Below are 54,882 nucleotides of genomic sequence, written 5' to 3' on the forward strand. Positions count from 1 at the left end.
GCAGACCAGCCTGCCGCCAGGTTGGATGATAGCATGTAAGGTCGATGGCATCCAGGTGACCTCCATCAATATTGAGGCTGGTAAATCACGGGATATTTCGGTGGAGATAAATGCAGCGGCGGATGCCAGACCGGGAAAATATAAAATTCCAATTCGTGCCATATCAAGCAAGGACAGCCTGGCAGTAACACTTGAAGCGGTGGTCAGGGGGACATATAATGTTACCTTAACCACGCCGACGGGAAGGTTAAGCGAGGATGTTACTTCAGGAAGCCAGAAGCAGCTTCAGTTAATTGTAAAAAACCCGGGCTCCCTTTCCCTTAACAATGTACAGCTAACCAGCCAGTTGCCGCCAGGATGGGAAGCAACTTTTGAACCATCGGCTATTAACGAACTAAAGCCTGCCGAATCGCGAAATGTTACAGTGACCCTTAAAGTTCCGGATAAAACACTTGCCGGCGACTACGCTGCTACTTTAACCGCGTCAAACAGCAGCGCAAATTCGCAGGCGGCTTTCCGCATGGAAGTTAAAACATCGCTGCTTGCCGGTTGGTTGGGTATACTGGCTATCATGTTCGCCATTGGCATTGTTTACTACCTTATCCGCAAATACGGCCGAAGATAAACTCCAGATCACCAATGAAAAATCCTATCATACAACTGGAGGGCCTGACTAAAAATTATGGCCGTCAAATAGCTGTTGACAACCTCAACCTGGAGGTTTACGAAGGTGAGATATTCGGACTGCTCGGCCCTAACGGAGCTGGAAAGACGACCAGCATCCTCATGATGCTGGGTCTTACGGAACCGAGCGGGGGAACAGCAACGGTTTGTGGATACAACGCAACCAGTGATGCAATAAAGGTAAAGAAGAAGGTCGGTTATATGCCCGACAGCGTTGGATTTTATGATCATATGACTGCGTTGGAAAATCTGGAATACATCGGGAGGCTGAACGGTTTATCGGGGACAGAGGTTAAAGAAAAAGCTAACCGGGTCCTTGAGCTTGTCGGGTTGACTGAGGCGCGAGACAAAAAGACATCGGCATTTTCCAGGGGAATGAAACAGCGTCTGGGCCTGGCCGATGTACTCATTAAAGACCCTGAAGTGATCATCCTGGATGAACCTACGCTTGGCATTGATCCGGCAGGCGTAAAAGATTTCCTGGTGTTGATCAGGCAGCTAAGCCGCGAACAGAAACTCACCGTTTTGCTTTCCTCGCACCACCTGCATCATGTTCAGCAGGTCTGCGATAGGGTGGGGATATTTGTGGAAGGCCGGCTTTTGGCAGAAGGCAATATAGAAACATTGTCGAAACAGTTGTTCGGGAAGAACGGATATACAACCGTTATAAGCCTGGAGCATCCTTTGCCGGACCCATGGCCACATCAACCGGTGTTAGCGGCCTGGGATCTCATCGATGATATTGCCAGTTATGGTCATACGGTTGAAGTTACAGCCAGCCAAAGCATCACGCCGGCGCTGGTGCGCTTTTTTGTGGAAAACGATTATAATATAATTAGTGTAAATCAAAGGAATTATGGACTTGACGATATTTACCAGAAATATTTCGAATCCGGTACGGAAAAAGACGATTATAAAAAAATGGCCTGATACAGGTGCTTTTGCGGTGTTGCTGCAAAAGGAAACGGCTGATCACATACGCAGCTGGCGCTTTATCATTATGATTTCGCTGATTGTACTCACGTTCATCGCAGCAATGTATGCTTCCCTGTCCAATATCAAATCGGCAACCGGAAATTCACATGACCCGAACCTCAATTTCCTGTATTTGAAATTACTGACGGCAACGGATAATTCGATTCCGCCCTTCCATATTTTTCTAAGCTTCCTGGCACCGTTGCTCGGCATCAGCCTTGGCTTTGATGCCATTAATTCGGAAAGAAATAGCGGGACGCTTATCCGCCTGATGGCGCAGCCGGTCTACCGGGATAATCTGCTGCTTGCGAAGTTTAGCAGCGCGTTGCTGATCATAAGCTGCTTATTTGTAACCCTAACCTTGCTGATGATCGGAGCCGGCTTGCTTCTAATGGGCGTACGCATGGAGCCGCAGGAATTATTTCGCATCGTGGCGTTCGTTTTTGTGACGATCACATATGTTGCTTTCTGGCTATGCATGTCCATGCTGCTTTCGATAGTATTCAGGCAGGCTGCTACTTCGGCGATCACAGCTGTAGGCCTTTGGCTTTTCTTCACCATTTTTTATCAGCTCATCGTAAATCTGATCCTGAAATCCGTTTTACCCGATGCTTCGCAATTGTCGCAGGAACAGGCGATCAGTTATAATGAGATGATACTGAATATCCTTCGGGTATCGCCAAACCAGCTTTACACAGATGCCGTTACGACCATGTTGTTGCCATCGGTACGCAGCCTCGGTCCGCTGACCATGGAACAAATGGCAGGAGCCATCCCTTCGCCGCTGCCGTTCGCTCAAAGCCTGATGCTCGTTTGGCCTCAGCTCAGCGGGCTTTTGGCGGCAACGACCGGTTGTTTCGCCTTAGGATATTATCTGTTTATGCGCAGGGAGATCCGTAGTTGATTGGCCATTCATTCGATGAGGCATATCGGCCCCATCGAATAGCTTGGCATAGGACTCAATTTGAAGATTCCGGCATGCTTGACCACACTGTTCCGTGCCGATCAGATAACCAGTTGTGTTGATGAATATCAAATTTCAAATATGAAATTTAGAAAGATAGCCCTATCTGGCGCATATCCGTTTTAACCGCTAACAATTGGGGGGAAGTATTGTTACCCTTTTATGAAAAATCCATTTAAAAAAGATGACCATACTGGCCTAATCGTCGGACTTGCCGTTGGTGTTACAGCGGGCATCACCCTCGGCTGGTTATATCTCACCGATAAAGGTGCACAATACCGCAGGCAAATTACCCGTAAAGTAAAAGAGGCGGTAAGCGATACCGCAGCCGAGGTGATCGATAAAAAAACCATCATCCCTAAAAAAGCGGCGAAAGTGGCAACGGATGCAGTGATCAAAGATTAATCGTATGAAAAGAGGCAAAGCATTGATTGGCGTTGCTGCAGCTGCCGGCGTTGCCGGCATCGCTTACGCACTTTGGCCGAAGAAGAAAATTCCCGGCAGCGCCGTTGTCGACCCGTTTGATAAGGAGAGATATTTAGGTAAATGGAATGAAGTAGCCCGCCTGCCTAACCTGATTGAAAAGGACCTGCACGATTTAACGGAAGAATATTTGCTGAACGAGGACGGAACGATCAAAGTGGTAACCCGCGCCTTTAATCCTGTTAAAAACAAAGCAGTGGAAGCCACGGGTACCATCAAATTCAAAGGGGCAGAAACCCGAGGCCAATTGGAGGTCGCATATTTCCTGCCGATCTATCTGGATTACAATATCCTCGATATAGATGATGATTACCAGTATGCTTTAGTTTCCGGTAGCGGAATGGGTTACCTGTGGTTATTATCGCGCGAAAGCAGCATGCCCGAGGAAATGAAACAACGATTTTTGCAAAAGGCTACTGCCCTGAGGTTTGATATCAGCAAGCTCGAATGGATGGATTACTAACGGATATAAAATCATGAAAACAGCGCTGGAACAATTGCCGCAGCAACACACCGGGCGGCAAACCGATTTTACCCACGAACAAAAGTTTGACACACTGGATGCCACGCATAAGGCCTTCCACGTAGCCGCCGGGCGAATGCTGTCGGTGAACAACTGGCATAATTACGCCGGTGTCGGTTCGGCGAAGTCTACGCTATGCAATAACCAGGGTCAGGAATTAGAAGTGATGGCTGAAGAAGGCTTTTTTATCAGTATTGATCTGCCGGGCCCGGGACCGGACGCCGGCGGCGGTGTCGAGTGGGTGCTGGTTGAAAAGCTGGCTTCCGAAGGCGGCGCGCATACGGCAGAGGAATATGTATTGATGACGTTGCGGCCGGTAGCCGATCCGCGCAAGGCAGCTGCGGAAATCGCGCATTTTTACACTGACGAATCGACAAACACCGTCATTGTGCGGCGGGACGGCCTGGTGGTGAGTGCAGGGGCTCACGGCAGGAACGAAACTCCGAATAACGAAGCGGTTGACCTGCATGACAAGATCCGTAATACGGCCATCGCACTGATGGCAAGGGTGGGATTGTCCGGCGGACAGTGGCAGAAACTGGTGAACGGTTTGATCGAGTATCAGGAAACAAAATAGCCCTTGGAATTGATTTTAATTTAGCGCTATGCCCGGCTGTAAAAACAATTCCGGGCTTATTTGTTTACTATATACAGAATTTCCTATCTCGATAACGTACCGTTTAAGTTTCCACTCTCTTACCCAGCACATGTTTATTTAGGCTAACCCGCACAAACACCTTGTTCCGGTGCTGTCAAATAAATCATTAGAGCTATGAGCAGTGAAAAACACATTTTAACACTTTATATTGCGGGTCAAACCCAAAAAGCAGACCGCGCCATTGAAAATATCAATAAATATTATCAAGAGCATCTCCAGGATGGTTATTCACTGGAAGTCATCGACCTGAAAAAACATCCTGAATTAGCATCCAGTGCACAGATTATCGCCATTCCCACTTTAATTCGGAAACTGCCCGCACCCGTCCGGATCTTGGTAGGCGATCTATCGGATAAGGAAAAGGTCCTGGTGGGGTTAAATATCAAACCGGCCTGAGCACGATCACGGAAAAAATGACAGCAGCGCTGAAAACTTTTCATTCAACATCTGCAAATTTTTCAGCGTTAACCGGTTGGCATAACCCTTGTAATAAGCCTGTTAAGTTTAATTAATCTTTTGTTCAATTATTTTTTAAAGTAAAACTTAAAGGAGAAAAGGCCATGACCTTAGTTAAATTCAACAACAAAGCTAACAACACATTAATGCCGGGCTTTAATGATGTTTTTGATTCAATCTTCAATGACACTTTCTTTAGCGACCGCTTGGTGGCTCGTGTACCTGCGGTGAATATCAGCGAAAGCGAGAATAACTACCATGTGGAGCTGGCCGCGCCGGGTCTGCAAAAAGAGGATTTCAAACTAAACCTGGAACGCAACCAGCTGAGCATTTCGGTGGAACAAAGCGCTGACCACCAGGACAACCAAAAGAACTATAGCAAACGTGAATACAGCTATGGCTCTTTTGTACGTTCATTCACCCTGCCTGAAAGCGCTGATCATGCCAATATCGAAGCTTCCTATACCAATGGCATCCTGCGCATCGATATTGCTAAACGCGAAGAAGCCAAAGCGGTACGCCGTCAGATCGAGATTAAATAAGTGCTTTAGAGTTTTTAACCGAAGGGCTCCTGCTTGCAGGGGCTTTTCGAATTTTTAGATGTTATGGAAACACAATTCTATATCCTATTGAGCCTGAAAACACCGCAGGGGTACACCAACTATGGTCAATACTTCTTTGGCAACGACCGCGAAGCGGCATATGCGCTCTTCGCGCAATTGCAAGGCAACGGCAATGTTATGGACTGTTTGCTCCATGTTGACCTGATGGAAACTATCAACGAACTCCCTGTAAAGATAAAGACGATCTGTTGTACGCTGGATGAACTGGGCGCAAACTGTAGATTGATCGCGCGCGAAATATTCCGCATAAAGAATCTGGAGGAAATAGCATGATCAATAAAATATTCCTGTTTTATCCGGAGAATAGCGGGTGATGTTAGGGCGGTTGAGTTTTGAGGCAAAACATTTCGCTCCTGGATTGTTATACCTATACATCACCTACCATACAACGGACCGCTTAAGTTTCTGACACGCTCTTACCCGTTACCCGATATTATAGGTTAAGACTCAAGGTTTGAATAAACGTATTTTGAGTTTAGACGACCACCAGGCCATCCTGGATGTCGTTACCGAAGCGCTCCGGTATGAGCAATTTGAAGTTTTGGATATATCACTGGGCAGCCAGCTATTTGATGCCGTAAGGGACTTTTCGCCAGACCTCATCCTCCTGGATTATAAACTGGCGGATACTAATGGAGGCGATCTTTGCAGGCAATTGAAGGACACACCGGAAAACAGGCATATCCCTGTGGTTATCTTCTCTGCATATTTTACGCGGAACGAGGACGCCAACCCGGGCGGATGCGACGGTATCTTGTATAAGCCGTTTGACCTGGAATCTCTCCTTTCAACAGTAGGCGGCTTCCTCGAAAATGCGAACCCTGTAGCCTGACGCCGGGTTCGGTTTCATTTTTTTGATCCTTTATTTTTCCACCATGCTAATGGAAACTCGATCTCATCAACAGAATCCACGACAAGGTGCGGCCGGTAGCCATATTTAATCAGCTGTTCCTTGTCTGTAATCCCGGAAAGTACGAGTATCGTTTTGAATCCCATAAAAATACCGCCGATGATGTCGGTTTCCATCGTATCACCGATCACCGTGACATCTTCGGGTTTCAATCCCATATAAGCAGCCGCCGAACGCATCATGACAGGACTCGGCTTGCCGATCACAAAAGGTTCGCGCCCGCTTGCTTCTTCGATCATTGCCGCTGTAGCTGCAATGCCCAGGTTGTTCCAACCTTCCCGGCGCGGCGATGGGTCACGGTTCGTGGCGATAAAGCGCGCGCCAGCCAGGATCATGTCAACGGCTTTATGTACTTTGTCCAGACTAAACTCCTGTCCTTCACCCAAAACAACCAAATCAGGTTTCTTGTCTGTTATGCGGATACCTGCATTTTTCAGGCTCTTCAATAAACCGCCTTCGCCTAATACATGGGCGCTACAATCAGGGTAATGGTCCGTCAGAAAGGTGGCTGTTGCCATTGCGCTGGTATAAATATGCTTTTCGGTCACTTTGATACCCAGCTTAGCCAGCTTTTCTACAGCATCAGCGCGGCTCTTAGAACTATTATTGGACAGAAAAGTAAATGGTATTTTGTCCTTCAGTAAGCGTTTAACAAATACATCGGCACCTTTTATCAGTTCTTCGCCGGCGTAGATAACGCCATCCATATCGATCATTAATCCTTGCTTCATATCAGCCTTTTTTTCAAAAACAACCACGATATTAATTATGATGCCTCTTGTTCGAGATAACCGATCAGGTGTTCCTCCAGCAACCCGGCATTATAATCACTTTCCGTAGCCAGCAGCGTAACGGTAAGTTCGTCATCTGCAACAGCGATGTTGATTGCTGTGCCGTCGATCACTTCGGGAAAGGACAGATTGATCTCGTTAAATACATGCGCGAATTCAATGGCGAGGTTTGAATCCAGTTTCTCGTTGATATAATCGGCAAAGCCCGTCTTTAATACGTCAAACAGCTTTTCTGCGCTGAGTGCCTGAACATTTTTTACAGTTGTCATAGGTATAGATAAGCGCCGGAAGCTAATTAAGTTTTAACTCCGGCAACTATATTATGTGCGAGATGTTATAAGCTTGTGAAAATAGCGACTTACAACATCAACGGTATTAATGGACGGCTGACCAATTTACTACGCTGGCTGGCGGAGGCCAAGCCAGATATCGTTTGTTTGCAAGAATTAAAATGCGAAGATAACAGATTTCCGAAGCAGCCATTACTGGAAGCCGGTTACCACGCCATCTGGCAGGGTCAAAAAAGCTGGAATGGTGTAGCCATATTGTCCCGTTATGGCGAGATTCAGGAAACCCGGCGCGGCCTGGATGGCGACCCGGATGATACGCAGAGCCGTTATATTGAGGCCTTCATTAACGGCGTAGTAATCGGCTGTTTATACCTGCCTAACGGTAATCCCTTTCCCGGTACTAAATTCGATTATAAGTTAAAATGGATCAAGCGGCTGACGACGCATGGTAAAAAATTGCAAGGATTTGGCTTGCCGGTAGCGCTGATTGGCGACTATAATATTATGCCGACCGAGCTGGATACTTACAAGCCGGAAAAATATGCAGAGAATGCTTTGTTCCGTCCCGAGGCCCGTAAGCTTTGGCGGGAACTGCTCAAAACGGGCTGGACGGATGCCATCCGTCATTTACATCCTGATGAACCCACCTATACCTTTTGGGATTACTTGCGCAACGCGTATGGCCGGAACGCCGGTTTAAGGCTGGATCATTTCCTGCTCGACCCGGTGCTCATGCAGCGGCTGCAATCTTCCGGTGTGGATAAAGACGTGCGTGGCTGGGAGCATTCCAGCGATCACGCACCTGCATGGATTCAGCTTAAAGAAGTTTAATCATGCCTGATCAACCCAGCTATCTTAATTTTGATAAAGGTAAATATGCCTGGCACCCTAATATTGATTACCGGGCGCATCCCGAACAATATCATGTGGGCAAAGGTGAGCAGGGGGTATTGATCTGCGAGCCCTATAAAAGTGAGATCGGACCATACTGGCGCTTCAAAACGGAAGCCATCGCCAGAGAAAGCAGCGCCAAGATTTATGAGCTGTTTTTAAGTTACCTGGCTGCTGGTGATTTCGTTGGTGCCGATATGGCCCGCAAATATTTACAGATGGGTTTTACCCGTGCCCGCCGGTATGCCAACTATAAGGGCGGCATAAAATATGATAAGGAGCATGATTATCAGTTGCTGGAAAAAGGTACCGGCGAGGACGAAAAAGCGAAAGCGGCGGAAGTGTTTTTTAGTAGTTGGAAAACCGCCGAAGCTAATGAACAATACGCCCGTTTAAAAATCCATTGGAAGCATGAAAGGGGTTAAAAAAGCAAACTTGCCGCAAAAGGTTTGTGCCACTTGCGGGAAGCCTTTCACCTGGCGCAAAAAGGGGGAGCAGGTTTGGGATGAGGTTAAATATTGTTAGGAAAAATGCTGGTGCAACAAATAGTTGCTGCGCTGTATTATCGTTATATTCCGAGCAGGCTTACCATTTGCCGTTTTATTTACGTAAGGCCCTGATGACGCTGGCTGCTACAATGCCGCCGAAAGTGTACCACGCCACCGTCAGGATCTTGGTTTTGTCAGTTCGCGTTACCGGCGCATCGCTTAGCCACACTGGCTTGGTCAACGTTAATGCGCCAACACCTGCCGAAAGCCCGGCAATCACACCGATATACGGTAGCTGTTTCTTTTTGCCGGCACCGATCACACTGTAATAAGCGGCGTTGCTTATCAGGTCAGCTGCCATTGTTATTGTAAATAAAGTGTTGCCGGTTGGTGGCGTCATACCCGCTTTTCCCAGTCCCTTGGTAATGGCTTCTTCGCCCACCAGATCAACGCGCGGCGCGTCATGATCGAATTGTTTAACGGCCTGGTGTAATATATTCAGTGCGACGGCCCCGGCGATCCCGCCGATGATACTGCTTGCTAATTTTTTCATATTATTTAAAAGTGGCCTGCGCCTTTTTGAGTGTTTTTTCGAGATCAATCCCTTCACCTAATACGCCATTAAACAGATCACCGGTTTCTTTCAGGCGGTCAAGCGCGTTAAGAATATTGAAATGCTGGATGGTCAAACCGGGCTTCACTTCATCCCAGCTCAGCGGCATAGAGACTGTCGCGCCGGGTTTTGGCCGGAGTGAATAAGGGCCGGCAATGGTGGCACCGGGACGGTTCAGTAAAAAATCGAGGTACATTTTGCCTCTACGTGCGGCAATACTCCGTTCCAAACTGGTATAATCCGGGATCTGCTCATGTACATGCTTGACAATAATATTGGCAAAAATCTGCGATTGCTGGTAACTGTATTTTCCAGCTAACGGGATATAGATGTGCATTCCTGTGGAGCCCGAGGTTTTCGGATAGCTGGGCACTTCAACTGCATCTAAAATGTCTTTAACGATCCGGGCAGCTTCTACCACCTGGTCATAAGTATGCTTATCCGGATCCAGGTCGATCACGCAGTAATCCGGGTTATCCGGCGTTTCAGCTGGCTTTTGGTTAGATCACAATTATTACTATTTAATTTTCTTTTCCACCGCCGAACGTTGATTGCTGCCGGCTGATTTTTTTGCGGCCTCGACTTTTTTAGGCGTAGTGCCGGTTTTCTTTGCTTCGTATTTCAATTCATGTGGTTGTTCGGATACCGAATGCCTTTCCACTTTTGTCCCTCTTGTTGCCATAGTTTTAGTTTTTTAGATGTATGGATATAACAAATTCAATACCAACGGGTTTTAATTAGAACGATAAAGGTTATACTATGGAAAAAAATCGCGATAAATGTAACAGAAACTGAAGAACTGTTTAATTTTCAGGTCGTTAATTCAGGAACTAAAAGTGCGAATATGAAGTGTGTGGTGGCTTAAGGAAGAAGTTAGTTGGAGATCGCGGACCGCGTTGAGGCACATTATTTGTAAGTAAATTTTAAACTATCTACCGATGAGTTCTGCATTTGTTAAAGAAGGAGAATACCAAAAATTAGGCGACGTTGCTCCATCACTTAGTGCTTTATCCTTCTACCTGCGCCAGGAAAATGGCGGGCAGGTAATCCGCGAATTGAAAAGCTTTTACAGCGAGAAATGCGGCAGGCATGTCTATGAGATGAGCGATGGGCTAACTTACGCGCTCAATGATGAAAACCAATGGATCATCATTCTGGAACCTTGTTAATTTATGAGCTGGACCTGCCCCAAATGTGAACGGGAACTGCCGTGGGCTGACTTCCGGCATTATTGCAAGCGTGTCAGCCTTGATACGCTTTTCAAAGGTCGTTCCGATGAAATAATATTGGTGTTTGATAAGATACTAGCCGAGGTAGCAGACTGGCCCAAAGTCCTCATCAGCACCACACCGAATTGCATCGTGTTTTATCGCCGCACAGGTTTCCTGGTGATTCGTCCGATGAAAAATTGGCTGGATATCAAATTCTATTCTAAAGGGCCGCTTAAAGACAAGCCCGTGATCAAAAGTAAAGCTGCGGGTAAAAAATACGAGAACCATGTCAGGCTTTCGAATGTTGATGAACTCAACCCCGGGATTTTCGTTTATATACGGGAGTCATACGAAATTGTTTAAATACCTTATGAATAGAGAGCTAAATGTGAACAACCAAATATTTTCTGAAACGGTTGGTTCGTTCAACTATAAGCACTAATCAACCGTTTTCTGTTTATTTAACTGTGTGATAAGAACCCCTACAAGCACGATAACTAGAGCTATGATCTGTATATTAGCAATGTGCTCGCCAGCTATTAGCCAGCCCATCAAAATAGCTACAATTGGGTTAACATAGGTATGCGTACTAACGACTGCCGGTGGTTGCACGGTGATCAGCCAGTTAAACGAAATGTAAGCGACGAGTGATCCCGTAACGATTAGGTAAATTAAACCTAACCAAGCGCTAAGGGGTACTGTCTTTACAACCAATTCGGACCATTCACCCATACATCCTGCTACGATCGCTGAAAAGATACCAGCAGCCAATAATTGTACGGTGCTGTTAACGATATTACCTGTTTTAGATGAAAGATTATGGTTTGCATATAAGCCTCCCGTAACCCAGGACATAGCGCTGAGTAGCGTAATTAAGACACCGAACACAAGATGCTGGTGGGAGACATCTTGACCCCCCGGTGCAAAATAGGCAAACAGCGCGATGCCTGAAAAACCTATTACCAAACCGGCAATTATCCAACTGTTTAAAAAATATACCTTCCATCGCCGGTGATCGAATAATACAAAGAACAATGGCTCGGTTGCCACGATGACTGCTGCAAATCCTGAACTAATATGTTGTTCACCTAAAACAACAAGTCCCGAGCCGCCGCTAAGCATTAAAACTCCACTAATGATTAAGACTCGTAGGTCTTCACCTTCAGGCCATTTCTGTTTCTTAAACCATATCCAGCAGCAAAGAATTAATCCTGCTATCAAATACCTGAAAGCCGATATCGTAAAGGGCTTTAAACCTTTCAGCGCGTAAGCAATTGCAAGATAGGTTGTACCCCAAAAGAAGTAGATTGCGACGAAAGCAAATAATAGCAGCAGCCAAGTTTTTTTCTTACTAGTATTCATATAACACTATCTAAATTCGTTTTAATGGTGTTAAATAAAAACTAATGCAATTAAATAATGTTTTAATAGTGTGGCATTAATTAAATTAAACATATGAGCGAAATCACTACGGTCTACACGATGACGTTTGACGGCGGAAATGCTTGTTTTGATTTTATCAATTCCGGTTATGATCGGAATAAAGGTGTGATCACAGAGCGGCTTAATTTTTTTGATGACCTCTTAACGCTCATTAAGCGGTTGGCGCTTTTTGACGATAATACGGTGAGAGATCTGGAAAAGTTAGCTTTAACAGATGAGAACGCAGCTAAAACAGCGTTAGACAGCACCCGAAAAATTAGAACCGTATTATATCAATTATTCGAAAGCATCGCACAGCAACATTCCAAAAAAATGGAGCTAGAGTTGTTAAAAGAAGCAAATCTGTTATTTGCAGAGGCACTGCAATTTAAGGTACTTGCGCTCGATGCGCATGAACTGCAATTTAGATTTGACGCCGCACGCGCCGCACTAATGGCACCGGCTTGGAAATTCGTGATATTGGCCTACGAGTTGTTAGAAACTGGAGAAACTCAGTTTATTCGTCAGTGCGCCGGCTGCGCATGGTTGTTTCTCGATAAAACAAAAAATCATCGCAAAAAGTGGTGTTCTATGGAATCGTGCGGTAACCGTGAAAAAACAAAGAAGTATTACAGTAGTAAAAAATCTTAAGGCTAATTTAAGAAGAAAGCTTTAAATTGATGAGCATCTCATCCCATTCAATAAAGGCACGCCACACTGAACTGCAACGCAGTTATTTTTATTCCCACTTTTAATGAACCATATCATTTCGGTTGATCACCTGCCGCTTTGATCAGCGGCAAAGTAAAATAAAAAGTCGAACCTTTGCCGAGCTCGCTATCCACCCAGATCGCTCCCTGGTGGCGTCGGATGATCTCCGCGCTGAGGTAAAGCCCGATACCAAAGCCGGAAATGTGGCGGCTGTGGTTGTTTTCCACCCGGTAATAGCGCTCAAAGATATGTTTCCTATCCTCAACGCCGATACCCAGTCCCTCGTCACTTACGCTTACCTGTACGGCCGAAGCCTGCTGGTGGCAGCTGACGGTAATATTCGAGCCGCGCGGAGAATATTTTACCGCGTTGCTTAACAGGTTGACCATTACTGAACTGATCTTATCATGATCGGCCTGCACAACCACTTTATCACAATGCAGCAGCGTGATCAAATGGGCGCTGCTGAGATTGATCTCCGCGATCGCCTCACGGATCAGGTCTCCGATAATGAGTGGCTGTTTATCGATCTTCATCTTACCTGATTCCAGGCGCGAAATATTCAGAAAGCTGTTGATCATGCCGGACATTTTCTTGGTCTGCAAATTTGCCTTTGCTAATCCCTCCGTGATGAACGGGTCTTCTATACGCTTCAGTTTGCCTTGCAGGACCTGTAAGATCGCTGTAAGCGAGGTGAGCGGCGTTTTCAACTCGTGGCTAACCATACCTATAAAATCGTTTTTACGTTGTTCGTCCAGGTATTGTTCGGTCACATCCATGACCACGCCGGTAAAAGCGGAGAATGCGCCAGAAGGATCAGCCTTCAGGTTGCCGATCGCCCGCAGCCAGCGCAGCCGCTGATCATGTAAGCCGATGACGGAATAGGTAACATCGTAATCACCGCCGTGGTAGATCGCCTTTTCCAGTTTATCCGTAACAAATTCGCGGTAATCGTCGGTGATTTGCGCCAGGGCCTGTTCGATCGAAAGGTCTTCGTCAGGGTAATAGCCGAACAGTTCCTTTAAGCGCCCGTCGGTAATGAACTGCCGGGTGACAGAATGAATGAACCAGGTGCCAAAATTGGCCGCTTCGACCGCCAGCCGCAGCGCGGTTTCGCTTTCTTCGATCTTTTTCCGGGCTTCTGTCAGTTCGAGGTTCAAGTCGGCCAGTTGCCGGTTGGCGGCGTGAAGTTCCTCGTTAGAGGCTAGCTGCTCTTCGTTGGTAGCGGCCATTTCTTCGTTGATCGCCTGAAACTCTTCGGCGCTTTGCGCCAGCGTCTCTTCCAACAGTTTGCGCTCGGTTACATCGCGGGTCGTACCGGCGACTGCCTGCACTTCGCCCTGAGCGTTGAGCACGGGCGTCAGGATATAATCATAGATTCGCTTTCCTAAAGTGGCATGCGGGAAGGACACCTCCCCGCGAACCGACTGTTTGGTTGCGACGACCTGATCGATCTCACGTTCATGCATTTCGGCATGCCAGGGTTCATAGCCGTTCTCCAGCAGGCTTCTACCCACTGCGTTCTCCCAGGTTTTGCCCCACATCGTCAGTAAAGCACCATTGGCATAGATGAACCGGTAGTCCAGTCCAAAAACATACATTAGGTCAGGGGTGTTCGACGCGATCGCTTCATAGACCCGGCGCTGCTCTTCGGATTGATCCCTGGATTCGGCAAGTGCCTGCTCGGCCATTTTTCGGCTGGTAATATCGCTCGCGCTTCCGAACCATTCGATGATCTCACCCTGATCATCCAGGATGGGTACGGCACGCGAAAAGGTCCAGCCGGTAGTGCCATCCGCCCGGTTAACACGGTGTTCCAGTTCAAAGACCTTCTTTTCCCGGATGGCCTCGGCGATCCGGGTATTAACCATTTCCATGTCATCGGCAAATACATTCCGGATGCGCCAGCCGGTGATGGGCCTGTCTGTATCTTTTAAAAAGCCGCGGCCGTCCAGTTCCCGCATGACTTCCCAGTCGGCACTTAAACTATAGACGACATCCGCTGTCGCGCTTACCAGCGCCTGTAAACGCTGATGACTTTCTGCTATGGCTTGTTGATCTGACTTGGGTTTATCTGGCATATAGTGAACGACAAAAACAGTCATATAACGGATCTCGTTCCTAATTTGTTTGTTAGTACGCTGATCCATTTCTTACGGATTTTCCCTTAGCATTGTCGTTAGCTATTTCTTTGCCTCGTTTGGTGAATATCCAAAATAATTGGAGAAACTGGTCGAGAAACTGGCGGGGCTATTAAAGCCGACCTTGTACGCGACTTCTGCTACCGTAGTTTCTCCTGCTTTCAGCAAATTAAGCGCCTGTTGCAGCCGTACCATGCGGATCAGGTCACCCGGTGGGTGACCAATCGTATTCTTCAATTTCCGGTGCAATTGCGCCCTGCTCAGTCCAATCAGGTCGCATAGCCTATCAACACCAAATAACTCGTTGTCCAGTTGCGCCTCAATAACGTTACGCACTTTCTCCATAAAATGTAATTCCTGTGGCGGCAGCAAGCTAGCGGCAGGTTTCCAGGCTTCCTCGCGAAGGAAACGTTCCTGTAACTGCTTCCTGGTTTTGATCAGGCCTTCTACAATAGCCAGTAATTCCGCCGGCTCAAAGGGTTTCGACAGGTAGGCATCCGCACCTGCTTCCCATCCCTTAGTCCTGCTGTCGGCTGCGCTTTTGGCGGTGAGCATTAACACCGGTATATGACTGGTCAGCTCCTGTGCCTTTATTTTATGGCAGAGCTCGAATCCGTCCATCACCGGCATCATCAGATCGGTAATGACCAGATCAGGGATATATTTACCGGCGATCCTAAGCCCATCTTCTCCATTTGCGGCGGTCAGGAGCCTGAACTGCGTACCCAGCGTGACGCTGATAAATTCCCGAAGTTGCGCATGATCCTCAATGATCAGGAGCAAGGGTTTGCCATCTGTCACATTATCAATTCCTTCTTCATATCGAGGCTCCGAACTGCCTCTTAAAGAAAATGGTGTTCCACCGGCCACCGTCTGTATCCCAGTTAGCGGCAATTTTACGCATAGTGTTGTGCCGACATGTTCAGTGCTTTCGATATCAATGCTTCCGCCAAGTAATTCGACAAGCTCCCGCGTGAGGGCCAGGCCTATGCCACTGCCCTCATTTGCACGGGTATCTGAGGCATCTGCCTGGTAAAAACGGTCAAAAACGTAGGGTAGCTTATGAGCCGGTATGCCGATGCCCTGATCGGCAATGCTAAAGATCATTTCAGTATTTTCGGAATTTTCTTCAACAGTGACGGTGATGATAATTTCCCCACCGTTCAAACTAAACTTAACTGCGTTAGAAACCAGGTTGCGAATGATCATCGTAAGCTTTCCGGCATCAATGATGGTAATTAGCTTACCGAACTGGCTTCTGAATTCAATGGTAACTCCCTTCTGCGCAGCAATACCTGCAAATGGCTTCAGTACATCAGTCACCGTTGTCAAAACGTCGGTTTCTGCATTCAGAATTTCCATTTTGCCTTCCTCCAGTTTAGTCAGATCAAGCAATTGGTTAATCAAATGTAGTAACTGCTGAGCGTTCTCTCTGATGAGCTCACCATGTTTCCGGTCAGCGTTGGTGCCGGCTTTTTCCGCTAACAAGCCGGCCGGCCCCATGATCAATGATAAAGGTGTACGAAATTCATGGGTCAGGTTAACGATGAACCGGGATTTGAGTGCATCCATTTCCTGTAGTTTTTGTGCCTGGCTGCGTACCTCCAGTGTACGCGCCGCCACTGTTTTTTCCAGTTGATCGGCCTGTCCGGCCAAAATTCTGTTCTTTTCCGTTTCTTGCGCCAGGTTCAACTCGGACAGTTCCTGCACTTCCCTTAACCGTGCGCCAAGGCTGTGGTTGACATCTGCAAAATCAAGTGCAAGGTAAACCGAAAAGCTTAGCGGGATGGCTAACAGCCCAATGCTCATCCATTTAGCGATCAACTCGTAGTTACCCTTCATCAGGCCAAAGAGGTCGCTGCCCACTACCAAATAAAAGAGGGTTACAGTGAGCATGCCCGCGCCGATGAGCCAGACCCTCGGCTTTCGGCGGTTCATTGCTCTCCATAATGCAATTAAACCATCAGTCATGACCAGCAGGAAATAAAAGATCTCCAGCCAAAAGGTAGCCGTTTCGTTAGCATCACGATACTGCAGGAAATAATCCAATAAGGTCAATGAACCTAATACGGCACTAATAAGAATACGCCTGCGTGGCAATTGATCATAGCTCACTCCATATAAAACGATACCGGCAAGGAAGGCGACCACAATGATCCCTGCTTCAAAAAGATCTGCGGTTATCCGCTGTAAATACGGATCGCTTGCGCCAACTGTTAAGTAGCGCAGGTAAAGCACCGCAGCGGTAGTGAATACAAAAAGGCTGTAATAAAGATTTAGTCGCTGTTTGGGATAAAAAGCGAACAGCGCGAGGTGGAGCAAGACCAGTGCCAGCTGGGCTCCCATGCTGGCGAGCAAAAAGCTATTCATGTTCAGCCTATTAATTGCACGATTGGCCAATTGCTCATAAGTACCTGTCCATAGCCGGAAACCGATATATTCCGGAAAGGCCGGCTGTTCATTAACATACCTGACTGCGAGCAGGTGCTGCCGCTGATCCGCAATGATGAAAGGATACACCCTAAAAGGGGCGCGGCCGGAGCGGGTTTCCATTTTTGTTTTGCCAATTTTGCCCGTTTCGCCGATCTTTTTTCCATCCAGGTAGATTTCCGCGGCCCCTGTTTGGCTGACCCGGAGCGCCAATACCTTACCGATCAGGTTGTCATCTGCTTTTAGCCATAACCTGAACCAACCGTTTCCGTTCCAGCCTTTTGGTTGTCCGGCACTGCCAAAGGCGGTAGTTGTTACTGTCCAGGCGCTGTCTGCGATAGCAGGGTCACTATAGTCTCTGCCGTCCCCAATGTGGAACCGCCAGGAAAAATTATGGAGTGCAAAACCTTCTTTATTGGCTTTTAAACTGTCTATCCGAAGTGCTAGAACCTGGCTCTTTGCATGCAGGTGACCTTCACTTAGTGTGAAAAGAAAGGTCAACATGATATAAGACCATAATTTAGGCATACGTAAATTTAAAGTTTTTGATGTAGCAGGTTGACTCCCATAAAATAAAACATGATAAAAGGGATTGCCGGCACTGAAACGAGGTAACTCATCGTAGAAAATGGATCTGGTGCAAAAGGAGGGATTAAATTAACCAACCCTGCACAAAAACTGATGATAACATAAGCACGTACAGCAGCCGGCTTTAAATACCCCGCCTTGCCTAAGGCCATTGCAAACATTGCAGTTGCCAGGTAGATCAGCGAAACTTCTGCTGTACTGATCAAATAAAATAGTTCCCGAAAAGCAAGGTACCAATCGGGCCGGTTTGTTGTTTTGAAATTCCGGAAGGCATCGGAAAGAAAACTTCCCCAATAGGCCATATTGATCACAAAAAGAGGCATGGCCAGTGTCATGAATGCCAGGCCCAGTGTTCCAAATAACCTGTCTTTAAGCCGTAGTAATTGATAAAGCAGTACAGTGCCGAGATATGCCAGTATGCCGCCAAAGATCAGCAGGTTAAACCTGGCATGCTGCTCGCCCTCTAATTCCATCCATCCCCGGATAGTTTGCGGTGGCCTTCCCATTCCGGCAAAAATCGGAAAAATGATCCAGGGGGCTATGAGTAATAGTGCGATAATGATTAACAGTGGATTACCGGGGGAATGGGATTTTAGCAACTGGCGCAGAGCAACCCCCATCATTAAGCAATTGATTATCCACACAGGCAGATACAATTGCGGGTTCACATGGCCAACTCCGAAACCTAATAGAAAAGTCAAAAATGGCACCGACAAAAGGTAAACTAAGCTGACCTTGTTTGACTGTTTTAAATCATGACTTCTGCCAGGACTCAGCCCGACGGAAGTTCCTGGTGCGGTGAATTGTTGCGCGTTTTCTTCGTGCATAGACAGCTTAAGTGATGTGGTGGTTAATTGTAATCATTTTTATAGGTCGCAGATTCACGCGGTAATTTTAATACATGATTGTTAGCGATTAGGGGATTCAAGTCTTGAAATCAACTTAATGCGTGCCGTAAAAACTTGCGAAAATAGCCAAACGCTCGATTTTTTTTTTTTGAGCACATATCTTGCTGATTTAGTCACTGAGGTTTTCTCAATTGCATCTAATAAAAGTTTTTAGATCTAAAAAACATCACGGTTGGTATTCATCAACCGTCTATTTGCAGTTGTAATTAAAAGAATTTATGCCCGAGCCATTGAGTGCTATGGTAACCGGGAAATTTTTCTCATTGTATTGATAGGTAAGGGTTGCGTTAATGATAATAGGTTTGCTAATGACATAAGCTGGCAAGAGGTCGTCGGTTAATTTACCGGTAATTTTTGTCGGGTTATTTTTGCTCAGGATTGCGCATAAACTTGCCCAAAAACGAACCTTGTCAAGGTTATATAACCAGGAACCTTTAAAATCGACGCCTACAAATTTCCAATATTTGGAGATAGCCGTGTATGGCGAGGGCTTATCGTCATAAGTTATATTCAGTTCTTCATCAGAGATTTGCATGTAATCGATCCGGCTCTCGCCGGATTGAGGAACGTTGATCTTTTCCTGGTAATCTTTTACGATTTTTATTTGAGTTACGTTGTCATTGGCGTCATAGGTAAAATTGAGTTCATATCTGAAAAGCGTGAAAAAGGTGTTTTGCCAGTAACCATTGGCCGACCTCGGTATTAAAACCGAAACCAGGCGTTTCTTTGCATCATATTTAAATTGATACAACGTGTCGCTCACTGATGATTCAAATTCAGGATCACCATCATAAATATTCCCGCTGCCGCCAAGATAACTATAGTTAATGCTGCCATTATAACTATTAGAACCGCTATAACCAGAATAAGTGTCAGTAACTTTAGCAGATGTAACAGTCTTAACGACAGGTCCGAGATTGTAGTTGGGCGCTGTCATCTTTGTAAGAAGGCCTTTATCATCATACTCAAAATTACGAAGCCCCAACACCTGATCAACATCACTTGCAATACTACAGGCCGTGATATTTACTACAGGAGGTAATGGTTTTAGGTCGCCAGGTTTTTTTTGGCAACTACTTGTTAATAAAACTGCAAATGCCGCAAGGACACACGTGCCGGACTTGAAAGATTTTTTCATAGTAGATAAGTATTTGATATTATTATTGATATGACTTGATACAGGGCAAAATAAAGCAGAATACCATTAAAATACTTTCGCGTATACTATAAATGCTTTCGAATTTGTTGCATATGGCCTGATGTCATGACGAGGCTCAATGCTTTAAGCATTTGCCCACGATTGCTGATGAAGCCTATTTTTCAGACTTCCTTTATGCGATCAGGGAAACATTGGAAGATGTGGAAAAACAGATCGCCAGGATGGATATCATTTACGCTGTATTGGACGAGGAGCCTTCAAATGGTATCGCAGCTTTACGTCGCTGAATCGATTCACCTGATGAGAATTATTTTAAGCTCTTGATGCTGACCATGTTTTCACCCGTACCTTTCCCCGAGGTGCATCGCTCCGATCATGGGAATAACGTAAAAATTAACTCTACTTTAACACATTCAGCTGGTCGCGATAATCATGTTTCGATAGGCTGATGGTTAGCTCGTTTTCTTTAAATAAATTTCTATTTAAGATATTTAATGAATTAGAACTAAGGAAGATTGATTTCTAATTAAGGTCAACACAATAAATCTGTTTTTAAATACCAAAACGATTTTCTACCTTTCGCAATTAATTCAACTTTGCCAAGTTTGAATCCGTATGGTTTAATTTTTAATTTTTAACCTGTATTTCTTCATCCATGTCACTTAAAACATATCAATTGTTACAAAAAAAGAAAAAAAACATCCTCGAACTATGGATGAAGAATCAGCTGGCTGACGAAGGTCTTCGTGAAGATCTGATCAGTAATGACGAGTTGCGCAGTCAGTCTGACGAGTTGATTACGGCTTTGGTCGGCAACCTTTCTGGTGAAAACTTCACCAACTTGGATTCTGATGAATGGAGCCCCGTGATCGAGATCTTAGGAGGCATTGCGATCACCCGTGCGCGCCAGGGGTTTAGCCCGCGGGAAACCGGAAATTTTGTTTTCTCTTTGAAAGAAGCTTTGCTGGAAGTTTTACAGCTGGAAATAACCGATGACCCGAAAACATTATTCCAGGAGAGCCTGAAAATTAACCGCCTCATGGACAACCTTAGCGTGGTGACTTTCGAAACATTTATCAAAGGCCGCGAAGAAGTTATTCTCCGGCAGACCGACGAAATAACCGAGATCTCTACGCCAGTTATCCGCGTCTGGGATGGTATCTTAGCGCTGCCGATCATCGGTACGCTGGACAGCGCCCGTACACAGATCGTGATGGAAAATCTTTTACAGGAGATTGTGGCAACCGGTTCGAGCATTGCTATTCTGGACATATCGGGAGTTCCTGCGGTCGATTCGCTGGTCGCTCAGCATTTGATTAAAACCGTAAGCGCCACCCGCCTGATGGGTGCCGAGTGTATCATCAGCGGTATCCGACCGGAGATCGCTCAAACTGTGGTTCACCTCGGGATAGACCTTTCCAATATCATCACTAAAGCGACATTAGCCAGCGCGCTGGCCTATTCTTTTAAAGTTATGCGCCTGGAAGTTAAGAAGATCAGTGCAGTTTCAAAATCTTAATTAAAAAAGCTAATGGATAAAATTCCTATTCTCCGGATGGGAGCCTTTCTGCTGGTAACGATACAAGTTGACCTATATGACCGGCTGGCGCTTAATTTGGAAGCCGACCTGGTACAAATGGTCAATAAAACCAGTGCAAAGGGGGTTTTAATCGATATTTCAGCCGTTTCAATCGTGGACTCGTTCATGGGCAGGATTATCGGGAATATTGCCAGTATGTCTAAGATACTGGATGCAGAAACAGTTGTTGTAGGCATGCAGCCTGCGGTCGCTATTACGTTAATTGAGCTGGGCTTGCCGCTGAAAGGTGTGCACACCGCTTTGGATATGGAGAAAGGCATGAAGTTGCTGAAATCCATGATCGACGAGACCGAAGAGGGCGCAGACGAAGACCTGACCGACGATGACTTTATCACTGAGTAAAGACACGATTCAAATTGTCAAAGAACAGGATGTGGTTTTTTTAAAAAACCGAGTCAAGGAGACTGCCGTGAAGATTAAAATGGGCTTGGTGAACCAAACCCGTCTATTAACTGCTTGCAGCGAACTTGTTCGAAACATGATGCGCTATGCAAATGGAGGCGTCTGTATCATAGAGGTAGTTTCCAGCGGGCGTAATAATGGCGTCCGTTTAACTTTTTCTGATAAAGGACCGGGTATACCTGACATTCAGGCCGCTATGCGTGATGGCTTTTCTACTGGTAAAAGTTTGGGATTGGGTTTGCCGGGCACAAAAAGGCTGGTCAATGAATTCGATATCAAAAGTAAAGTAGGGGAAGGAACTGTGATCGTAATATTAAAATGGGCTAATGGTTGACGCTACGCATATCAGCTTTACTGCGGATGATCGCAGTTATTTCTCGCTGATCAAAAAAGAGATACACCGTCTGGCATCTGAAGGTGGTATGGCCACAGCCAGGATCAATCAGCTGGACTTGATCGTAGCGGAGATGACATCCAATCTTTTCAAGTATAGTAATGACGGCGAACTGCTCATGGGGTTATTTCCGAATGGCGGATCGCCTTATGTTGAAATTATCAGTATAGATAATGGCCCGGGCATGATGAATCCTGCGAAAATGATGCAGGATGGCATTTCCACATCCAACACACTGGGACACGGATTGGGCAGCATGAAAAGAATGTCTGACACTTTTGAATTATATTCGCAGATCGGATGGGGCACCATAGTGTTGAGCAGGGTTTACAGCGAACCAGAAAAGGCTAAAGTTGTTAACCGGGTGATCATGCGCCCAATCGTAGTTTACAAGCCTGGGGAGACGACCAGCGGTGACGGTTTCACTTATAAAAAGACAGATAAATTTTTAAAAATAATGCTGGCTGACGGGCTGGGTCATGGCCCGGAAGCCAATAAGGCTGTCAATGAAGCTGCTGCGGCATTTAAAATTTTCCCGGATTACAGTCCAACCGAAACATTGCGCTTTATCCATTCCGCCATTAAAAAGACACGCGGAGCGGTGATCAATATCGTTAGCTTTGACCATGCACGGCGCGTTTGGACCTCAGCTGGTGTTGGAAATATCGCTGCGCGCATGTCCGGACCAGTCAGTTTCAAGAATCATATGTCTTACAACGGGATAGTCGGGCATAATATCCCAAACACCATGAATGACCAGGACTATCCCGCCGAAGAGTTTAATACTGTGATGTTGTGTTCAGACGGGATAAAAACACGAATAGATATGGGGCGTTATCCAATGATGTATAAGTACGATCCAACGATATTAGCGGCCGCTATCTACAAAGATCACGCTCGACGTAATGATGATATGTCTGTAATAATCGCCAAAGTAAAATGATCGCCGTAGTAAACATATCGCTGGAAAATGAAATGGATCTGGTATTGGCCCATAAAAGGTCCATGCGGGTGGCCGAAAAATTAGGCCTTACCACTGCCACCCAAACCACGTTTGCGACAGCGGTCTCCGAAATTGCCCGGACAGTGATCGAGCATACTGATGAAGGAATACTTCATATAGGCCTGGAACAGCACAAAATGCGTTACAGCCTTGTTGCGATCGTGACTTTTGATAGCGAGATACGCTTTACAAATGCGGATGCTGGATTTTATTATGCGCAAAAACTTGTTCCGGAATTTGAACTTTCCGAAAACGAAGCTGAAAATATCATTACAATGAAAATCGGTTTACCAAGGTCGCTGAAACTTGACCCGGGTAAGATTCGCCTGTTGAAAAAGCATTTTGAGGAGGAAGAACCGATTAATGCTTATGAGGAGATCAAGGCGCGCAATGCCAGTCTAAACCGGCTGGCCAGTGAAAAAGACGAAGAACTGCGCCGTTCTAAACTCGTGGACGAAAAGAAAACCGAATTCATTTCCATCGCCAGTCACGAGCTTAAAACTCCTATGACGGTACTGAAAGCTTATACGCAAATGGCGAAAGCGACTAAAGAGCCGATCAGCGAATCTCTGCGCGGCATATTGAACAAGATCGATTTTCAGTCCAGCAAACTCATGAGCCTGGTCCAGCAGCTGCTGGATATCTCCAAGATAGAAAACGGCAACCTGCAATATCATTTACAGCAAATAATGCTGAATGAATTCGTAACCCGGCAAATTACAGTTATGGAGCATATACTGCCGCATCATACTTTTACCTCCAACCTCTGCAATGATGTAAAGGTTTCAATTGATGAGTTGCGCATGGAACAGGTATTTAACAACCTGTTGGGTAACGCCGGTAAATATTCTGATCGAAATAGTCAAATCTCTGTTTCTACGACCATTGACGACGGCGTAGTAGTGGTCAGCATTTCCGATCAGGGTCGCGGCATGTCTCCCGAGACGATGACATCTGTATTTGAGAAATTTTACCGGGCAAAAGATGTTCTGAAAAGCCATACCGGCTTGGGAATGGGATTGTATATTACTTCAAAGATTGTAACTGATCATCATGGTAAAATTTGGGTCGAAAGCGTACCGGGGGCGGGTTCCACTTTTCACTTCACCATCCCAATAGCGAAATGAATACTGATAAAAAATCTTGATATTTGATGATGATGAAGATATTGTCTCCATCTGTGTTTATATCCTGGAAGAAGATGGCTGGCAAGTTCAAACCTTCGCTGATTGCAAAGATATTGTATGCCGGGTTTCAGTATTTCTGCCGGATGTTATTACCATGGATAACTGGATTCCTGACGAGGGCGGAGTAGCCGCTACCCGGGAAATTAAAGCCACAAGCGCCCTAGCAAGTATACCGGTCATTTATTTTTCTGCTAACAGCGATATTGAACAACTGGCTGCTTCCGCAGGCGCGGACAAAGTGCTTCCTAAGCCATTCGACCTGGACGCACTTCGCACAATCGTGAAAGAAGCTTTATATCAATGCCGTAATCGGTAGCACCCGTACCTGTTATATTACAGATACCGCCTGAAAACATGTTACAGCTTTCATGTGTCCCGAATAATGCGGATTTGTTCTGCGAATATCAAAACCTTGAAAAATTCAAGCGAAATGATTGCTGTTGCGTTAATATTCATATCCTCGTCCTTGTTGTAGTTAAACAAACTAATCATAACCCTTATTATTGTTCGAGCCAACTATTTGAAAGAACTTGATCCCTAAGGGAAGCCGATCATTATTAAAATATAATGCCAACTTGGATTTTGAAGATCAACTTCAGGCAATCAGCACAGGTTTTCAATTCGTGAAGCTATTTAAAATAAATTTGAGTTAACAAGGTTTTAGTCAATCAAATTGCCCGCACTTTGGTCTCATTTAAAAATGAAAGCCGGAGCAAATTTGAATTTTTCATACGCCTATATCCAAGTGATCAAGGATGCGCTCCGGGAACAATTGCAACCTTGTTTCCCAGGCGGAATTGTTCAGAAATCACTGGCCACATCATGCGTTACCGTTAGAATTCCAGTTTATTGATTTCTACAGGGGAAGCCTATTACCAATGCTACAATGCAATGTAATTTCGAAGATTTTAAGAGATCGAACTTGCAACTTTCCTCGTATGCATCTTAAGCGATACGATGGATTATGCTGCCTCTCCTTACAAAAACATCTCAAAGTATTACGGAGGCAGTACATAGTTTGAAATCTTGAAAACCTTGAAAATGTTTAAATGTTATTTGAAGTACGATAGCTATGGAAACGAATTTACAATCAGCAGACTACGGAGATAAATTTAAAGAATGCGATATGCGGTTTGAAGCAATTTTCGAACTTACCACCGCAGCGAGCAAGATCATTGATAGTGATTTGACAATCCTAAAAGTTAACAAGGCATTAATCGATTTATTGGGATACAGTGGTGAAGAATTGGTCGGTACCAAAATCATGGATTATGCATGCGATGAAAATAAACAGCATTGGCATGACCTTCAGGATGCGATGTGGAATAAAGGCCAGCCAAATTTCAAGCTTGATGCCTGTATCAAAAAGAAGGATAGTACATTGGCCTGGGTACATATCACGACCATTGCATTTAAGGAAGACGGTACTTCCTATGCCTATACCATACTGGATGACTTTACTGCCTGGAAACAATTACAGGAAAGCGAACAGCGGCTGAAGATGGCGCTGACGTATTCTAAACTGGCTGTTTGGGAACTGGATCTGGGAGATAGGTTGATAACCCGTTCAGAAGGCTTTGATCAGTTGTTCGGTTATGCACAAGGAAATAAACGCTGGGATCAAGAAAGCCTTTTAGCCCTTTTCATGCCTGAAGATCAGCTTAAATTGAAGGAAATGCTGAATGCTATCAAGCCTGAGCAAGACTTTGATTTCCAGGGCAGCATCCGCACAGCTGCGGGAATCGTTAAATGGATCAATTTGCAGGGCCGTGCCGAAAAGACTTCTGATGGCAAGGAAAGAATGCTAGGCACCTTGTACGATATTACCCGTGATAAGCTGGCTGAAAGGGAAAAAGACGATTTCATAAGCATTGCCAGCCATGAGCTGAAAACTCCATTGACCGCTTTAAAGGGCTCTCTTCAAGTATTGGAAAGGATGAAGCATTCGCCGACTCCAAAATTGGCATTGTTATTAGATCAAGCCAGTAGAAGTATGAATAAGGTAACGTTGCTGGTTGATGACTTATTAAATGCCAGCCGGATGAGCGAAGGACAGTTGCATTTAAAGAAAACCCGGTTTAACCTCTCACAGGCGATCGACGATTGTTGCCTCCATGTTACCGCAGCGGGTATTTACCATATAATAACCGAAGGTGTTAAAGATTTGGAGGTGGAAGCTGATTGCGAGCGAATCCAGCGCGTGGTTGTCAACTTTGTTAATAATGCGGTAAAATATGCTTCGAAATCCAGGGACATTATCATCCGGGTGGATCAGGAACAAGAGGCTGTTAAAGTCTCTGTCGCCGATCAAGGACCGGGCATCGTTCAGGAAAAAATCCCACATTTATTTGACCGGTTTTACCGTACAGATGAAAACGGCAGCCAATATTCAGGGTTGGGCCTGGGCCTATATATATCAGCAGAAATCATTAAAAAACATGGCGGTAAGATCGGCGTAGAGAGTTTATCTGGAAAAGGCAGCACGTTTTGGTTTAGCTTGCCCTTAACCAGTTAGAAAGTTTCATTTTTATGGATTGGCACGATTACAGAACCTCGCTAATTCAATTGATCGACAGTAATAATGTCCGGGATTTCGTTGCCGTTATCAGCCTTGCGATTGGTAATACTGGCCGCATTTTGATTCATCGATAGTTAAATTATTCCTTTTTCTATTCAAAGTAAATGCATACTTTATTGCGTTGGTGCATGGCTCATTCATTGAAAAGCGATAGAGATGGCCTGGGAAATATTTAATTTTATCGGGTTTACATCTAAACTGAATTTATTCTTTGGTTGAACTCCGAAACCATCAGAAAGCTAAACAACAAACCCTGATGATAAAGGACGCGGCGATCGTCTTTACGTCGTTTTATTGATATAATTTTGGACGGAAATACTTTTTAAAGTACAATTTTCGAAAATATAAACCTTTTTCAAGTTTAGTATTCGTGATGGTATGAAAATTGCAATTCTTGGTAATCTATTTACTTAACTGAAAAACCATGAGATCAATTTTGTACATCGTAGCTGTTATCCTTGTTATAGGTTGGGCTATCGGCACATTCGCTTACGCCGCAGGCGGTTTAATTCACATACTGTTAGTTATTGCAGTAATTTCACTGGTTTTAGGTATCCTGCGGAGGGATACAACCGTGGTTTAATAAATTGTGTTGTAATCCGGCCCAATTGGGCCGGATTAATTACCAGCAAATGCCTGTTATACTGGTATCTCAGGCAGTCTAAATAATAATGGTAACTCTTCAATACCGATTTGAGCCCGTGATTTATTATACAATACAATCTGTCAATTAAGCGACGCCGGCACGCTGGTAATTAACGACTGTCCTACTAACCATACCTTTATTTTTTCTAATGTTGCTGTTGTATTTTCCATAGGTAGGTTTGATTAGTTTTCGATCTTGACAGGTTCGGTATTTTCGACAGGTTTTTGCTTCTCCCAGGGTTTCAGAACTACCTTTACACAGTCTTCTTCTTTTTTATCGAAGATGTCATAACCATGGGTGACTTCACTTAAGGGCAGGGTATGGGTGATGATGTCGTCCAGCACTACCTTTTCTTCTTTTACCAGTTCAATTAAATGATCTATGTAATTTAATACCGGTGCTTGCCCCATTTTGAGGGTGATACCTTTATCAAACACGCGGTGCAAAGGGAAATTATCGTAGGTTGATCCGTAAACACCCATAATAGAAACGGTTCCCATCCTACGAACAGCTTTAAACGCCATATCTAACACCTTCATACTGCCTACCTCGAAATTGATCAAAGCTTTCGCCTTGTCGATGATGCTGCGTTCTGGTTCGAAGCCTACAGCATCCACGCAAACGTCTGCACCGCGGCCGCCGGTCATAGCCCGGATGGCATCCACCACATCCACTTCATCCGGGTTAAGTGTCTCTACTTTATTGACCGCCCTCGCTTTGTCGAGGCGGTAATTCAAGGGGTCGATAGCGATCACGCGGCTTGCACCGTTGATCCAGGCTGCCTTCTGCGCCATTAGGCCAACAGGTCCCGAACCGAAGATAGCAACCACTTCACCGCCTTTCAATTGAGCCCAATCGATTGCCGACCAGCCGGTTGGAAAAATATCTGTCAGGAATAACACCTGTTCGTCGGTCATATTATCGGGTACGACCCTTGGGCTGATATCCGCATACGGTACACGCACATATTCAGCCTGCCCCCCGGAATAGCCCCCGTAAAGGTCTGTATAGCCGAACAGGGCTGCGCCTTTCTGATCTGCCATATCGCCGTTTGGCCCGTAATGTTTGTAGTTGGAGTTTTCGCAGGCCGGGGAAGCATCATGCTGGCAGAAAAAACAATGCCCGCAGGAGATAGGAAATGGCACGACGACGCGGTCGCCCTTTTTTAATTTGGCCACACCTTTGCCCACCTCTTCCACAATGCCCATAAACTCATGACCCATGATCATGGGCTTTGGTTGGGGTACACCGCCGCTCAGGATATGCAGATCAGAGCCGCAGATCGCAGTAGAAGTAACTTTTAAAATGACATCGTTATCCTGTTCTAAACGAGGATCTTCAACGGTATCGTAACGAATATCGCCGGGTTTGTGAAATACTGCTGCTTTCATAGATTGATTTTAGTTATTTGTGTAATAGTTTAACTTTAAGTAAAAATATTTGTTTCGTGATTTATAAGATAAATTAAAACAGAGGGTTGTCAATTTTTGTATTAGCATCATGGAAAAGAAATCATATTCAATTTCAGCCCGGGACGGGGCGCAGAAAGCTCCCTGGGCGGGGGAGGCGGGGGCGATTGTTACAAAAGGCCTGTTCAATGCTGGTATACGCTACGATACGCTGATCGTGGGCGGCGGTATTACCGGTATGACTGCGGCATTGCTCCTGCAAAATGCCGGAAAAAAGACGGCGCTTGCCGACGCACATACGCCGGGGTTTGGGACCACAGGTGGTACGAGTGCTCATATCAATACCTTCGCCGATACCACCTATCCCGAGGCGGAGAGCGCTTTTGGAAAAGAAGGTGCGCAGCTTTTCGCGGATGCGATTCTGGAAGGTTATGGGTTAATCAAATCCCAAATCGACAATTTTCATATTTCCTGTGATTACGAAGACAAAGCAGGATACCTTTTTGCTGAAACGGAAGAAGAGTCCAAACAGCTTGAGGAAATCTATAAAGGCGCAGTTAAAGTAGGTGTGGCCGCAAGCTATACGGAAGAAGTCCCGACACCGGTGGAATATGTAAAAGCCCTCGTGTTCGATCAGCAGGCTCAGTTCCACCCGATTAAGTATCTGCAGGGTTTGCAGAAAGCGTACCTGAAAGCCGGTGGTATTATTCTTGAAAATACACTGATAGAAAGCATCGAAACCAAAGAGGGCATCCATACTGCAAATCTGGCAGCAGGTACGATCCAGACAAGAGCCGTCATTTATGCGACCCATATGCCGCCCAATATCAACCTGTTCAATTTCGAGTGTGCGCCCTACCGGAGTTACGTACTGGGCGTAAAATTAAAAACAGATACCTACCCGGATGCATTGGTTTATGACATGCAGGAACCCTATCATTATCTCAGGACCCACGTGATTGAAGGAGAAAAATTGCTCATCGCCGGCGGCAATGACCACAAGACAGGTCATAATGATCCCGAAAAAGCCTTCGCCGGACTGGAGAAATACGTCCGGAAATATTACAACGTGTCATCCGTGAAATACCGATGGTCATCTCAATATTATGTGCCGGTGGACGGGCTGCCTTATATTGGGCAGATGCCGGGCGCGGCCGATGGGGTTTACTGCGCTACCGGCTATAATGGAAACGGGATGATGCTGGGCAGCATCGCAGGTAAAATACTCAGCGACCTGGTGAGGAAGCGGCCCAGTAAATACCAGGACCTGTTCAGTCCTTCACGGATCAAACCGATGGATAGTTTCAGCGAATTCGTTAAGGAAAATGCGGACGTAACTTACCACTTCGTTGCAGACAGGTTTCATATCCACGAAACGGATTCATTAATGCGGTTGCAGCCCGGAACCGGCAAGGTATTGGAAGTAGACGGCGAGAAGATAGCGGCATACCGGGATGAACGGGGGACCTTTCACGCGCTTAGCCCGGTATGTACGCACGCGGGCTGTATCGTGAACTGGAACAATGAAGAAAAAAGCTGGGACTGTCCATGTCACGGTGCACGGTATGACATTGACGGCAATGTACTGACCGGGCCGGCCACCAAAAACCTACCCATGATTAGCAGCAATGAAAACTAAGGAAACATTAATTGCCGGTATCTCCGGCACAAGTTTTATGACGCTCTTCAGCTACCTGGTGTCATTGGCCGGGGGCGAGAATTTCAGCGAGCCTGCACGCCTCGGGCAGCTGGCCGGGCGCCTGATCCCGAAACTGGATAAAACGCAAAGCCAGGCTCTCGGCTGGCTCGGTCAATATGGCGTGGGCCTATTGTTTGCCCTTGTATATGTGGGGCTTTGGCGGCGAGGCAAATTAAAACCTGACCTGAAAACAAATCTTTGGCTTGGCGGGCTCAGCGGGCTACTGGCAGTGGTTGTCTGGAAAAGCACTTTCAAAATGCACCCTTTACCGCCATCCCTGAATTTTAACAAATACTACCTGCAGCTCGTCCCGGCGCTATTGTTTTCGCGGTATTTGCAGGGATCGGCTATCAAATTTTAAAGAACGCGTCCCATGTCACAGCTCAGCAATGAACCGGAAAAGAAAACCAAAGATCTCGCCCGGCGCTTCCCGGAAAATCCCCTATTGCTTCCAAAAGACCTGCGACCCAGTACCGATGGTTTGCAGGTTATTAGCCTGCTGAACCCGGGTGTATTTCAATTCGGAGGAAAAACATGGCTGTTGGTCAGGGTGGCTGAAAATGTTGCGCAAAAGGAGGGTGTGCTTTTCTTTCCAGCCTTGAACGCTACGGGGAATACCGAGATCATTGAGGTGCCGCTGAACGATCCCGATCTTATCGCTGCGGACGCACGAGTGATCAGTTACAAAGGTTTGGATTACCTGACCACGATTTCTCACCTGAGATTATTATCGAGCGACGACGGTGTGCATTTTAGTGAACCGGAAAAGGATGCTTTCTTATTTGGGAAGGGTTATCTGGAACGGTTCGGTATTGAAGATTGCCGGGTGAGCCAGATGGGTGATGCCTATTACCTTACGTACACAGCGGTATCGGACAGCGGTGTCGGGGTGGGTTTGCAGATTACACGGGACTGGCGGCATTTTGAGCACGGCGGTATGATCCTGCCACCTCACAATAAGGACTGCGCGATCTTTCAAGAAAAGATTGGTGGCAAATATTACTGTCTGCACCGGCCCAGCAGTAAAGAGATCGGGGGGAATTATATATGGTTGGCGGAGTCCCCCGACGGACTGCACTGGGGAAACCACCAGTGCCTGATCAAAACCCGGTCAGGCTCATGGGACAGCGGGCGCGTCGGTGCGGGTGCAGCACCAATACGGACGGAAAAAGGTTGGCTGGAGATTTATCATGGTGCTAATGACAAGCACCAGTATTGCCTGGGTGCTTTTCTGATGGATATTAACGACCCGTCGAAAGTCATCGCCCGCACAAACGGTCCGATTATGGTACCCACTGAAGCCTATGAATTAAGCGGTTTTTTCGGTTACGTGGTCTTCACCAACGGTCATGTGGTCGATGGCGACCAACTGACGGTTTATTATGGAGCAGCGGATGAATTCGTCTGCGGAGCCCATTTTTCAATCTCTGAAATCTTAAATGAGCTCAAATAAAATAAGATATGGGAGCCAGCCTATGACCCAACCAGCATTTGAAAGTGATGGCGTAAAAAATTGAATTTAAAAACGAAGCAAAGGTACTATCGCGTCTTGGAGTGGCCTAATGCTTTATCCTTGCTGCTATGCCAGCATGATAACAGCCTGAAACACGGTTGTTAGCGATTAGCATGCTTTCAAAATCACGCTTTGGCCTTGCTAACCCGCATTGCTGTCATCTTCGATATCAGTTGAAGGGTACGTCTTAACCTCGCCGGAATCCAGTTTGACCACGACTTTATCGCCGATGGTTTCCAGTACTTCCCCTTTTCCGCCCGGGCAGATTACCCGTTGTCCTTTCTGGTTCATTGTCTTATAATTTAATTAATTTGGTCATATATAAACCGAATGATCTGCATTTCCTTCACTATTATTCACGCTGGAAGTATCATAGCTACCGCCGTTCTTTTTCTTGCTATCCCGCTTGTTATTGGATGCCATGGTGAGCGGTTAAACCATATAATTTTTTTACACGTTTCATAATAGTGCAGGTTGAATATCCACTTACTTCATAAGTACCCTATTGCCCGATCCCTCCGGCCTCCGCGTTTCCTGTTCCCGGGCTCTTTGCCGCAACCGTTCTTTATTCGGCTTAAATAATTGAATAGCGCATTTGCAGAGAACAGCATGATTCTTATTGTTACAACTATCAGTGGTAGACTATTTTTTTAATTAATTAAATAATTTATTAGGAAAATTAAAAACAAAAATTAACGGATTTTAGTTATTGTACTACTTTTTTGTTAGCGCTAACCGACGCATTCTCGGTGTATTAAAGTTTTGTTTAACGATTAAATTTTTATTACAATGAATGCAACCTCAGCCTGGCTATTGGCCGCTAATTCAAAATTGAATGATCCCGGCCTGGCCGCAGTTTACGAAGAGCAGGCAGGGAATTATTCCTTTAAAATTCATTTGATCGATGATTCCTGCTGGCTGGTTGTTTCCTGGCCTAAAGAGAGCCGCATCGCTTTCCGGCTTGCTTATTCCCCTAATGACCGACTGGAGCTCACTAAAGTCAGGCAGAAAGATCAGCATGTTACATTTCGGATCACCTCTCTTATGGGCGAATACGAAGTTATTATCGTGCTACCGGTAGAAGATAGCCCGGTCATCAGGTTAACAACCACCTTGACGACATCCGCACCTTTGCTTTTTCCTTACTGGCCGAGGGACATCGTCCCCCTGGGTGCGGCTGGCAGCGATAAGCTGGCAGACGGCAATATCAGGGTAAGCCAGGTTGGAACGCGATCCGGTCAATTGTATTTCAGTCTGACCAGGCCGAAGGCTGGCTCGGTGCTTTACCTGCAAAACCTCAGTGCCTTGGCAGATTATAACCAACAGACCGAAACTTCGGCAGGGGAAACCGTGGGGGGGGAATGGCCGGAAATAGGCTTCGCGCTGTCGCCAACTTTAAAAAACAAACCGCTCGAAGCCGGTAAAACTTATACACTGAGTGATGCCTTGGTCGCATTTTCTGAAGAAGTCCCCGAAGATGAGGTAGCTATGGTCCACCAGTATCTTGATCTGCTTGCGGCAGTATATCTCGACCTGCCCAAACCTGCGACTACTTATCAAAACTGGCCGGATGCCTTGCAAAAAGGCCTGACCGACCTTACCCAAAGCCCCGGCTGCTGGACCCAGGTTGAAGGAAACCACTACCTGAATGCTTATGTCTGCGATCATGCTACTCCACCTGAAATTATGGTTCAGCTGGCGGTTCTCCTGCCTTTACTGGATTACGTAGAATGGAACGATTCGCAACTGGAAGTGATGAAAAAGATCAAGGAAGGCCTGCCCGCTTTTTATAACCATGACTTAGGTACAGTCATGCGCTGGCATCCCAAAGTTGCAGATAGCATGGAAGGCGAAGAAGAACAGAAGAAACCCATGGTGATGGATTCCTGGTATCTGCATCACCCCTTGCTCAACTTATCCCGGCTTGCACTAAAAGGGGACAAGGTCGCTGAAAAGCTGTTTTTGGACTCCCTTGATTTCGCCATTAAAGTTGCACACCAATTTGATTACACCTGGCCGGTATTCTATAAAATGGATACCCTGGAGGTGATAAAAGCAGAAACACAACCCGGCAAAGGCGGTGAAAAAGATGTGCCCGGTTTATACGCACACGTCATGCTGCAGGCCTGGGAGCTGACGGGAAACAAACGTTATCTGGCAGAGGCCGAAAAAGCAGCATTGAAACTAAAAGGGCTGGGCTTTGACTTATTTTACCAGGCCAATAATACCTCCTTCTCGGCTGGCGCTCTGCTACGGCTGTATAAAGTGACCCACAAAGAGGTGTATAAAGAATTGAGTTATTTATGTTTGGCCAATGTGTTTAAAAACGTAAAGCTCTGGGATTGTAATTACGGTTATGGCCGGAATTTTCCTTCTTTTTTCGCCCTGTTCCCGCTTAACGACGCGCCTTATACTGCGGTTTACGAAGAGCAGGAAGTTTTCTGTGCTTTCCATGATTACCTGCGTCACGCCGAAGGGCAAAATATCCTGCCATCACTGCGACTTCTGATGGCCGAATACATCCGCTACCTGGTGGACCGGGCCGTTTATTACTATCCGACGATGTTGCCGAAAGAGATGCTGTCGGACGAAGTTAAGACCGGGGAAGTCGACCCGAACCTCTGGATCGCACTGGAAGATATGCATGATGGCTGGGAAAAATCAGGCGAGGTCGGGCAGGAAGTTTATGGTGCAGGCAATGCCTTTGGTATCCTTCCCCGTCATTACATGCAGGTGGAAGGAGAGCCCTTTATGATCTATACCGATTACCCGACCTATGGTTTTTCACCTAAAAAACACAGACCGGCCAAATTCAAACTCGCCGGGGACCCGCGGCTGAGCTGCCGACTGATGCTGGTTAAAACTGACAAAGGGAAAAAGCCGGAATTCACAGTAACACTTAATGGGGGCAAACAACCGGAAAAAGGCAGAAAAACCCGTGAGGGCCATCTCGAATTTGCAATCCCCGGGGACAGCGAAATTTATATTAACTGGTAAGTAGTATGAAAAAAAAGAAAAACCTGTTCGAACGTTTCAGCAACTGGGCCACGACGGCCACGGGCAGTTCGGCTGCATTTGTCGTCGCCACACTGACAGTAGTCATCTGGGCGGTGACCGGGCCCTTATTCCATTATTCGGAAACCTGGCAGCTCGTGATCAATACGGGTACGACGATCATCACCTTCCTGATGGTTTTCCTGATCCAGAAATCACAGAACAAAGATTCCAAGGCCGTCCACCTTAAACTGAACGAACTGCTGGCTTCGCACGAGGGTACCAGTAACCGTATGGTCAATATCGAAGACCTGACCGAGGAAGAGCTGGATCAGCTGTATAAATTCTATATCCGCCTGTCCGATCTGGCAGAAAAAGAAAACGACCTGACCAGGACCCATTCCATTGATGCCGCTGCGGAAAACCAGAAAAGGAAATCCGGCAACCGTAAACCAGTTAAAAAAAACTGACCCCATGAAAAAGACAAGTACTATAACTGCCATGATCGAATCTCCGAAAGGCTCTAATCAGAAGTTTGATTACGACCCGGAGGAAAGACGCTTCAGGCTGAGCAAATTCCTGCGGCGGGACTGGTTTTCCCTTTTGATTTCGGCATGATCCCCGGGACCAAAGGAGAGGATGGCGACCCGCTGGATATCATTGTGGTCTCCGAAGGTTCTTCCTTTCCCGGTTGCATGGTAGAATGCCGGGTAATCGGGGTGCTAACGGCGGAGCAGACAGAACGCAATGGAGAAACCATGCGGAACGACCGCTTTATCGGCGTACCTGTAGCTTCGCAATTATATTCGGAAGTCGTCACATTAAAAGAACTTCCGGAGGCTACATTAAATCAGATCGAAGCTTTCTTTAAGAACTATAACGAACAGGCAGGGAAAGATTTTAAAGTAAAAGGCCGGCTGAACGCAAAACAGGCGGCCGAAGTATTACAGAAATGAGATATCAGCATATGTGGGTTCTGCTCTTTTTATTCATGTTATCGGCAGCTGTAATAGCTTGGGTTACCCGCTCCGGTCCGGCTGCGAAAGAGCGGAAGCCTGCCGCCGTTTGCCGTAATAAATTAATAAATAATTATTAATATCAATTGCTATGGAACTGCTTTTAAAAATCTTCGGGGAAGGCAAGGACCTCAACGTTTTGCAGATGAGCTGCCGGGGCGTGGTCATATTTATCACAGCCTTCCTGCTGATCCGGATTTCCGGACGGCGTTCGTTCGGTATACGGACACCGTTGGACAACATCATTACCATTTCCCTGGGAGCTATCATGAGCCGGGCCGTTGTGGGCGCATCGCCTTTCGTATCTGTGATCGCCTGCTGCCTGGTGATTGTTTTAATGCACCGGGCTTTTGGCTGGCTGATCGTTCACCACCGCGCCTTCGGCCGTTTTGTGGAAGGGGATAAGATCCCGCTTTTCGAGCAGGGGAAATTTATAGATAAACATATGGAAAGAGGTTTGGTCTGTAAAGAGGACATCATGCAGGGCGTCCGCAAGGCGGCGCTGACCGAAGATATGGAACGGATCGAAAAAGTATACATGGAGCGGAATGGCGAGATCAGCACCATTAGAAAAAAATAAAATTAATCCTCGTATTCCGGGTTTTTGGAACACTTCTTGTTTTTTTAAGAACGTTCTTCAATACAGAATAAACTTAAAATAACATTTACCATCATGACTACAAAAACAAACAAAAAGACTGCAACAGCAGCCAGCCGCAGCCCTGAAGCAGAGAGCGCGCTGAAGGAACTTTTTATCGATGAGATCAAGGACATTTATTGGGCAGAAAAACATTTGGCATCTGCTTTGCCAAAGCTGATCAAAGGCGCCACTTCAGAGGACCTGAAATCTACCATCACCAATCACCTCGAAGAAACCAAAAACCACGTGACACGCCTGGAAAGCGTATTTGCTTCCATCGGTGAAAAAGCAGTAGCCAAAAAATGCCTGGCCATGGAAGGTTTGCTGAATGAAGCTGCCGAACTGCTTTCCGATACCGAAAAAGGCACCGAAGTAAGGGACGTAGCCATAATCTCTGCAGCTCAGAAGGTGGAACATTACGAGATCGCCTCTTACGGAACACTGCGTACATTAGCCGGAACATTAGGTTACAGCGAGGCACAAAGCCTTTTTGACGAAACCTTAGCCGAAGAAAAAAATGCCGATTCCCTGTTGACCCAAGTAGCCGAAAATTATGTGAATGAAGCCGCAGCCGCAGAAGTAGAGTAATAGTAACACTAATTGTGATTTATCAGGGGATGCCGAAAGGTGTCCCTTTTTTGTAATCAAATTTTACTTAGCGCTGCAGTTAACAATCCGGTGGTCGCTCTGCCCACCGTTCCTTTATTGATATTATAAATTAAATTAAAATTTAAACTATAAATTAAAACAAGTCAGCCTTTTAAAGCTTTTTAAATATAGATTATTAATCTCCAGTCACACACCTCTTATGAAAAACGAAACCCATACTGAACCGAAGTTCAGTACCAAAACCTCCGCGAAGGCTGAACCGGCATTATTGGCGCTGTTTAAAGATGGCATCATGGACATTTACTGGGCGGAAAACCACCTGGTGAAGAACCTGCCGAAAATGATCCAGGCCGCTAACTCGGCCGAGCTCGCCAAAACTATTGAAGATCACCTGGAGCAAACCAAAGTCCACGTAAGCCGACTTGAGCAGGTATTTGAATTACTGGAAGAAAAGCCTTTGGCCAAAAAATGTGACGCGATGGAAGGCCTGACCAAAGAAGGGGAGGGCATCGTCGAAAGTACAGAATCCGGAACGGCTACCCGTGACGTTGGTATTATCCTTGCGTCACAAAAGGTAGAACATTACGAGATAGCGACCTATGGTGGCCTGACACAACTGGCCCAAACGCTTGGTCTTAAGGATGTAGCGGAATTATTATATCAAACACTGACAGAAGAAAAAACAGCCGACCAGCTGTTATCTGCAATAGCAGAAAACAATATCAACTATAAGGCATCTGAAGAAGCATAATTATGGCAAGCAAGAAAGTTACTGAAAAAGGAGTAGACACAACGGGTGATACCAAGAATTTAGATAAGGGTGCACAGGGCGTTAATGTTAAAACAGAGAACCTGGCACCGCATACTGCGGATTCAACGGGGGAGTTCATGACCACCAATACCGGACTGAAGATCAACGATGACCAGAATTCCCTGAAAGCCGGCGACAGGGGAGCTACCTTGCTGGAAGATTTTATCCTGCGCGAGAAGATCACCCATTTTGACCATGAGCGGATTCCCGAAAGAGTAGTGCATGCCCGTGGTTCAGGCGCACATGGGGTATTTAAAGTGTATAAATCTCTGGCACCGGTTACGAGGGCGTTATTTTTGAACGATACGGAGGCTGAAACCCCGGTATTTGTTCGTTTTTCGACTGTAGCGGGATCGAAAGGCTCTACAGACCTTGCCCGCGATGTGCGTGGCTTCGCCGTGCGCTTCTACACGCAGGAAGGGAATTTCGACCTGGTAGGCAATAATATGCCGGTATTTTTTATACAGGACGCCATCAAGTTCCCCGACCTGATCCATGCTGTAAAACCTGAGCCGGATAATGAAATTCCGCAGGCTGCATCCGCACACGACACTTTCTGGGACTTTATTTCGCTGACACCGGAATCTTCGCATATGATCATGTGGGCGATGAGCGATCGGGCCATCCCGCGCAGTTTGCGTATGATGGAAGGTTTTGGTGTTCACACATTTCGTTTTGTCAATGCCAAAGGTGCGGCGAGCTTTGTTAAATTTCACTGGAAGCCGTTACTGGGTGTACATTCGGTGGCATGGGACGAGGCGCAGAATATCTCGGGCAAAGACCCGGATTTTCACCGTCGCGATCTTTGGGATGCCATCGACAGCGGAGCCTATCCCGAATGGGAGCTGGGTGTACAGGTTGTGCCGGAGGAAGATGAATTCAAATTCGAATTTGACCTGCTGGACCCTACCAAACTGATACCGGAAGAACTGGTGCCCGTCCAGCGTGTCGGTAAAATGACCCTGAACCGGAACCCGGATAATTTCTTTGCAGAAACCGAGCAGGTGGCGTTCCACTTAGGCCACGTAGTGCCGGGCATCGACTTCAGCAATGATCCCCTGCTTCAGGGCAGGCTGTTCTCTTATACAGATACCCAGCTGCTTCGCCTTGGCGGGCCCAATTTCCAGGAGATCCCGATCAATCGGCCGGTCGTGCCGGTGCATAATAACCAACGGGATGGCCATATGCGTCAAACGATCAACAAGGGGAAAACCAGTTACTCTCCTAATTCCATCGGAGGGAATGATCCCCGGCAGGCCAAAGCGGCTGAAGGAGGCTTTGTTACTTACCCGGAAAGGATCTCGGCGAGCAAAGTACGGGCCAGGAGTAAAAGCTTTTTCGACCATTTCAGCCAGGCCAGGTTATTCTTCAACAGCCAGTCGGATCCGGAAAAGAACCATATCACCGATGCTTTGGGTTTTGAATTAGGTAAAGTTAAGAATGTAGCAATTAGAGAACGGATGTTAGTACTGTTAACGCAGATTGATAAAGGACTGGCAGCGGAAGTGGCCTACGCGCTCGGCCTGCATATTCCTGAAAATATCGGCGAACAGCTGAACCAGAATATCCCGGCTGACGGCGATCCTGCAGAATATACTTCCCTGCAGGTAAATGGTTCTTTATTAAAATCCGATGCGTTAAGCATGGCGAATACCGTTAAAGACAGCATCAAAACCCGTAAGATCGCCATATTGGCTGCTGATGGCGTGGATGATAAAACGTTGAACACAGTGAAATCAGCTATCGAAGCTGAAGGTGGTGTGGCAGAAGTGATTGCGCCGAGATTGGGTTTCCTTAAATCGGTGAATGATGAACAGATCGACGTGGATGAGAGTTTACTGAGTGCAGCATCTGTGTTATTCGATGCGGTCTATGTTCCCGGTGGTACAAACAGCGTAGCTACACTAAAGGCAGACGCTGACGCAGTGCATTTCCTGAATGAAGCATTTAAACATTGTAAGGCAATTGCAGCAGACGCGGACGCCATGCAGGTTTTGGAAGCAACTTATTTTAGTAAGAAAATGGAGAACGATGAAGGTGTTATTATAAGCGGCGAGGCCGGTGATCTGGCTGTTCAATTTATAGCTGCAATCAAACAGCACCGTTTCTGGGAAAGAGAAAAACCAAGAAAGATCCCTGCTTAGTAGCGGAAATTGAGGCCTCCTGTCATTCCAGGAGGCCTTTTTATAGTAAAGATCATTAGCCGCAACGATTCATGTAACACTGATCTGCTCCTAAAAGCCTGAATAAATTGAAAAATAAAAAACGCATCGCCATACTGGGCGGAGGCCCGAGCGGCCTGTTTATGTTTAAACGATTGGTAAATACCGGGAATACGGAAATTAACATCACCATCTTCGAGCGGAAAAATAAATTAGGAGCGGGAATGCCTTACAGCACGGAAGGCGCCAATGATGAGCATATTACCAATGTATCGGGAAATGAGATCCCGGTTTTGGTGACTTCCCTGCATGACTGGATCAAAACTATTTCCAAAGACACGCTGGATAAATATCATATGGATGCCTCGCGTTTCAACGAGTATAAGGTACTGCCACGCTTATTGTTCGGCCAGTACCTTACCGCGCAATTTGACCTGCTGCAAAAACAGGCCCGTGAAACCGGTATAACCTATACTGTCTATTATAGCACTACTGTAACCGATGTGATAGATCAACCCGAAAAAGGCCTGGTCGTTGTGGAAACCGGTGATGGTGAAAAAAATGAATTTGACAGGGTGATCATTTGTACCGGTCATAACTGGCCGCAAAAGCATGAGGGGAAGGTGGCGGACTATTTTGATTCGCCCTATCCGCCGGTGAAACTGGCCTTAAAGCTTAACCATCCGGTTGCCATAAAAGGCTCGTCCCTTACTGCTGTTGACGCCATCCGGACGCTGGCCCGGCATAACGGGACTTTTGATAAAGATAAAGGCGGCAAGTTGGTTTATACACTTTTTTCGGGACATCCCGGTTTTAAATTGGTAATGCATACCAGGAACGGCATGCTGCCTGCAGTACGTTTCCATTTGGAAGATTCGCACTTGTACAATGATAGCCTGCTGAGTAAAGACGAGATCAACGCTCATATTAAAGCTAACAATGGCTTTTTGTCCCTGGATTATATTTTTGAGCGGGACTTTAAATTACCGATACAGGCTAAGGAGCCGGAATTGTACGAAAAGATCAGGGATATGCGCCTGGAAGAATTTGTGGATGCTATGATGGCCTTGCGCGAAGAGCTTGATCCTTTTCAATTATTAAAAGCGGAATACACCGAAGCCGAGCAATCGATCAAACGTAAAAAATCAGTTTACTGGAAGGAAATGCTGGGCGTATTGAGTTTTGCTTTAAACTATCCCGCAAAACACCTGTCTGCCGAAGATATGCAGCGTTTACAGCAATCGCTTACACCCCTGATCTCTATCGTGATCGCTTACATCCCGCAAAGTTCCAGCGAGGAGTTATTGGCGCTGCACGAGGCCGGCGTGCTGGAACTTATCCCGGTTGGTGATGAAAGCAGGGTGGAGCCGCATGAAGCGGGCGGGGCAACTTACTATTTTACAGACGAGCACAAGAATGAACGAAGTGTACATTACCAAACCTATGTAAACTGCGTGGGCCAACCACATTTATCCTTTGAAGAGTTTCCTTTCAAAAGCCTGATAGAAGGGCGCACCGTGACATCCGCCAAACTCCGGTTCTGTTCTGCAGATGAGGGGGTTAAGGCTATGAACGCCGGAAAGCCCGTGTCAAAAGATGAACGCGGCGATTACTACCTGAATGTTCCCGGCATCACCATAAACGACCATTTTCAGGTGGTGGATGCCTATGGCGCTTATAATGAACGTATTTACATGATGGCCGTACCGTATATCGGCGGCTACAACCCTGATTATTCCGGTCTTGATTTTAGCGAAGAGGCTTCTGGTATCATTATTGAAAGATTAATGGCATGAAGCTATACCTGTTATTATTAGGTGCTGAAGCCCCCGGGAGAGTTGTCGAACAGCATGACTATTTCTTTGGCATTGCTGAAAGCCTGTCCGGGCTGCTGCCCGAAGTGCGGGCATCCTGGCCGGAAGCAGGCAGCAGCCTGCATATTGATGGATGGCGGGAAGTCACCAAGGTAGATGATTTTGCGGTAAGCATTGTGCCTTTAAATGATGAAAGTCCGGCTTCAATCCATAAACTATTTTTTTTAAATCTGGGCGGCTACACCCGTGGAAAGCTGGAGGAACAGCACTATACGATACTTACTGTACAAAACAGTCGCTTAGCTGCTGTAGAAGCTGCAAAGAAGAGCCAGTTCTTTAAAACCAATTCATTGAAAGGTATTGCTACCGCGCACATTGATGAAAAATATGGTGTTGACGTAGACAGTGTTCACCATATCGAAGACCTGCTTTCCCCGGCCCGGAAAGCGCAATACCGCATTGTGTTCAGCGAAGGAACCGGGATGCCGGAAGATGAGGTTCATTTAGGTTATTTTAAATTAGATAAGTTAAAATGAACCGGGCTCATCAATTAATTAAATGGATAAAGCAGCAGCACAAAGGTCAGCAAGTCCGGCGCACGACCGAGCCCTATATCAACCACCTTATCGAAGTTGCTGAAATGTCAGCCCTTATCCCTTTAGGCTATGAGACCGGCCTCTGTCACGATCTTTTTGAAGAAACGGAAGTGTCTAAAACCGAACTGTATTCGGCACTTATCGGTTTTGGTTATAGCAATCAGGAAGCAAATTTTATCCTCAATTGCACCATAGAATTAACCGATGTATTCACGAAAAAAGCATATCCCGATCTAACAAAAAAAGTTCGGAAAAAAAGAGAGGCTGCGCGGCTGGTTACGATCAGTTCTGCCGCGCAAACTGTTAAATATGGCGACCTGATCTATAATATGGCTTGGATGTTGAAATATGACCTCAAACATGCCGGAAAATACCTTTGGAAAAAACAGTTGCTTTTGATGTCCATGACAAAGGGTGACCGGTACCTGCATCGGAAGGCTTTAAAAATGGCCGGCGATGCGCTTCGGTTCGTAATGAATCACCGGAAAAAGATCAAAAGAACCGGAAAAATTGTAAAAGGATTAAGGCGACGTCAGTCAGTTGTCAAAGCATTTGAGATGTAAAATATTAATCATCAAATCAAAATATACTTATGAAAGCGTTAATCATCAATTGTACACTTAAACGTAGCCCTGCGTTCTCCAACACCGGCGCTCTGGCGGAGAAAGCGGCAGAACAATTAAAAGGGGAGGGTTTCGAAACTGAGATTATCCGCCTGAACGATTACCAGGTTTTAACGGGTAATTCGTCGGATGAGGGAGAAGGCGACCAATGGCCGCTCATACTGAAAAAGATCAGAGCCTGCCAGATTTTTATTATCGCCACACCGATATGGATGGGGAACCTGGCTTCCACGGCGCAAAAAGTAATAGAACGGTTGGATGCGATCTTCCGGGACGAAGAACTGAGCAGCAAAGAAAACGGGCAATTCATGCCCTATAACAAAGTTGGCGGTTGTCTGATCACCGGAAATGAAGACGGTGCGCACAGCTGTGCAGCACAAGTACTTTGGGCGCTGCAGGAAGTTGGCTTTACCATTCCTCCTAATGTAAATGCTTATTGGGTAGGGATGGCCGGCGGGGAAAAAGATTACGTGGAAGGCGGCGGGAAACGTTATTTATACACCAATAAAACGCTCCGTTATATGACCGCCAACCTGTCCTGGTTCGCCAGGTTACTCGCTGCTAACCCGATAGGTACTAACCTACTGGAAGAGGATAAAAAAGCGGAAGGAGAAAGCGACAAAGCGGATGAAGAATAACAGATAGTCAAAATTCGACAAATAAGCTGATCACCGGTGATAGCTTTTTACAATCAATCTTAATGATGCTGCAAGTTTATCGGTCAGCATGGTGCCGTCCAAACGCCATGCCCAGTTGCCTTTTTTAGAGGCAGGCACATTTAATCGGGAGCGTTGGTCAAAGCCCAGCATATCCTGCATCGCACTATCGCGATAGTGGAAACTGAAGCGTAGCAGGTGTCAAGGATTAGCCGGTGCAGGTTATGGCGGGTTACCGAAACTCTGAAATAAGTCTTTTGAAAACCAATTTTATATCGGGCGAAAATCTGCGTTTCTGATTTACAAAGGCCAATTTGCGGCTGAATTTTTGAAGAATCAAAATTGGCTGTAATACATTTGTAACACACTTTTAATCGGGTGTGGTCTTTTGGTATATGTAAGAAGTGCAAATAGTGGAGTTGACAAAATTATTACAGGGATAAGATTATCATTGAAAGATGCTCTTGTTTGGTAAATGCCGGGAATCACTTTAAAAATTTACTTCTTCTGTACACTGCGGGAGTTTGCCCTGTTTTTGATTTAAAAATCCGGTTAAAAGCCGCTTCCGACTGATAACCGACATTTGCTGCAATTTCGGACACATTGCTGTTATCTATCATTAATAACTTCTGGGCATGCCTGATGCGCCAGTTAGTAAGATAGCTTGAGGGGGTTTCATGTACTAACTTTTTAAACTGATTAAAGAATACAGATCGTGACATGCCAGCTTCCGATGCAAGAGATTCCAGCGTCCAATTGCTCTGGGGCGAGTCCTGCATCAGTTTTAACGCCTTACTGATCCTCGGGTCATTTAATGCGGAAAGAAAACCACTGTCAGGAGTAGCCTGTTCCAGATATGTCCTGATGATATTGACAAACATAATTTCCGACAAGCATTTCAACATTATGCTGCTTCCCGGTCTTTCGTTGTTAAGTTCTTCCAGCATTAATTGCGTAACCTGCCGTAGCAATAGCTGGTTTTCTGTTACGTATTGCCTGATATGAATAATTGAGGGCAAATCCTTTAAAAAAGGATGCAAGGACTGGTAATCAAATTCAAAATGGCCTGCTATAAGGGTAGTGATATCGCCGTTGCCATTAAAGACAGGGATACCCGCCCTGCGGGCCTTAACAAATTCGGGCGAAGGCATGCGTAAGCTTGTAGGACTGTCTGCTATCCAGTGGGCGCTGCCATGAGGTACAAATACAAGATCGCCTTCCGCCATTTTAATAACACGGCCATCGGGCGAACCAATAGTACAGCTACCGCACACCAGCCGCCAGAATTGCGAATTTTCGTCTTTGATAATATCCAACCCCCACGGCGCCGCTAAGGGAAATTTGCTATAAACTACACTTTTTAGCCTGGTTGCCTCTAATATAGTACTTAATGCATCCATGTTTAATTGATACGATTAAGCAAATATATGGCACTTTAAGGTGCTTTTGGTATTAATTGGCAAGATATCTTTGTTGTATAAATAAAGCATAAAATATGACAACTCAGGCATTAGCAAATCGCTATTATGATCTTTTTAAAAAAAGACAAGTGGCAGAAATTTACGGGCAGCTTTATAGTGCCGACATTGTTTGTACGGAACCAGAACACGCGTTGGCAGTGGGCGTGCCTACCATAACCAAAGGTATTGAAGCGGTTTTAGCAAAGTCAAAAGCCAGGCAGGAACTAATAGCAGAAGTACACAGCTTTTTCAGCAGCGAACCTGTTGTTGGGGGCGACTATTTTAGCGTGGCCATGGGTAGGGACATGACCTTAAAAAATGGACAACGGGTACAGTTAGCAGAAATTGCGGTTTTTGGCGTAAAGGATGATAAGATCATATCTGAAACCTTTTTTTATTGATCGTTGCTTAATTGAAAGACTTCCTGAATTCCAGTGGTGAAAGGCTGGTCTTTGTCCTAAATAAAGTACTGAAGGACTGGGGATGTTCAAAGCCCAGAGCATAGGCCACTTCACTGATGGATAAATTGGTTGCGGACAGTTTTTCTTTGGCCTTTTCGATCAGTTTCAGGTGTATATGCTGCTGGGCGTTCAGCCCGGTCAGCGAACGAAGCATATCGCTTAGATAGTGCGGGGACAAGTTGAGTTCGCCGGCCAGGTACTGTACGGTGGGTATGCCTTGTTCCGGTGCTTTGTGATCGAAATGTGCGTCCAGAATTTCTTCCAGCCTTTGCAACAGGTCATGATTGACCGCTTTGCGGGTGAAGAATTGGCGCTGGTAGAAACGGTCGGCGTAGTTTAAAAAGAGTTCCAGCTGGGAAATGAGGACGTCCTGACTCAATTTATCGATCCGGCTGTTGAGTTCCTCGTCAATCAGTTTGGCTGTGGCTAAAACGGTTTCTGTTTCCTTGTCGGATAAATGCAGGACTTCTGTAGCTGAATAGGAAAAGAAATTGTACTGGCGTATCTTTTTGGCTAAGGGATAATTTTTCAATAGATCGGGATGAACGAACAACGTGAAGCCGCTGAAGTCAAGATCCTGATCGTACGTTCCGGTCAATTGGTTCGGTGCGAGGAAGAACAGGCCGCCCTCATCAAAATCGTAATAATGCTGTCCGTATCGAAATTGGCCTCTCAAATTTGGTTTATAAGAGATCTTGTAAAAGGCCAGCATAAATTGTTTACAGCTGCTGTCCGGCATCCGGCTTTTGCCGTCGGTATTATAGACGAGACTGATCAGCGGGTGCGCTGGCTTTGGAAGGCCCAGCACCCGGTGAAATTCCGACAGCGATTCAAATAGATAAGTAGCCTCTGTTTCCTTTTTCATTTTTATGCCTACCAGGGTATGTCCGTATTTTCCCAGCGGGTAAATGTACCGCTCGGATCATTAGGTCCGTACAAGCAGACCCTTACCACTTCGCGTGAACCATCTTCAATGGATTCAGTTCCTTCGAAACCGTTCAGGGCGGTGCTGGTAAAAGCCGGCGATACCAAGTTAAGCTTTATGCCGGTGCCTTCCAACTCGATCATCATAGCCAGTGACATCGCGTTTAGCGCGGTTTTGGAGGCGGCGTAAACAGGGTTATAAAAGTAGCGGTACGGGTAAGCCGGGTCGGCATTGGAGTTCAGCGAGCCCACGCCGCTGGATACATTAAGGATGCGGGCGTCTTCAGATTTTTTCAATAAGGGTAGCATTGCCTGGTAAACGGCCAGCGCACCGAAAACATTGGTTTCCCATACGGCGCGTACTTCATCCAGCGAGGCGGTGCTTGCTTTGCTGATTCGGGCATATTCCGCCAGCGATAGATCATCTTTGAGGGTATTCGATATGGCAGCGTTATTGACCAGCAGGTCCAAACGGCCGAATTCTTTTTCAATACGTTCTGCCGCAAGCTTAATAGAATTTTGATCGGTCACGTCGATCTGGATGGCGATAGCGCCGTTCCTGATTTCTTTGGCGGCCATTTCACCTTTTTCAAAATTGCGTGAACCCAGTAATACAGTGACGCCCGCTTTAACTAACTCTTTTGCGACCTGTAGTCCGACGCCCTGGTTAGCCCCGGTAATGAGGGCTATCCGTTTGTGTTGATTTTCCATAACACAAAGGTCGGCCTCCGCTGCTATCGGTTTATAAGCTAATTGCGGATTTTCGTAAGCTAATTGAAGGAATGCCTGAACTCCATTGGTGAGAGATTGGTCTTGGTCTTGAAAAGCTTACTGAAAGATTGCAGGTGCTCAAAACCTAATTCGTAGGCGATTTCGCTAACGGATAGGTTGGTGGTCGACAGCTTTTCCTTGGCCAGTTCGATCAGCTTATTGTGCAGATGTTGCTGGGTATTTTGTCCTGTCAGGGATTTAAGCAGCCCACTCAAATAACCGGGTGAAATATTTAAGGTTTCAGCGATATGAACCACGCTGGGCAAGCCTTGTTTAGCTAAGGCACCACTGCTGAAGTAATTGGATAGATAATCTTCCAGGCGTGTAAGCAGTTCGTGGCTGGCGATCTTGCGGGTGATAAACTGCCGCTGGTAGAATCTTTCGGAATAGGTCAGCAAAAGTTCCAGTTGGGCAATGATCACGCTTTGGCTAAACCGGTCGATATTGGCATGGTATTCCTGCTCTATATTGTTCGCAATGGTGGTAAGCATAGTTTCTTCCTTGTCAGACAGGTATAGCGCTTCGTAGACCGAGTAATTGAAGAACTCGTATTGTTTAATTGTTTTAGCCAGCGCGGTGTTCCACAAAAAATCCGGGTGGATCAGGAGCATCCACCCTTCGGGTCTTTTTGCTGTAGTCATATCGATGGCATCGATGCCGAATAGTTGCCCGGGCGACATGAAGAACAATACCCCTTCGTCAAAGTCGCTGGCCTGCTGCCCGTATTTGAATTTGGCGTGAAGCATTTTTTTAAGCGAGATCGAATAAAAGTCAAAGACCAGACTGAACGGAACCTCAGCGATAGGTAGCTGAATGTCATCCATGTACACCAGGCTGATCAACGGGTGAGCGGGGTTGGGCAGGCCTGCGGCCCGGTGATATTCGGTGATCGTTTTAAAACGGAATAGCTGGTGGTTATTCATAACACAAGATACTTATTTTTGATGATAGACTGCTGCGAACTCCTGAGCGAAATCAGCGAGTTTTATTTTCCCCATTTTGGGTTTACTTTGATGAAAGTTTTCCAGCGTCTTGCCGCTGTGCATCGCTGCCTGCATTTCTACTAATGTCTCTGCCAGTTTTTCCGGCACTTTAGCCATCTTCAATCCCTGCAGCATTTCCTTGTCCGGGAGCAGCACCCATTTTAACCAGGGTTTGCCCACCGCGGAGCCAATGATCTTTGCCGCTTCGTTGCAGGTCATTTCCTCGCTGCCTACGTAACGGATGGTTTTCTCTTTAGGCTGTAGTAGCAGTTCTTCAGCAACTGCATCCGCGATATCCTTCGGTGATACGAAAACGATGCGGTCATCGCCACCATAATTTCCCATCAACAGGCCGGTCTTACCGGTCAACAAGGCCCAAAGGCCGGAGTAGCGCAGTGTCAGGAATTTTCCGATTAATCCCTTGCCTTTTATCAGGTCTATGGACTGGTAAAAGTTGGTATAAAACGAACCGGGCCGCATGATGGTAATCGAGGCGTCCAATCCATCAAATAAGTGTTCTACGTTTTCGCCTTTAACCAAATCTGCTGCCCAGCCGCTCATAACAACGATCCGTTTGGTACCGGCTTCCTTTAAGGCCGCTGCATAGTTCTGCGCCATCCTGTGCATATAGGCGCTCAAGTCGGGCTCTGTAAAACTCAGCGGAATCATGGCGTAAACCGCGTCTGCGCCTTTGAAAGTATTCGTCAAAAAATCGACATCGGCTATCGACCCAATAGCTGCTGACGCACCCAAAGCTTCAATAGCAGTCTGTTTTTTAGCATCGCTGCTGACCACAGTTACCTGGTGTCCCCGGGCGATCAATGTTGCTGTCAGCGGTTGGCTGATGTTCCCTAAAGAACCCGTTACGATGATCTTCATTTTATTGGGTGTAAACGCCGTTTTCAATATCCGTAAGTAAGGTTGAATGCGTAGGGTGCCAGTTCAACGTTTCCTGTGTCCACTTGCTCGAAGACGGGCAGTCGATCGCGGCCATGTGGGCAAACCAGCCAAAATGCTCGGCTGCTGTTTCCGGCGCAACTGATCTTACGGGCAGATTAAGTTGTTTGCCAATAGCTTCGGCAATAGACTTGACTGTAATCGCTTCTTCGGCCGAAGCATGATAACGGGCGCCGGGTGTGGCATTTTCCAAAGCTAAACGGAACAGATACGCAGCATCTAAACGATGTACCGCGTTCCAGCGATTCAGCCCTTCGCCGATATAAGCGGAAAAACCTTTTTCTTTTGCGATATTGACCAGTATCGGCACAAAGCCATGCTTATCATCATCGCCATGCACCGAAGGTGATAAACGAACCGATGCCGCACCTGCCGAATCTCCTGTTTGCTCCGAAGCCCGAGGCCAACCCGGGTTAACCGGTGGCTTAATATCTTCGGTGGCCAGCTTTCCCGGGCTAACCAGGGCTGTGCCCGAGGTAACAATAAAAGGACGGTCAGAACCGGCCAGTACTTCGCCGATGGTTTCAATAGCCTTTCTATCTACCTCACATACTTCCGGGAAACGGGTAAAGTCATGGATAAAACCGGCATGGATCACACCGTCGGCCTGAGCAGCACCGCTGCGCAGGCTTTCAAGATCTTCCAGGTCACCCCGGAGAACTTCTGCACCCGCATCGATCAGCTTTTGAGCCGATGCATCTGAACGGGCCAGCCCCAGTACCTGGTGGCCGGCATTTATTAATTCCTGCACAATGGCAGTACCAATGAAGCCTGTGGCTCCTGTAACAAATACGCGCATAATTGACTTCTTTTGTTTATACAAAGATGGGCTGCTTTGTTCAGCGGGATTTATCCAAATCTCCGTTTGATTTAGCCGAATCCTGCAAAAGTTTATGCGTTAACCATAATTGGATAGTACCGTTCTTCCTGTTTTTCCAAAGCCGGACAGCATCCTGGTACCTGGTTTGTTGCAATAAAGCGGTTCTTAAAAGGTAATCTACCGGGCGCCGGTTATCCGGGTACACCAGACTGGAATCCCAAAGCTCAGGGCCTTGGTAGATATCCGGAATACGAATTAGCTGTAAAGCCAACCATTTACATAAATATTTGTTAAACGAATCATGCAGCCAGAAAATAGTAAAACGAGATACAATGACACTGAGTTAAATGAGTTTAAAATTTTGATCAAAGACAAGATCAATGTGGCACGCGAAGAACTGCTGGAACTGGTTGGGACGCTCAGCGCTTCCGGCTCCAACGGCGATGATGCTGCGATCGCCGGAAAAACGCTGGAAGATGGTTCGGCTACTTTCGAGAAGGAACAAACCAACCAGTTAGCCGGGCGACAGAAGAAATTCATCGGGCAGCTCGAGGCCGCGCTCACGCGCATCGAAAGCAAGACCTATGGCATTTGCCGTTCTACGGGTAAACTGATCCCCAAAGAACGCTTAATGGCGGTTCCGCATACCACCCAAAGCATGGAAGCAAAACTCAAACAGGTATGAGCTCGGCATTTGTAAAAGAAGGGTAGGCCAGGCACCTTAGAGATGTGGCACCTAACTTAGGCGCATTGCTTTTCTTTTTGCGCGTAGAAAATAATGGTACAGTAATCCGCGATGAAAAAATCTACTTCAGCCAAAAACATGGCCGTGATGTTTATGAAATGAGCGATGGACTAATCTATGCATTGGATAATGACCACCACTGGTATATTATTCTTGACTGATGAAAGGAAAATTCTTTGGCGGCACCAGCGGTTTACAGATTGACTTGCCGAAGCGCGATTTTCCGCCGGAATACAGCCACCTTTCCAGGTTGGGTATTATTCCTTACAGGAAAACAGTATCGAAATTAACAGTTCTTTTTATAAGATCCCGCAGGCCAAAACGATTGCGCGGTGGGCGACGGAAGTAAGTGCTGATTTTCGTTTTACCTTCGAATTGTGGAAAGGGATCACCCATGAAAAAAACATGTTTTTCAATCCGCAGGATGTCAGTAGTTTTATGGAAGCGATCCGGTTGCCCGAATCGCAGCAGGGGTGCCTCTTAGTTCAGTTCCCACCCAGCCTGCAGAAAAATTCCCTGCCCCAATTAGCGGGGTTATTAGATATGCTAAGTACTCACACGTGGCCTGTCGCAGTTGAATTTCGTGATCCTTCCTGGTATAAAGAGGATGTTTTTGAACCGTTATACCCTCATCATGCAGCGATGGTACTACAGGATATGCCTAAATCTGCCACAACGGTGGAGATAACTGCTGATCAACTGGTTTACCTTCGTTTCCATGGCCCCTCCGGCAATTATAAGGGAAGCTACAGTGAAAGTTTTTTTTTCGAATATGTCTCGTATATCAATGAGTGGCAGGAGAAAGGTAAAAGCGTTTATGCTAATTTTAACATTACAGCCTGAGCCGCGCTGGAAAATCTTCATTTACTGAGGCGCGGCCTTGTCGAACAAAACAACTAAGTACGATTCGATGCGGATTTTGTAGATTTAGCCACTCCCGGCCCACGAATGGAGGAAGCTTAATTTAATCAGCTAAAAGGCTGATCGCTTCCTCATTACCTTGTTGTACGGCCAGGTCAAGCACGGTCAGTCCTCTGGAGTCCGTTATCGTTTTATCCGCCCCTTTGTCTAAAAGTAATTTGACCAGTTCGTTACGCCCGAACATCGCCGCGAACATCAATGCAGAGCCACCGTTACCATGCTGCCGGTCGATATCGGCGCCATATTCCAGTAATAAGTCAGCAACGTCCGCATAACCTTTAAAGGCAGCCCCCATAAGTGCCGTATTACCTCCGAAATCCGCGGCATTCACGTCCGCACCATTATCAAGCAACAGTTTGGCAGCCTCCGGCTGGTGATTGTAACAGGCAATGATCAACGGGGTGTATCCCTTCTCATCCTTACTGTTGATATCCGCCCCCTGTTTGATTGCCTCCCGTAAAATTTCGGTATTGCCCTGACGTGCAGCTGCGGTAAGGACACGGTTCAATTGGCTCATAGTTTATATTTTAATATTTTTTAGTTATCGTGTTAAACAGGCCTTTTTTGTAATCCTTGATAAATTGCCTGTAATCGGACTTTGCTTTGGCTGCGTATTTTTTCGCATAGTCTATCAGCAATGGCTGCCATTCTTCCGATCTGCCAAAAGCGATTAGATCATCGATAATGGAAGAACCCTGCATGCCGCTGCTCCGCAGATGCGAAGACGCTGTTAGGGTGGCCATATCGCTGATCACCTGGTACATGTCCCGGTAATTGTTTAACTGTTTAAATTTAATGGTGTCTTTGACCGGCTGTAGCTCCTGGATCACGAAAGTATCGCCGCGAAATGTGGTTGTACTTAACAAAGCGGCCGTTACGTGCTGCATTCTTTTCTGGATATTGATAATGCGTTCCGATTCGTTAGGCCAGTCCAGCTGTTGTACAGGAAGGTAGGGGTAAACAGATGAGTGCAGGGATTGCTTCATGTCCAGCAGGAGGTATTTGTTTTTGGTATTCGTGCTTTTCAGTAAAAACAGGTAACGCTTAACGCCGATACTTCCGGTCCCTGCCAGGCGGAAAACTGCACTGATGACCCGGTAATTGTATGGGCCGTCGTTGCTGTTCTTTACCCACTCATTAATATGGGATTTTAGTTCACTTTTTAATTTTTTGTCCAGTTTAAAATGCCGCTCATCTTCCAGGGAAAGCATGATCTTCCGCTTTTTGCTGATGGTGCGTTTCTTCAGCAGGTCCTTTTCGTTGCTATGGTCCGCCCTTGTCAAAAATTCCTTTACGATGCCTTTGGCCGTACGCGGTTCGATGCTGATAGCTTTAGCGTTAACCAGCGTAGCAGCATAATCGCGTATATATAATCGGGCCATTTTTAAAGCTTTCTCCGGTTCGAACCCCAGGTTGTCAAAAGCAATAAAAATGCTAGTTGTCATCCGGGCCAACTCGTAGCAAACCGGTGCGAGCACAGCCTCGTCAAAGTCGTTCAGATCGAAATAAACCAGCTTATTATCACCTTTGTAGCTGCCAAAATTTTCTATGTGGAGGTCGCCGCAAATCCAGCCCAATGGTGAAAGGGGCAAAGGCGATGCTCTTGCCAGGTCCTCATAAAATAAATGGCAGGTGCCCCTGAAAAAACGAAAATGGTTTTCGGCCATGCCTTCGTACTTCAGCGCAACCATATCAGGCATGCGGCCGGTGTTAAATTCAATCAATCGTTCGGATAATGTGGACATGTTACCGGTTCAAATGGTATAGCTGCAACAAGCGGTTCTGTTTAATTGTTTATTGATCCACGATTTTTCGATCACCTCTGCGGCACCCCTGACACTATGCTGATTTGACAACACCGGAACTGGCAATCATTAATATAAGTAGTTTGTTAAATCAAACGTATGGTTATGAAAATTGAAAACATGAAACATTCAAATATGATCTGGCGCTTTTTTTACTGTCAATACATATTTTGAAAGCGGTCAGCGGTATAATGCCTGGTGTAATGCAAACACTATTGACTTGAGTGCGGTTTTTTGTAAACCAATCATTTGTATTATATTCGAAAAAATACTTATCAAACATTAGATTGAACACTATCGGGCAAAATATACGAACATTACGTCGCCAAAAGGGATGGAGCCAGGAAGACATAGCGATGCGACTCGATATTTCAATTGCCGCTTTTTCAAAAATTGAAACAGGCGTAACCGATGTCAACCTCTCCAGGATTGAACAGATCGCCGCCACTTTTGAAATTTCCATTATAGAACTCCTGACGCTTGATGAGCCAAAACAACATCAGGCAAAATTGGATCTGGAAGTTATTAATAAGAAACTGCTGATTAGAGAAACTGAAGTGATCGACCTGCAAAAAAAAGTGATTGAGCTTTTCGAACAGTTAAAAATCAGTCAAAGCAACCAGCCTTAATGATCCATAGATCATTAGGCTAAATTTGGAGCGGGTTGTTTTGTGAGTTTTCGCCCTTGACTTCCGCCAGCTGTTTTAGCTATCACAATTGCTGAAATATTTTTTTTATTCCTTTTCGGAGTTCTCTTGAATGTT

General features: G+C 46.1%; 65 protein-coding genes and 1 pseudogene (1 of these 66 cut by a window edge). 45 read left to right on the top strand and 21 right to left on the bottom strand.

Going from position 1 to position 54,882, the window contains the following annotated elements; translation table 11 throughout:
- From AC1DUD_RS27580 to AC1DUD_RS27625, 10 genes are all read left to right on the top strand, one after another.
- Positions 1-625, top strand: partial view of a COG1470 family protein gene (locus AC1DUD_RS27580; protein ID WP_477380543.1) — the 3' portion only. It extends 224 nt beyond the left edge of the window; 625 of the gene's 849 nt are visible here — the last part of the coding sequence; its start codon lies beyond the left edge, outside the window; the stop codon is at positions 623-625.
- A 14-nt stretch (positions 626-639) separates the two neighbouring features.
- Positions 640-1,614: an ABC transporter ATP-binding protein gene (locus AC1DUD_RS27585; RefSeq protein WP_477380545.1), complete on the top strand. Its 975-nt coding sequence runs from the start codon at positions 640-642 to the stop codon at positions 1,612-1,614.
- Positions 1,541-2,563 (top strand): ABC transporter permease, encoded by a 1,023-nt coding sequence (locus AC1DUD_RS27590; RefSeq protein ID WP_477380547.1) that lies wholly within the window; start codon positions 1,541-1,543, stop codon positions 2,561-2,563. The genes AC1DUD_RS27585 and AC1DUD_RS27590 overlap by 74 nt, the downstream gene beginning before the upstream one ends.
- A 222-nt stretch (positions 2,564-2,785) precedes the next feature.
- Positions 2,786-3,028 (top strand): hypothetical protein, encoded by a 243-nt coding sequence (locus AC1DUD_RS27595; protein ID WP_477380549.1) that lies wholly within the window; start codon positions 2,786-2,788, stop codon positions 3,026-3,028.
- 4 nt (positions 3,029-3,032) lie between these two features.
- Positions 3,033-3,569, top strand: coding sequence for a lipocalin family protein (locus tag AC1DUD_RS27600; protein ID WP_477380551.1), 537 nt, complete (start codon positions 3,033-3,035; stop codon positions 3,567-3,569).
- A gap of 13 nt (positions 3,570-3,582) precedes the next feature.
- The gene (locus AC1DUD_RS27605; RefSeq protein WP_477380553.1) at positions 3,583-4,206 is read left to right on the top strand and encodes a hypothetical protein; all 624 of its coding nucleotides are present in this window, start codon (positions 3,583-3,585) and stop codon (positions 4,204-4,206) included.
- Positions 4,207-4,401: 195 nt separating this feature from the next.
- A complete protein-coding gene (locus AC1DUD_RS27610; RefSeq protein ID WP_477380555.1) occupies positions 4,402-4,683 on the top strand; it encodes a circadian clock KaiB family protein in 282 nt (93 codons plus the stop codon).
- A gap of 164 nt (positions 4,684-4,847) precedes the next feature.
- On the top strand, positions 4,848-5,285 hold the full coding sequence (locus AC1DUD_RS27615) for an Hsp20/alpha crystallin family protein (RefSeq protein ID WP_477380557.1): 438 nt from the start codon (positions 4,848-4,850) through the stop codon (positions 5,283-5,285).
- A 63-nt stretch (positions 5,286-5,348) separates the two neighbouring features.
- Positions 5,349-5,639: a hypothetical protein gene (locus tag AC1DUD_RS27620; RefSeq protein ID WP_477380559.1), complete on the top strand. Its 291-nt coding sequence runs from the start codon at positions 5,349-5,351 to the stop codon at positions 5,637-5,639.
- 181 nt (positions 5,640-5,820) lie between these two features.
- Entirely contained in the window at positions 5,821-6,198 is a 378-nt protein-coding gene (locus tag AC1DUD_RS27625; protein ID WP_477380561.1) for a response regulator, read from the top strand.
- Between the two features lie 14 nt (positions 6,199-6,212).
- Here AC1DUD_RS27625 and AC1DUD_RS27630 read toward each other — a convergent pair whose 3' ends face one another.
- On the bottom strand, positions 6,213-7,007 hold the full coding sequence (locus AC1DUD_RS27630; RefSeq protein WP_477380563.1) for an HAD-IIA family hydrolase: 795 nt from the start codon (positions 7,005-7,007) through the stop codon (positions 6,213-6,215).
- A gap of 35 nt (positions 7,008-7,042) precedes the next feature.
- On the bottom strand, positions 7,043-7,336 hold the full coding sequence (locus tag AC1DUD_RS27635; RefSeq protein WP_477380565.1) for a hypothetical protein: 294 nt from the start codon (positions 7,334-7,336) through the stop codon (positions 7,043-7,045).
- A gap of 75 nt (positions 7,337-7,411) precedes the next feature.
- Here AC1DUD_RS27635 and xth point away from each other — a divergent pair, with 75 nt between their 5' ends.
- From xth to AC1DUD_RS27650, 3 genes are read left to right on the top strand one after another with little or no spacing between them, the layout of a single operon-like run.
- Complete coding sequence (gene xth / locus AC1DUD_RS27640) at positions 7,412-8,188, top strand: exodeoxyribonuclease III (RefSeq protein WP_477380567.1); 777 nt, start codon at positions 7,412-7,414, stop codon at positions 8,186-8,188.
- A gap of 2 nt (positions 8,189-8,190) precedes the next feature.
- Positions 8,191-8,673, top strand: a complete 483-nt coding sequence (locus tag AC1DUD_RS27645) for a DUF4385 domain-containing protein (protein WP_477380569.1) — start codon at positions 8,191-8,193, stop codon at positions 8,671-8,673.
- On the top strand, positions 8,660-8,773 hold the full coding sequence (locus AC1DUD_RS27650) for a DUF2256 domain-containing protein (RefSeq protein WP_477380571.1): 114 nt from the start codon (positions 8,660-8,662) through the stop codon (positions 8,771-8,773). Before AC1DUD_RS27645 ends, AC1DUD_RS27650 begins: the two co-directional genes overlap by 14 nt.
- Positions 8,774-8,848: 75 nt before the next feature.
- Here AC1DUD_RS27650 and AC1DUD_RS27655 read toward each other — a convergent pair whose 3' ends face one another.
- From AC1DUD_RS27655 to AC1DUD_RS27665, 3 genes and pseudogenes are all read right to left on the bottom strand, one after another.
- Positions 8,849-9,289 carry a hypothetical protein gene (locus AC1DUD_RS27655; RefSeq protein ID WP_477380573.1) on the bottom strand — a complete coding sequence of 147 codons (441 nt, stop codon included), beginning with the start codon at positions 9,287-9,289 and terminating at the stop codon, positions 8,849-8,851.
- A 1-nt stretch (position 9,290) separates the two neighbouring features.
- Positions 9,291-9,827, bottom strand: a pseudogene (ligD, locus tag AC1DUD_RS27660) (non-homologous end-joining DNA ligase LigD); the annotation flags it as partial.
- A 39-nt stretch (positions 9,828-9,866) separates the two neighbouring features.
- Complete coding sequence (locus AC1DUD_RS27665; protein WP_147051850.1) at positions 9,867-10,031, bottom strand: DUF3606 domain-containing protein; 165 nt, start codon at positions 10,029-10,031, stop codon at positions 9,867-9,869.
- A gap of 256 nt (positions 10,032-10,287) precedes the next feature.
- Between AC1DUD_RS27665 and AC1DUD_RS27670 the strand changes: the two genes are divergently transcribed.
- On the top strand, positions 10,288-10,518 hold the full coding sequence (locus tag AC1DUD_RS27670; RefSeq protein ID WP_477380575.1) for a hypothetical protein: 231 nt from the start codon (positions 10,288-10,290) through the stop codon (positions 10,516-10,518).
- Positions 10,519-10,521: 3 nt separating this feature from the next.
- Positions 10,522-10,923, top strand: a complete 402-nt coding sequence (locus AC1DUD_RS27675) for a DUF5655 domain-containing protein (protein ID WP_477380577.1) — start codon at positions 10,522-10,524, stop codon at positions 10,921-10,923.
- A 75-nt stretch (positions 10,924-10,998) separates the two neighbouring features.
- Here the strand turns inward: AC1DUD_RS27675 and AC1DUD_RS27680 are convergent, their stop codons facing one another.
- Positions 10,999-11,922 carry an EamA family transporter gene (locus AC1DUD_RS27680; protein WP_477380579.1) on the bottom strand — a complete coding sequence of 308 codons (924 nt, stop codon included), beginning with the start codon at positions 11,920-11,922 and terminating at the stop codon, positions 10,999-11,001.
- A gap of 93 nt (positions 11,923-12,015) precedes the next feature.
- Here AC1DUD_RS27680 and AC1DUD_RS27685 point away from each other — a divergent pair, with 93 nt between their 5' ends.
- Positions 12,016-12,633 carry a CGNR zinc finger domain-containing protein gene (locus AC1DUD_RS27685; RefSeq protein ID WP_477380581.1) on the top strand — a complete coding sequence of 206 codons (618 nt, stop codon included), beginning with the start codon at positions 12,016-12,018 and terminating at the stop codon, positions 12,631-12,633.
- Positions 12,634-12,746: 113 nt separating this feature from the next.
- Here the strand turns inward: AC1DUD_RS27685 and AC1DUD_RS27690 are convergent, their stop codons facing one another.
- The 4 genes from AC1DUD_RS27690 to AC1DUD_RS27705 form a co-directional block, all read right to left on the bottom strand.
- Positions 12,747-14,843: a PAS domain S-box protein gene (locus AC1DUD_RS27690; protein WP_477380583.1), complete on the bottom strand. Its 2,097-nt coding sequence runs from the start codon at positions 14,841-14,843 to the stop codon at positions 12,747-12,749.
- Between the two features lie 33 nt (positions 14,844-14,876).
- Positions 14,877-17,792, bottom strand: coding sequence for a hybrid sensor histidine kinase/response regulator transcription factor (locus AC1DUD_RS27695; RefSeq protein WP_477380585.1), 2,916 nt, complete (start codon positions 17,790-17,792; stop codon positions 14,877-14,879).
- 8 nt (positions 17,793-17,800) lie between these two features.
- Positions 17,801-18,358, bottom strand: a complete 558-nt coding sequence (locus AC1DUD_RS27700) for a hypothetical protein (protein ID WP_477380587.1) — start codon at positions 18,356-18,358, stop codon at positions 17,801-17,803.
- A gap of 592 nt (positions 18,359-18,950) precedes the next feature.
- Positions 18,951-19,898, bottom strand: a complete 948-nt coding sequence (locus AC1DUD_RS27705; RefSeq protein ID WP_477380589.1) for a hypothetical protein — start codon at positions 19,896-19,898, stop codon at positions 18,951-18,953.
- Between the two features lie 152 nt (positions 19,899-20,050).
- On the opposite strand from AC1DUD_RS27705, the gene AC1DUD_RS27710 reads away from it, so the two are divergent.
- The 9 genes from AC1DUD_RS27710 (at position 20,051) to AC1DUD_RS27750 (ending at position 27,666) form a co-directional block, all read left to right on the top strand.
- The gene (locus AC1DUD_RS27710; RefSeq protein WP_477380591.1) at positions 20,051-20,206 is read left to right on the top strand and encodes a hypothetical protein; all 156 of its coding nucleotides are present in this window, start codon (positions 20,051-20,053) and stop codon (positions 20,204-20,206) included.
- A gap of 368 nt (positions 20,207-20,574) precedes the next feature.
- Entirely contained in the window at positions 20,575-21,438 is an 864-nt protein-coding gene (locus AC1DUD_RS27715; protein WP_477380593.1) for an STAS domain-containing protein, read from the top strand.
- Between the two features lie 12 nt (positions 21,439-21,450).
- Positions 21,451-21,861, top strand: a complete 411-nt coding sequence (locus tag AC1DUD_RS27720; RefSeq protein WP_477380595.1) for an STAS domain-containing protein — start codon at positions 21,451-21,453, stop codon at positions 21,859-21,861.
- A complete protein-coding gene (locus AC1DUD_RS27725; RefSeq protein WP_477380597.1) occupies positions 21,842-22,255 on the top strand; it encodes an anti-sigma regulatory factor in 414 nt (137 codons plus the stop codon). Before AC1DUD_RS27720 ends, AC1DUD_RS27725 begins: the two co-directional genes overlap by 20 nt.
- Positions 22,248-23,258: an ATP-binding protein gene (locus AC1DUD_RS27730; protein WP_477380599.1), complete on the top strand. Its 1,011-nt coding sequence runs from the start codon at positions 22,248-22,250 to the stop codon at positions 23,256-23,258. Before AC1DUD_RS27725 ends, AC1DUD_RS27730 begins: the two co-directional genes overlap by 8 nt.
- Positions 23,255-24,445, top strand: coding sequence for a sensor histidine kinase (locus AC1DUD_RS27735; RefSeq protein ID WP_477380601.1), 1,191 nt, complete (start codon positions 23,255-23,257; stop codon positions 24,443-24,445). The genes AC1DUD_RS27730 and AC1DUD_RS27735 overlap by 4 nt, the downstream gene beginning before the upstream one ends.
- 16 nt (positions 24,446-24,461) lie before the next feature.
- A complete protein-coding gene (locus AC1DUD_RS27740; protein ID WP_477380603.1) occupies positions 24,462-24,821 on the top strand; it encodes a response regulator in 360 nt (119 codons plus the stop codon).
- 756 nt (positions 24,822-25,577) lie between these two features.
- Positions 25,578-27,020 (top strand): PAS domain-containing sensor histidine kinase, encoded by a 1,443-nt coding sequence (locus AC1DUD_RS27745; protein WP_477380605.1) that lies wholly within the window; start codon positions 25,578-25,580, stop codon positions 27,018-27,020.
- 487 nt (positions 27,021-27,507) lie between these two features.
- Positions 27,508-27,666 (top strand): lmo0937 family membrane protein, encoded by a 159-nt coding sequence (locus AC1DUD_RS27750; protein WP_121810277.1) that lies wholly within the window; start codon positions 27,508-27,510, stop codon positions 27,664-27,666.
- 245 nt (positions 27,667-27,911) lie between these two features.
- On the opposite strand, the gene AC1DUD_RS27755 is transcribed toward AC1DUD_RS27750, so the two are convergent.
- Positions 27,912-29,120, bottom strand: coding sequence for a zinc-dependent alcohol dehydrogenase (locus tag AC1DUD_RS27755; protein WP_477380608.1), 1,209 nt, complete (start codon positions 29,118-29,120; stop codon positions 27,912-27,914).
- 109 nt (positions 29,121-29,229) lie between these two features.
- Between AC1DUD_RS27755 and AC1DUD_RS27760 the strand changes: the two genes are divergently transcribed.
- From AC1DUD_RS27760 to AC1DUD_RS27770, 3 genes are read left to right on the top strand one after another with little or no spacing between them, the layout of a single operon-like run.
- Entirely contained in the window at positions 29,230-30,777 is a 1,548-nt protein-coding gene (locus tag AC1DUD_RS27760) for an FAD-dependent oxidoreductase (RefSeq protein WP_477380610.1), read from the top strand.
- On the top strand, positions 30,767-31,198 hold the full coding sequence (locus tag AC1DUD_RS27765) for a hypothetical protein (protein WP_477380612.1): 432 nt from the start codon (positions 30,767-30,769) through the stop codon (positions 31,196-31,198). The genes AC1DUD_RS27760 and AC1DUD_RS27765 overlap by 11 nt, the downstream gene beginning before the upstream one ends.
- A gap of 12 nt (positions 31,199-31,210) precedes the next feature.
- Positions 31,211-32,290 (top strand): glycoside hydrolase family 130 protein, encoded by a 1,080-nt coding sequence (locus AC1DUD_RS27770; RefSeq protein ID WP_477380614.1) that lies wholly within the window; start codon positions 31,211-31,213, stop codon positions 32,288-32,290.
- Positions 32,291-32,491: 201 nt separating this feature from the next.
- On the opposite strand, the gene AC1DUD_RS27775 is transcribed toward AC1DUD_RS27770, so the two are convergent.
- The gene (locus AC1DUD_RS27775) at positions 32,492-32,641 is read right to left on the bottom strand and encodes a hypothetical protein (RefSeq protein ID WP_477380616.1); all 150 of its coding nucleotides are present in this window, start codon (positions 32,639-32,641) and stop codon (positions 32,492-32,494) included.
- Between the two features lie 498 nt (positions 32,642-33,139).
- Here AC1DUD_RS27775 and AC1DUD_RS27780 point away from each other — a divergent pair, with 498 nt between their 5' ends.
- The 12 genes from AC1DUD_RS27780 (at position 33,140) to AC1DUD_RS27835 (ending at position 44,253) form a co-directional block, all read left to right on the top strand.
- Entirely contained in the window at positions 33,140-35,347 is a 2,208-nt protein-coding gene (locus tag AC1DUD_RS27780; protein WP_477380618.1) for a hypothetical protein, read from the top strand.
- Between the two features lie 5 nt (positions 35,348-35,352).
- Positions 35,353-35,814, top strand: coding sequence for a low affinity iron permease family protein (locus AC1DUD_RS27785; RefSeq protein WP_477380620.1), 462 nt, complete (start codon positions 35,353-35,355; stop codon positions 35,812-35,814).
- 4 nt (positions 35,815-35,818) lie between these two features.
- The gene (locus tag AC1DUD_RS27790) at positions 35,819-35,962 is read left to right on the top strand and encodes a hypothetical protein (RefSeq protein ID WP_477380622.1); all 144 of its coding nucleotides are present in this window, start codon (positions 35,819-35,821) and stop codon (positions 35,960-35,962) included.
- On the top strand, positions 35,959-36,300 hold the full coding sequence (locus tag AC1DUD_RS27795; RefSeq protein WP_477380624.1) for an inorganic diphosphatase: 342 nt from the start codon (positions 35,959-35,961) through the stop codon (positions 36,298-36,300). The genes AC1DUD_RS27790 and AC1DUD_RS27795 overlap by 4 nt, the downstream gene beginning before the upstream one ends.
- Positions 36,301-36,451: 151 nt before the next feature.
- On the top strand, positions 36,452-36,940 hold the full coding sequence (locus AC1DUD_RS27800) for a DUF421 domain-containing protein (protein WP_477380626.1): 489 nt from the start codon (positions 36,452-36,454) through the stop codon (positions 36,938-36,940).
- Positions 36,941-37,033: 93 nt separating this feature from the next.
- On the top strand, positions 37,034-37,588 hold the full coding sequence (locus AC1DUD_RS27805) for a YciE/YciF ferroxidase family protein (RefSeq protein ID WP_477380628.1): 555 nt from the start codon (positions 37,034-37,036) through the stop codon (positions 37,586-37,588).
- A gap of 220 nt (positions 37,589-37,808) precedes the next feature.
- Positions 37,809-38,360, top strand: coding sequence for a YciE/YciF ferroxidase family protein (locus AC1DUD_RS27810; RefSeq protein ID WP_477380630.1), 552 nt, complete (start codon positions 37,809-37,811; stop codon positions 38,358-38,360).
- A 2-nt stretch (positions 38,361-38,362) separates the two neighbouring features.
- Positions 38,363-40,564: a catalase gene (locus AC1DUD_RS27815; RefSeq protein WP_477380632.1), complete on the top strand. Its 2,202-nt coding sequence runs from the start codon at positions 38,363-38,365 to the stop codon at positions 40,562-40,564.
- Between the two features lie 107 nt (positions 40,565-40,671).
- Positions 40,672-42,378: an FAD/NAD(P)-binding protein gene (locus tag AC1DUD_RS27820; RefSeq protein WP_477380634.1), complete on the top strand. Its 1,707-nt coding sequence runs from the start codon at positions 40,672-40,674 to the stop codon at positions 42,376-42,378.
- On the top strand, positions 42,375-42,932 hold the full coding sequence (locus AC1DUD_RS27825) for a DUF1543 domain-containing protein (protein WP_477380636.1): 558 nt from the start codon (positions 42,375-42,377) through the stop codon (positions 42,930-42,932). Before AC1DUD_RS27820 ends, AC1DUD_RS27825 begins: the two co-directional genes overlap by 4 nt.
- A complete protein-coding gene (locus AC1DUD_RS27830; protein ID WP_477380638.1) occupies positions 42,929-43,555 on the top strand; it encodes a hypothetical protein in 627 nt (208 codons plus the stop codon). The genes AC1DUD_RS27825 and AC1DUD_RS27830 overlap by 4 nt, the downstream gene beginning before the upstream one ends.
- A gap of 29 nt (positions 43,556-43,584) precedes the next feature.
- Complete coding sequence (locus tag AC1DUD_RS27835) at positions 43,585-44,253, top strand: flavodoxin family protein (RefSeq protein ID WP_477380640.1); 669 nt, start codon at positions 43,585-43,587, stop codon at positions 44,251-44,253.
- Between the two features lie 503 nt (positions 44,254-44,756).
- Here AC1DUD_RS27835 and AC1DUD_RS27840 read toward each other — a convergent pair.
- Positions 44,757-45,671 (bottom strand): AraC family transcriptional regulator, encoded by a 915-nt coding sequence (locus tag AC1DUD_RS27840; RefSeq protein ID WP_477380642.1) that lies wholly within the window; start codon positions 45,669-45,671, stop codon positions 44,757-44,759.
- Between the two features lie 95 nt (positions 45,672-45,766).
- On the opposite strand from AC1DUD_RS27840, the gene AC1DUD_RS27845 reads away from it, so the two are divergent.
- Entirely contained in the window at positions 45,767-46,132 is a 366-nt protein-coding gene (locus AC1DUD_RS27845) for a SnoaL-like domain-containing protein (protein WP_477380645.1), read from the top strand.
- A gap of 7 nt (positions 46,133-46,139) precedes the next feature.
- On the opposite strand, the gene AC1DUD_RS27850 is transcribed toward AC1DUD_RS27845, so the two are convergent.
- From AC1DUD_RS27850 to AC1DUD_RS27875, 6 genes are read right to left on the bottom strand one after another with little or no spacing between them, the layout of a single operon-like run.
- Positions 46,140-47,057, bottom strand: coding sequence for a helix-turn-helix domain-containing protein (locus tag AC1DUD_RS27850; protein WP_477380647.1), 918 nt, complete (start codon positions 47,055-47,057; stop codon positions 46,140-46,142).
- Between the two features lie 8 nt (positions 47,058-47,065).
- Positions 47,066-47,827: an SDR family NAD(P)-dependent oxidoreductase gene (locus tag AC1DUD_RS27855; RefSeq protein ID WP_477380649.1), complete on the bottom strand. Its 762-nt coding sequence runs from the start codon at positions 47,825-47,827 to the stop codon at positions 47,066-47,068.
- Positions 47,828-47,886: 59 nt separating this feature from the next.
- Entirely contained in the window at positions 47,887-48,810 is a 924-nt protein-coding gene (locus AC1DUD_RS27860; RefSeq protein ID WP_477380651.1) for a helix-turn-helix domain-containing protein, read from the bottom strand.
- Positions 48,811-48,822: 12 nt separating this feature from the next.
- Positions 48,823-49,749, bottom strand: coding sequence for an NAD(P)H-binding protein (locus AC1DUD_RS27865; RefSeq protein ID WP_477380653.1), 927 nt, complete (start codon positions 49,747-49,749; stop codon positions 48,823-48,825).
- Position 49,750: 1 nt separating this feature from the next.
- Positions 49,751-50,626, bottom strand: a complete 876-nt coding sequence (locus tag AC1DUD_RS27870; protein ID WP_477380655.1) for an SDR family oxidoreductase — start codon at positions 50,624-50,626, stop codon at positions 49,751-49,753.
- A 40-nt stretch (positions 50,627-50,666) separates the two neighbouring features.
- Positions 50,667-50,918: a hypothetical protein gene (locus tag AC1DUD_RS27875; protein WP_477380657.1), complete on the bottom strand. Its 252-nt coding sequence runs from the start codon at positions 50,916-50,918 to the stop codon at positions 50,667-50,669.
- A gap of 30 nt (positions 50,919-50,948) precedes the next feature.
- Between AC1DUD_RS27875 and AC1DUD_RS27880 the strand changes: the two genes are divergently transcribed.
- The 3 genes from AC1DUD_RS27880 (at position 50,949) to AC1DUD_RS27890 (ending at position 52,235) form a co-directional block, all read left to right on the top strand.
- On the top strand, positions 50,949-51,332 hold the full coding sequence (locus AC1DUD_RS27880) for a TraR/DksA family transcriptional regulator (RefSeq protein WP_477380659.1): 384 nt from the start codon (positions 50,949-50,951) through the stop codon (positions 51,330-51,332).
- A 44-nt stretch (positions 51,333-51,376) separates the two neighbouring features.
- Positions 51,377-51,553 carry a hypothetical protein gene (locus AC1DUD_RS27885; protein ID WP_477380661.1) on the top strand — a complete coding sequence of 59 codons (177 nt, stop codon included), beginning with the start codon at positions 51,377-51,379 and terminating at the stop codon, positions 51,551-51,553.
- A 124-nt stretch (positions 51,554-51,677) separates the two neighbouring features.
- The gene (locus AC1DUD_RS27890) at positions 51,678-52,235 is read left to right on the top strand and encodes a DUF72 domain-containing protein (RefSeq protein ID WP_477380699.1); all 558 of its coding nucleotides are present in this window, start codon (positions 51,678-51,680) and stop codon (positions 52,233-52,235) included.
- Between the two features lie 121 nt (positions 52,236-52,356).
- Here AC1DUD_RS27890 and AC1DUD_RS27895 read toward each other — a convergent pair whose 3' ends face one another.
- Both AC1DUD_RS27895 and AC1DUD_RS27900 read right to left on the bottom strand, forming a co-directional pair.
- On the bottom strand, positions 52,357-52,830 hold the full coding sequence (locus tag AC1DUD_RS27895; protein ID WP_477380663.1) for an ankyrin repeat domain-containing protein: 474 nt from the start codon (positions 52,828-52,830) through the stop codon (positions 52,357-52,359).
- Positions 52,831-52,840: 10 nt separating this feature from the next.
- On the bottom strand, positions 52,841-54,058 hold the full coding sequence (locus tag AC1DUD_RS27900) for a DUF2252 domain-containing protein (RefSeq protein WP_477380665.1): 1,218 nt from the start codon (positions 54,056-54,058) through the stop codon (positions 52,841-52,843).
- 347 nt (positions 54,059-54,405) lie between these two features.
- Between AC1DUD_RS27900 and AC1DUD_RS27905 the strand changes: the two genes are divergently transcribed.
- Positions 54,406-54,747 (top strand): helix-turn-helix domain-containing protein, encoded by a 342-nt coding sequence (locus tag AC1DUD_RS27905; protein WP_477380667.1) that lies wholly within the window; start codon positions 54,406-54,408, stop codon positions 54,745-54,747.
- Positions 54,748-54,882 lie beyond the last annotated feature (135 nt).

The sequence above is a fragment of the Mucilaginibacter sp. P4_A11 genome (assembly GCF_056402535.1).

Excerpts from the sequence above, each read along its gene's own strand:
- AC1DUD_RS27585 (WP_477380545.1), top strand. The coding sequence starts at position 640 with ATGAAAAATCCTATCATACAACTGGAGGGCCTGACTAAAAATTATGGC.
- AC1DUD_RS27590 (WP_477380547.1), top strand. The coding sequence starts at position 1,541 with ATGGACTTGACGATATTTACCAGAAATATTTCGAATCCGGTACGGAAA.
- AC1DUD_RS27595 (WP_477380549.1), top strand. The coding sequence starts at position 2,786 with ATGAAAAATCCATTTAAAAAAGATGACCATACTGGCCTAATCGTCGGA.
- AC1DUD_RS27600 (WP_477380551.1), top strand. The coding sequence starts at position 3,033 with ATGAAAAGAGGCAAAGCATTGATTGGCGTTGCTGCAGCTGCCGGCGTT.
- AC1DUD_RS27605 (WP_477380553.1), top strand. The coding sequence starts at position 3,583 with ATGAAAACAGCGCTGGAACAATTGCCGCAGCAACACACCGGGCGGCAA.
- AC1DUD_RS27610 (WP_477380555.1), top strand. The coding sequence starts at position 4,402 with ATGAGCAGTGAAAAACACATTTTAACACTTTATATTGCGGGTCAAACC.
- AC1DUD_RS27615 (WP_477380557.1), top strand. The coding sequence starts at position 4,848 with ATGACCTTAGTTAAATTCAACAACAAAGCTAACAACACATTAATGCCG.
- AC1DUD_RS27620 (WP_477380559.1), top strand. The coding sequence starts at position 5,349 with ATGGAAACACAATTCTATATCCTATTGAGCCTGAAAACACCGCAGGGG.
- AC1DUD_RS27630 (WP_477380563.1), bottom strand. The coding sequence starts at position 7,007 with ATGAAGCAAGGATTAATGATCGATATGGATGGCGTTATCTACGCCGGC.
- AC1DUD_RS27635 (WP_477380565.1), bottom strand. The coding sequence starts at position 7,336 with ATGACAACTGTAAAAAATGTTCAGGCACTCAGCGCAGAAAAGCTGTTT.
- AC1DUD_RS27645 (WP_477380569.1), top strand. The coding sequence starts at position 8,191 with ATGCCTGATCAACCCAGCTATCTTAATTTTGATAAAGGTAAATATGCC.
- AC1DUD_RS27650 (WP_477380571.1), top strand. The coding sequence starts at position 8,660 with ATGAAAGGGGTTAAAAAAGCAAACTTGCCGCAAAAGGTTTGTGCCACT.
- AC1DUD_RS27655 (WP_477380573.1), bottom strand. The coding sequence starts at position 9,289 with ATGAAAAAATTAGCAAGCAGTATCATCGGCGGGATCGCCGGGGCCGTC.
- AC1DUD_RS27665 (WP_147051850.1), bottom strand. The coding sequence starts at position 10,031 with ATGGCAACAAGAGGGACAAAAGTGGAAAGGCATTCGGTATCCGAACAA.
- AC1DUD_RS27670 (WP_477380575.1), top strand. The coding sequence starts at position 10,288 with ATGAGTTCTGCATTTGTTAAAGAAGGAGAATACCAAAAATTAGGCGAC.
- AC1DUD_RS27675 (WP_477380577.1), top strand. The coding sequence starts at position 10,522 with ATGAGCTGGACCTGCCCCAAATGTGAACGGGAACTGCCGTGGGCTGAC.
- AC1DUD_RS27680 (WP_477380579.1), bottom strand. The coding sequence starts at position 11,922 with ATGAATACTAGTAAGAAAAAAACTTGGCTGCTGCTATTATTTGCTTTC.
- AC1DUD_RS27685 (WP_477380581.1), top strand. The coding sequence starts at position 12,016 with ATGAGCGAAATCACTACGGTCTACACGATGACGTTTGACGGCGGAAAT.
- AC1DUD_RS27690 (WP_477380583.1), bottom strand. The coding sequence starts at position 14,843 with ATGGATCAGCGTACTAACAAACAAATTAGGAACGAGATCCGTTATATG.
- AC1DUD_RS27695 (WP_477380585.1), bottom strand. The coding sequence starts at position 17,792 with ATGCCTAAATTATGGTCTTATATCATGTTGACCTTTCTTTTCACACTA.
- AC1DUD_RS27700 (WP_477380587.1), bottom strand. The coding sequence starts at position 18,358 with ATGGGAAGGCCACCGCAAACTATCCGGGGATGGATGGAATTAGAGGGC.
- AC1DUD_RS27705 (WP_477380589.1), bottom strand. The coding sequence starts at position 19,898 with ATGAAAAAATCTTTCAAGTCCGGCACGTGTGTCCTTGCGGCATTTGCA.
- AC1DUD_RS27715 (WP_477380593.1), top strand. The coding sequence starts at position 20,575 with ATGTCACTTAAAACATATCAATTGTTACAAAAAAAGAAAAAAAACATC.
- AC1DUD_RS27720 (WP_477380595.1), top strand. The coding sequence starts at position 21,451 with ATGGATAAAATTCCTATTCTCCGGATGGGAGCCTTTCTGCTGGTAACG.
- AC1DUD_RS27725 (WP_477380597.1), top strand. The coding sequence starts at position 21,842 with ATGACTTTATCACTGAGTAAAGACACGATTCAAATTGTCAAAGAACAG.
- AC1DUD_RS27730 (WP_477380599.1), top strand. The coding sequence starts at position 22,248 with ATGGTTGACGCTACGCATATCAGCTTTACTGCGGATGATCGCAGTTAT.
- AC1DUD_RS27735 (WP_477380601.1), top strand. The coding sequence starts at position 23,255 with ATGATCGCCGTAGTAAACATATCGCTGGAAAATGAAATGGATCTGGTA.
- AC1DUD_RS27745 (WP_477380605.1), top strand. The coding sequence starts at position 25,578 with ATGGAAACGAATTTACAATCAGCAGACTACGGAGATAAATTTAAAGAA.
- AC1DUD_RS27750 (WP_121810277.1), top strand. The coding sequence starts at position 27,508 with ATGAGATCAATTTTGTACATCGTAGCTGTTATCCTTGTTATAGGTTGG.
- AC1DUD_RS27755 (WP_477380608.1), bottom strand. The coding sequence starts at position 29,120 with ATGAAAGCAGCAGTATTTCACAAACCCGGCGATATTCGTTACGATACC.
- AC1DUD_RS27760 (WP_477380610.1), top strand. The coding sequence starts at position 29,230 with ATGGAAAAGAAATCATATTCAATTTCAGCCCGGGACGGGGCGCAGAAA.
- AC1DUD_RS27765 (WP_477380612.1), top strand. The coding sequence starts at position 30,767 with ATGAAAACTAAGGAAACATTAATTGCCGGTATCTCCGGCACAAGTTTT.
- AC1DUD_RS27770 (WP_477380614.1), top strand. The coding sequence starts at position 31,211 with ATGTCACAGCTCAGCAATGAACCGGAAAAGAAAACCAAAGATCTCGCC.
- AC1DUD_RS27775 (WP_477380616.1), bottom strand. The coding sequence starts at position 32,641 with ATGAACCAGAAAGGACAACGGGTAATCTGCCCGGGCGGAAAAGGGGAA.
- AC1DUD_RS27780 (WP_477380618.1), top strand. The coding sequence starts at position 33,140 with ATGAATGCAACCTCAGCCTGGCTATTGGCCGCTAATTCAAAATTGAAT.
- AC1DUD_RS27785 (WP_477380620.1), top strand. The coding sequence starts at position 35,353 with ATGAAAAAAAAGAAAAACCTGTTCGAACGTTTCAGCAACTGGGCCACG.
- AC1DUD_RS27790 (WP_477380622.1), top strand. The coding sequence starts at position 35,819 with ATGAAAAAGACAAGTACTATAACTGCCATGATCGAATCTCCGAAAGGC.
- AC1DUD_RS27795 (WP_477380624.1), top strand. The coding sequence starts at position 35,959 with ATGATCCCCGGGACCAAAGGAGAGGATGGCGACCCGCTGGATATCATT.
- AC1DUD_RS27800 (WP_477380626.1), top strand. The coding sequence starts at position 36,452 with ATGGAACTGCTTTTAAAAATCTTCGGGGAAGGCAAGGACCTCAACGTT.
- AC1DUD_RS27805 (WP_477380628.1), top strand. The coding sequence starts at position 37,034 with ATGACTACAAAAACAAACAAAAAGACTGCAACAGCAGCCAGCCGCAGC.
- AC1DUD_RS27810 (WP_477380630.1), top strand. The coding sequence starts at position 37,809 with ATGAAAAACGAAACCCATACTGAACCGAAGTTCAGTACCAAAACCTCC.
- AC1DUD_RS27815 (WP_477380632.1), top strand. The coding sequence starts at position 38,363 with ATGGCAAGCAAGAAAGTTACTGAAAAAGGAGTAGACACAACGGGTGAT.
- AC1DUD_RS27825 (WP_477380636.1), top strand. The coding sequence starts at position 42,375 with ATGAAGCTATACCTGTTATTATTAGGTGCTGAAGCCCCCGGGAGAGTT.
- AC1DUD_RS27830 (WP_477380638.1), top strand. The coding sequence starts at position 42,929 with ATGAACCGGGCTCATCAATTAATTAAATGGATAAAGCAGCAGCACAAA.
- AC1DUD_RS27835 (WP_477380640.1), top strand. The coding sequence starts at position 43,585 with ATGAAAGCGTTAATCATCAATTGTACACTTAAACGTAGCCCTGCGTTC.
- AC1DUD_RS27840 (WP_477380642.1), bottom strand. The coding sequence starts at position 45,671 with ATGGATGCATTAAGTACTATATTAGAGGCAACCAGGCTAAAAAGTGTA.
- AC1DUD_RS27845 (WP_477380645.1), top strand. The coding sequence starts at position 45,767 with ATGACAACTCAGGCATTAGCAAATCGCTATTATGATCTTTTTAAAAAA.
- AC1DUD_RS27850 (WP_477380647.1), bottom strand. The coding sequence starts at position 47,057 with ATGAAAAAGGAAACAGAGGCTACTTATCTATTTGAATCGCTGTCGGAA.
- AC1DUD_RS27855 (WP_477380649.1), bottom strand. The coding sequence starts at position 47,827 with ATGGAAAATCAACACAAACGGATAGCCCTCATTACCGGGGCTAACCAG.
- AC1DUD_RS27860 (WP_477380651.1), bottom strand. The coding sequence starts at position 48,810 with ATGAATAACCACCAGCTATTCCGTTTTAAAACGATCACCGAATATCAC.
- AC1DUD_RS27865 (WP_477380653.1), bottom strand. The coding sequence starts at position 49,749 with ATGAAGATCATCGTAACGGGTTCTTTAGGGAACATCAGCCAACCGCTG.
- AC1DUD_RS27870 (WP_477380655.1), bottom strand. The coding sequence starts at position 50,626 with ATGCGCGTATTTGTTACAGGAGCCACAGGCTTCATTGGTACTGCCATT.
- AC1DUD_RS27880 (WP_477380659.1), top strand. The coding sequence starts at position 50,949 with ATGCAGCCAGAAAATAGTAAAACGAGATACAATGACACTGAGTTAAAT.
- AC1DUD_RS27895 (WP_477380663.1), bottom strand. The coding sequence starts at position 52,830 with ATGAGCCAATTGAACCGTGTCCTTACCGCAGCTGCACGTCAGGGCAAT.
- AC1DUD_RS27900 (WP_477380665.1), bottom strand. The coding sequence starts at position 54,058 with ATGTCCACATTATCCGAACGATTGATTGAATTTAACACCGGCCGCATG.